The sequence below is a fragment of the Pseudoalteromonas sp. SR41-4 genome, assembly GCF_014163985.1.
GTDB classification, from domain to species: domain Bacteria; phylum Pseudomonadota; class Gammaproteobacteria; order Enterobacterales; family Alteromonadaceae; genus Pseudoalteromonas; species Pseudoalteromonas rhizosphaerae.
In genome coordinates, this window is sequence record NZ_JACJEI010000004.1 from 152,267 (window position 1) to 209,937 (window position 57,671).

Genomic DNA, 57,671 nt, shown 5'->3' on the forward strand with positions numbered 1-57,671 from the left:
TTTTAGTAATGATTGAGCCAGCCCATTTTGAGCTGGCTTTTTTTATGCCTGCAATTGGGAGCCGTTGCATTATTTCAATAAATTTAAATTTATTTTTGAACTAAAGTAGTTTGAGGGCGTCTACTCTTATGCTTATTGTTGAATTGCAGTTTACATAAGCATCATGTTGATTTCCCCCTATTTGGTTACTAGTTTTAGTAATGATTGAGCCAGCCCATTTTGAGCTGGCTTTTTTTATGCCTGCTATTTGGCGCATGCAGTATTGTTTTCATCAATTTTAAATTGATTTTGAACTAAAGCAGCCTGAGGGCGTCTACTCTTTTGCTTGTTGTTGAATTGCAGTCAACGCAGGCATCATGTTGATTCCCTAGTTTTAGTTACTTATTTTAGTAATATTAGGCCAGCTCACCTTGAGCTGGCTTTTTTTATGTCTGCAATTGGGAGCCGTTGCATTATTTCAATAAATTTAAATTTATTTTTGAACTAAGTTAACTTAGGGGCGTCTACTATTATGCTTGTTGTTAAATTGCAGTTTCCGCAGGCATCATGTTGATTCCCAAGTTTTAGTTACTTATCTTAGTAATATTAGGCCAGCCTACCTTAAGCTGGCTTTTTTTATATTTCACTCTTTTTACTTATCCCTTTAATAAAAGATTGCTGTAATAGTACGTAATGTTTATTTTGCCTTTTTATTTCTAAAATACTGTTATCTGGCCGCAATTGTTTGCGGATAAATCTATGAATTCATTAAATGTTAATTTTTTGTTTCATTTTGATTCGGTTGTGTCTATTATGGAGAATTGATTGTAATATCAATAGTTAGACACATACCTCGTCATTCTTTAAAGGTAGTGATAATGGCTTATTTAATTAATAAACATACAAGCGAATATTGTTTTTTATATGCGCATCATAGTTTTGGGCGGTTTCAATATTCTGTAGATACACTTGTCAACGATCTAAGCGTGTCGAAAATACACACCATTATTGAGTGGTTGAATGGGAAGTGGTATATCCGTGACTTAAGCCTGAATGGTACTTGGTTAAATCATAAGCGTTTGGTGAAGGATGACTCTGAAGAATTAAGTATTGGCGATAAGATTTATTTTGCCGGTAATTCAGAGGTTACTTATGTAGTTAAAGATCTCAGTCCACCTACAGATCAATTAATTAAGTTAGATGACGAGCAAAGTAAAACAGCCGAGACAATTAAGCTTAATCATTACCACCTATTGCCAGAGCAGCAACCTGATAGCGTGGTTGTTTTTGAGCAAAGTAGCGGCCAATGGTTGTTAGAATCATTACACGATGATGAGTTTACGATACGAGAAGTCTTAGAAGATCATAGTATTATTACCTTAGGTGGCAAACAATGGATGTTTCTTTCTAGCCATCTGGAAGTTGCAACCCAGATGAGCTCTGTACCACAATTGTATATAAGTGATTTAGACTTTATTTTTAACCTAAGTTTGGACGAAGAAACATCAGAATTAAAAGTTCAACATCACAAAAATAATAAAGATTTTGATTTGCATGTTCGCTGCCATCACTATTTAACCTTAAATTTAGCGCGCTATAGAGCTTTAGATGCTAAAAAAGGAGTATTACCAGCTAACCAAGGTTGGGTAAATACGGAGCAATTAGTGAAAGATTTAGGTGTCGACATGCGCTATTTAAATATACAGATACATCGTGCTCGTAAGCAGTTTTCAGAAGTTCTAGTCAATGTTCATGATGCTGAAAATATAATCGAAAGACAATTGCGAAAAGTGCGGTTTGCTGGTGCATCCTTTATGATTTATAAAGGGTGTGAATTAGAGAGTACCTCGGATGTCGTTAGAGCATGAAACAGTATTAAAATTTAATAAAGTCATCACTAACTATAAATTAATTAAGCTACTTAACCAAGGAGGAATGGGAAGTGTGTATCTTGCAGAGGATACACGTTTAAAGCGCTATGTTGCGATTAAATTATTAAAGCCTACTGAGCACTCAGTAGAACATAGCGATCCCTTGGTTGAAGCACAGCTGCTTGCCCGTTTGAATCACCCAAATATTGTACAAATACACGATGTACTTTTGTATGAGCAGCAAATTTGTATTGTAATGGAGTACTTAAAAGGTAAAACATTACAGCAGTTTCAACATCAGCACGTCACCACACTCTCCGAAAAGCTTAATTTATTAGCACAACTGTGTGCTGGTCTAACCCATGCCCATAGTCAAGATGTGATGCATTGTGATTTAAAGCCTAGCAATATTTTAATTGATAAAAATGAATTAAAAATCACTGATTTTGGTATTGCAACATTACAAAATAAGCCGCTTAGTGAGCAACGTGATGAATCCAGTTGTGGCAGTGCTAGTGCGATGTCGCCTGAGCAGCTTAATAAACAGCCGTTAGATTTTCGCAGTGATTTATTTTCTTTTGGTATGCTGGCCTATATGTTTATTAGTGGCCGTCATCCATTTGGTGAAGGATCTGCGCAAACGATTGCTAATAATATTGCCAACGGTAAAGCGTGTAATGCACATGAGATCATTCCCAAGTTACCTAATGAATTATGTGATTTACTAAATCAATTATTACAACGAAAAAAAGACCGCCGCCCTGTTGATGCTCAAAGTGTAGAGCGTAAGTTACAAGCCGTTATTATAGCTATTAAACAGCAAGAAATTTTGGCGCAAGACACAGTTCCACTAGAGCAACTCGCATTACAAAAAAAACCGCCTAAAAAGACTGTTTTTTTAGGGACTTTGCTTTGCATAGCCGTGGTTGCAACAGGATTAATGTATAAGCTGCAAGTACATAAACCAGCAGAGCACTATGTTGCATTTTTACCTCCGGTGGTAAAATCAGCCGCACTGTTATCCGCAGATACAAATATGCTCAAAGCCACAATTGATGATGCTATTAGGCAAAGTATTATTAATAGTAAGCAGTTAAATCTTATTTCGCAGGATGAGGTTGCGCCTATTGTACAAAGCGGCAAGGCTAAACTTACTTTTGCAGATAAGTTACATAAATTAAAGCAAGCAACGGGAGCACAAGAAGTGGTGACCGCTGAGCTTAATTGTATGCAACCACAATGCTATTTAACGTTAGTTCGGCTCGAGGCGCCAAATTGGACGGTAAAAGCGCGCAAGCAATGGCCGATTATTACTGATAACTATAGTCAAATGTACCATTCAAGCAGTCAGCAATTAACAGCTCTTTTTCCTGATTTTGATAGTAAATATATTGCAATGGCGCAACTTAGTGACAAAGTACAAATTGAGCATATAGAGCTTTATCAAAAAGTGCAGCAAGTAGGTGATTACACTGAGCAATTATTTATGCGTATTAAAGAGGCTATTGAACAAACCCCGCAGTTATATGCCAATTATGAGTTACTACGTGAAGTCGCACTGAGTTTGTATCAGCAATCACAGCAAACAGAGTATTTAGATATTGCCAATAAGTTACTTTTTAACTCACCAACTGCGTATCAAAACACCCCTGCATTTGCTAAAAATGCAATGCTAATCGCGGTTGCTAGACAAGATTGGTTAGCGGCTAAACAGTACTTGACTAAAGCTGAGCAAGTTGGAGCTAATACATTAACGCTTTATGAGTTACAGGGTTTATTATATTTACAACAAGATCAGTTGCCTGAAGCACAACAGGCGTTTGAACTTGCATTAAAAATACGTGTCAGCCCAATTATAAAACAGAATTTGGCGCAAGTACTGTGGTGGCAAGGTCAAATTGAAGAGGCAAAGCAGCTGCTTAATGAAGTTATAAACGTAAGTCCTCAAAACTACATGGCAAATCAATTATTGGCCGATATTGCTCTTACCGAAGGTGATTTAGCTATTGCTATAAAACAATATAACCAGTCGATAGCAATTAAACCTGATAGCACGAATTTAAGTAATTTAAGTATTGCTTATTCTTTGCAAGGGGAGTTTGAGCCAGCGTTAATAGTTGCTCAGCATGCGGTTGATATAAACCCGGGGCATGTAGGATTTAGACTCAACTTAGCTGACACTCAAAAGGCACTTAATCTGGTGGAATCATACCCAGCTAATTATTTAAAAGTTGTTGAGCTTACGCAAAATCAACACACCCTTGATAGTTATTTAGAAGTCGCGCAAGCATATAGCCAACTTGGCGAAGCCAAATTTGCCTTACAAGCATTAAATAAGGCAATTAGTATTGCGTCAGATCATAATGAATATGTGTTCACTGCAGCGCTTGTGTATAGTGTGATTGGTGAGTATCAGTCAGCGTTAATGTATATAGAAAAGTCATTAGCGATAGGCTATCACCCGATGTGGTTTAATTTACCCTGGTTTAAATCTTGGTGCCAAAAAGAAGAGTTTATTGCGTTAATGCAGCAATATGACTCCTCTTTTAGTTGTGCTAGTGTTTTAAATTAAAGAGTTGCACCCGGCCTACGAACAATGATTTTAGGATCTTGTGACATGTAAATTTTGCCCGAAGGTACGTGTTTAGCTGTATACCTAAACGAAATAGGTAAATACTCAGTTTCTTTGCCTTCGGTTACTTCAACAACTTTTTCAAGGTTGTCTTTATCGACACCTAAAAATTCGTAGGTTGGTTCTACTTGAGCAATTGTTAAAACTAAAGTGTTGCCATCTGTGATCTCGGTAGAGATATTATATTGGCAATTGCTATCTGCACCACAATATTCAACGCCATTCCCATAAAATTCCCAATCGGCAGCCACTGATGGATCTAGGCTGATAATAAGCTCTACGTATTGTTTTTTCTCAATGCTTTTTGCATCGTTATTTTTAGCATTATTAAATAAAACACTTAGTGATTCAGTTGGGTTTGTTTCGCTATTGAAAAACGTTAACCAATTTTCTTGAGTATGAGGTAATACAGTTAACGTTTTAACGGAAAAGTAGTTATCTGCTTTACATTGCACTTCAATATTTGGGGTATTGATTTCGTTCATTTTTTCAGTCCTTGTATTGTTGTATAAGTAAAAACCACTTGTTGGTTTTTATAATTATTCTGAGTGTAGAATAAAATAGTTTATATAACGAATTAAGATGAGTATTTTGTAATGTCCTGTAATAATTTTTAGGGTCATAAAAAAGTAAAAAAACCTATCTTGGTATTTTTAGATTGGCTATCATGAACTGTCTTTTGGCTAATTAAAGTTTATTTATGTATATACAGTTACTTACAGACATTGATTGGGTAAGTGTTGGAATTGGTTTTAGTGTTGGCGCGGTGCTTTTTAGTGTTATTAATGCAAGCCGTAGTAAGCGATTAACAGCAGAGCTAAGTGAGCAGCAGCAACAACTAGCTTTATTGCAAACACAGTCCAATGAAAAACAGCAGCAATATACTGCCTTGATAGATGAACACGATTTACTTAAACAAAGCCACCAAGAACAACGCGACGAAACTCAGCACTATAAAACCCGCTTCACTGAGCAAGAAAAGCAAAGCCAGCAATACAATCATTATTGGCGCAAGGCTGAAGCTGATTTAACAACACTACGAAGCGAATACAATGCCCGTGATGTTGAGCTCAATAATATGCGCACTATGCTTGAGCAAAAGCAAAGCCATTTTGAGCAGCAGTTACAACATATTAAAGAAAGCAAAGAGCAGCTTAAAAAAGAGTTTGAAAACCTTGCTAATCAAATACTCGAAGAAAAATCGCAAAAATTTAAAGTCCTTAATCAAGAAAGTATTGAGCAGCTGTTAAAACCTGTCCAAGGTGAGCTAAAAGGCTTCAGGGATAAATTGGAATCAATTCATGTTGAAGATGTAAAACAACGTGAAGCTCTGAAAATAGAGTTATTACATCTACAAGCGAAAAGCCAAGCAATCACTGAGCAAGCAGACAGGCTCAGTAACGCATTGCAAGGGCAAAAGAAAACCCAAGGTAATTGGGGCGAATTAATGCTTGAAAACGTGTTAGACAGCGCAGGACTGCGCGCTGGTACTGATTATAAACGCGAGGTATCGTTTAATACCGAAGAAGGCCGCCTGCGCCCTGACGTGGTGGTGTATTTGCCTCAAGGTCGGCATTTAGTGATTGACGCTAAAACTTCGCTAAACGCTTACACTCGCTACGTAAATGCAGATAATGAACTGCAGGCTCAACAAGCAATTAAAGAGCATGTTGAGGCTGTAAAAGCGCGTATTAATGAGCTGGCGAGTAAATCATATGATCGCTTAACTGGGCTTAACTCTCCTGAAGTGGTAGTGATGTTTGTGCCGATAGAATCAGCTTTTGTTGAAGCCCTTAAATACCAAAGTGATATTTACCAACAAGCGATAGAAAAGAACATTCTGGTTGCCACCCCCACTACCCTCTTAACCAGCTTAAATATCGTGAAACAGTTATGGCGCTTTGAGGAGCAAACTAAATACTCCAAAGAATTGGCAAACCGCGCCGAACGTTTTTATAACAAGCTCAACGGCTTTTTAACCAGTATGGAAGGCGTTGGTAAGCAACTAGATAAAGCCAAAGAAAGTTATGACAAAGCGTTTTCGCAGTTATATCGCGGAAAAGGCAATTTAATTAAACAAGCATCTGAATTTAAAGAGTTAGGGGTGTCGGTGCAAAAAGAGTTACCTCAGGAAAGTGTTGAGAGAGCTCACCTTGAATTGGATCAATAGAGAAAATGAAACAGCTGTTAAACAAAGGAATTGCAACGCTAAAATCGGTATCAGATAAGTTTACTGATGAGCTTAATAAAGGCTATGTTTTAGCCAAAGAAAAGGTCAATGGATTACCTATTTTCATATCGTTAGAACATTGTGGAAAAGTAAGTCCGATATCATTTGACGAAAAGCACTATTTTGTAATTCCTTTTGAATTATCAGAGTATAAGTTTGCTTTACATACTATGCGTTGTTTACCTAACGGTGTACCAGAAGTGAATAATCTACCCAAGCGGCGCATTTTTCATTTTCCTAATGAGCATGCTGAAGCTGGGCTTAGGCTGTACATGTTAAATAGTACTAATGAAATAATGCTACAGCAAGCTGCAGAGCGCACTAACACCTTGCAATCACTTGCCAATGACATCGACGCGTTAGATCGAAAGCTTACTTATGGCATGTTATTAGTTGGCGGCCTTGCTGCTATTGCAAACCCTGCTATTGGTGCGGCGATTGCTGCAAAAGCGGTCTTACCTAGTTTTACTGGGCTATTTAATAAATATGGTATACGCGCATCTGGCGATAAGTTATCACAGTATCAGCTCGAAAAAGCAGTAAAAGAAGCACAAAATAGTATAATACAAGAGTTTGAAGCCTCGAATACAGTGCAAGTTATTAACCCTATTTTACAAGAACTAGCACTTACATTAAGAACAACCGAAGCGGAACATGATCCCTTAACTAGTTTTAACTTAGCTGATGGATCTATTCCTGAATTAGCTAATGATACTTGGCGAGAGCTGACTGAAGCAGCTATTTGTCATGTTTATAAAGAAGTTTATGATGACTCGTCGCTACATAAACAAGCGCACTTAGATGCTAAAGATTTAAGGTGGTTAAAATTACTGTTTGACGTGAATGAAGCAAAGTAGATAAGGCAAGCAAGCGATGAACATTGGTATTTATATTTACGATGATGCCGAAGTGCTGGATTTTTCAGGCCCATTCGAGGTGTTTAGTACCGCTAAACGACTCGCTAATAACGATTGGCAGGTGTGTCTTATTGCTGAAAACAATACACCTGTTATGGCGCGCGGTGGTTTTAGTGTAAACCCCCATTACAGTTTTGTTGATCACCCCGCTATTGATTTGCTCATTGTTGTTGGTGGTGTACACACTGTTGAACTTGAAAAACCTGCCGTAATAAACTGGATACGAGAAACCGCTGGTGCTACTGCTAAAGTTGCCTCAGTGTGTACAGGCGCTTTTTTACTGGCCAAAGCGGGTTTACTCGATGGCTTAACGGTTACCACGCATTGGGAAGATCTTGCGGATCTCGCTAATATGTTCCCTCGGTTAAATGTGATCAGTAATAAGCGCTGGGTATCACAAGATAAATTCACCACTTCAGCGGGTATTTCTGCAGGAATTGATATGAGCTTGCAATTAGTTGCTGAGCTGGGGAGCCCTGAGCTTGCAGAGCTTACGGCAAAACAAATGCAGTACCAGTGGCACAAAAAAATTTAACTGTTCGGTAACTGTTCACTGATAAAGTTATGCATATAATCTCTAAGACAAACCGCTTTTTTACTAAGTAAACGACCACTTGGCCAAATGGCATAAATTTCTCGCGGCAGGCTTTGCCATAGTGGCAATACTCTAACTAACTCTTTTGTTTGTAGTTCATTTATAATTTCAAAGCGCGGTAACAAACCGATACCTTGATGATCCGCAACTTGATATTTTACAAAGCCAGTATCGTTATAAATGCTTTTAAAGCGGCACATGTGTGTGTAAGTAGCACATGATTGCGTGTTCGTTAATAGCCATTTATTTCTAAGTGTTGTACCAATTAAACGGTGATGTTTTAAATCGTTCGGTTCAACAAGTTTTGCTGCATTTGTTAGGTACTCAGGTGATGCGACTAAGATAGAGTCGGCTTCTGCGAGCTTTTTTTGCTGTAATAACGAATCAGCTTGAGGGCCGATCCTGAGCGCTAAATCAGCTTGGTTTTTAATAATATCGTCAAGTTGATTACTTAAAATCAGCTCCAACTGAATATCAGGGTATTTCTTGCAAAACGACAACCACATCGGCTTTAAAAAACCATGACAGATATTCAGTGGCGCGAGCACTTTTAGCTTACCACTAAGTTGTTCTTTTTGTTGATTGAGTTGATAACGAGTTTGTTCAAATTGCTCAACTAAGTTGGCATAACTTTGATAGTACACCTGTCCTTGTTGTGTGAGTGTGCATTGGCGTGCAGAGCGATGCAGCAGTTTTTGCCCAAGGCGAGATTCAAGGCGCTGTAAACGCCGCGTAACTGTTGCCGCAGGCAGCGATAAATACTCCCCCGCTTGAGACAATCCTCCTTGTTGTACTATGTGCACAAACAGCACTATATCATCTAGCATGATTCCACTTTTGCAATTTAAGTTTGATTAAAGCTTTATATTTAACATTTTAGTAAGTCTATATCATTGCTCTTAGGTTTTCTTGTTAAAGAGTATTTTTATGGAACACAGTATTAATTGGGTAGCTGTTATTGTTATCGGTGTAGGCGCAACAGCAGTGCTTGATAGTTGGTCGCTATTACTTGCGAAAGTGTTTGGCGTGCCATCTTTAAACTTTTGTATGGTCGGTCGCTGGATAAGCTTGATGCGAAGTGGTCAATTTAAACATACAGCAATAAACAAAGCGCCATCGCAAAAAGGCGAATGCGCAATCGGTTGGTTTATCCATTATGTAATAGGCGTTATTTTTAGTTTTACTTTTTTATTGGTTATGTCAAATGACTGGCTAGTATCCCCCCGCCTAATACCCGCCCTTATATTTGGTTTAGCCACAGTATGTATGCCTTTTTTTATTATGCAACCTGCGCTTGGGCTGGGTATTGCTGCGAGTAAAACGCCAAGACCAGCGTCGGCCAGAGTTAAAAGCTGTGTATCACATTGTGTATTTGGTGCAGGAATTTATATCAGCTCGCTTGTTTTATTGCTATTTTGAGGAGCTACTATGTCTGCTGATTATTGGTTAAATCGTTGGAAAAACAATGATATTGGTTTTCATGAAAGCCGAGTAAATCCATACTTAGATCGTTATTTTACTAACTTGAAAATTCCTCAAAATGGCCGAGTTTTCGTGCCTTTATGTGGTAAAACAAACGACATTGCATGGCTACTCGAGCAGAATATACAGGTTGTGGGCGTTGAGCTCTGTGAAAGCGCCATTAAACAACTATTTGGCTCTTTAAATGTTACACCTACAGTAACGGTGCACGACAAGTTTAAACTGTATAGTGCGGATAATTTGGCTATTTGGGTGGGAGATATTTTTGCACTAACCGCCAACTTACTTGGATCTGTTGATGTTACATATGATCGCGGATCATTAGTAGCCCTGCCTTTTACACTACGTAAAAAATATAGCAGGCATGTAGTGATGATCACACAAAAAGCACCACAGCTACTTATTTGTTGTGTATATGATCAGTCTAAACGCGATGGCACACCATACAGTATTAGCGCTCAAGAGGTATTTGATCACTATCACCATGCTTATTCGCTACAACTAATTAGATGTGAAGCTATTGCGAATGGAGTTAAAGGCGTTGTACCGGCAAATATAGTTGTTTGGCAGTTAAACAAAAAAGATTAAACTTTATGTTGTATATTGCATGTAATGTTTGGGGTCAATGGATGAATGCTTGCGATGAACGTTCTGATCTTATATGCAAACTTTGCGAAAGTATCTGTAGTTAACCTTGCTCAGTTTTACGAGCGAATCATTTTGTCACTTCCTCAACCATTTGAACAAATACAATAACTAATAACAGCACTTTTAGGATCATATAATGAATATAATCAAAACCTCAGGGCTTGTCCTGTCGGTATTGGCTGGGCTGTCGCTATCAGGCTGTTCGGTAACACACAACGTCACGGCTACAACAACGATGAATCAAATTAGCAATCCACTGTCGCTTGAACAAATCTATAAAGATAAATATTTCAAAGCGCAGCGTAGCACTTACTTTAAATGGCTTGATGATGGCACCGGCTACACCGTGCTTGAAGAACGTGGAAGCGAAAAAGATAAAAAAGACGACGCTGAAAATGCCAAAGCAGATGACGAAAAAGAGCACGGTGTAAAAGGCAACGACATTGTATTTTACAACGCCGATGGTACTGGCCGCAAAGTTCTAGTTGAGTTTGAAAAACTACTGCCAGAGGGCGCAGATGAGCCATTTGCAATCGAAAGCTACCAGTGGTCAAAAGACGGCAAATGGTTGATGGTATTTACCAATAGCGAGCAAGTGTGGCGCTCTCGCAGCCGTGGTGATTTTTGGCTCTTAAACCTTGAAACCAATAAATTACAGCAACTCGGCGGTGAGCAACCAGAACCTAAAAAACTGATGTTTGCTAAATTCTCACCAGACAGCTCAAAAGTAGCTTACGTGCGTGATAACAACATTTATATGCAAGCGGTTGGCAGCAACAAAGTAACAGCGCTTACAACCGATGGCAGCGCTAAAATCGTTAATGGTAACTTTGATTGGGTTTACGAAGAAGAATTCAGCATTGCTGATGGCTTTCGTTGGAGCCCAGATAACAAATCAATCGCCTATTGGCAGCTAGATACCAGCGGCGTTAAGTTTTTCACCATGATCAATAACACCGACGAGCTTTACCCTACTTTAAAAGAGTTTCCTTACCCAAAAGCCGGTGAAACTAACTCGGCAGTACGCGTGGGGGTTGTTAGCCTTGCTGATAAGAAAACCCGTTGGGCCAAACTTGAAGGCGATAACCGCGACCGCTATATTCCTCGTATTAGCTGGGCAGGCACCGGCAAGGAATTAATGATCCAAGACTTAAATCGCCCGCAAAACCACAACAAGGTTTGGCTGTTCGATTGGCAAAAACAGCAATTGACCAAAATTTTAGAAGATAAAGACGATGCTTTTATCGAGTGGTTTTACAAAGCCAACTGGTCAAAAGATGGTAAGTTCTTTATTTGGCACAGCGAGCGCGACGGCTGGCGTCACCTTTATCGTATATCTCGCGATGGCAAAACCATTATCGATTTAACCCCAGGTGATTACGATATTGTTGATATGCTGGCGCTAAACGAAGATAAGAACGTGATGTATTTTACAGCTTCGCCAGACGATGCAGGTCAACGTTATTTATTTAGTACGTCTTTGGATGGTAGTAGTAAACCTGTACGCGTAACGCCTGCTGAATTTCAAGGTTCAAACAGCTATTACATGTCTAAAGATACCTCATGGGCAATGCACACTTACTCACAATTTGGCACGCCGCCAACTAAAGAGATCATTAAAGTAAGCGATCACAGTAATGTTAAAACCTTAGTTGAAAATAAAGAGCTGAAAGAAAAACTGGCTGAGCAAAGCTTACCAAGCCACGAGTTCTTTAAAGTGAATGCGAGCGACGGCACCGAGCTTGACGGCTACATTATGTTCCCTAAAAACATGAATAACAGTAAAAAATACCCAATCGTTTTTTACGTGTATGGCGAACCGTGGGGCTCAACAGTGCAAGACCGCTTTGAAGGCGACAGCTACTTGTATAAATCACTGCTAACACAAAAAGGCTTTATTGTGGCATCGGTTGATAACCGAGGCACACGCGCACCAAAAGGCCGTGATTGGCGTAAATCGATTTATAAAAAAATCGGCTCAGTCACTGTACAAGACCAAGTTGATGCGCTTGATGCCATGGCAAAACGCTGGGATGTAATAGACACCGACCGTGTTGGTGTATGGGGTCACTCAGGCGGTGGCAGCTCAACCCTTAACTTATTGTTCCGCCATGGCGATAAGTTCAAAGTCGGTATTGCCTCAGCACCGGTGCCAGATATACGTTTATACGACACTATTTACCAAGAGCGTTATGCGGGTAACCCAAATACCGATCCTGAAAGTTACGACAACACCTCGCCAATTACCTTTGCCAAAAACCTAACCGGTAAGCTATTGCTTATTCACGGCACAGGGGATGATAACGTTCATTACCAGGGCTCAGAGCGTTTAATTAACGAGCTTGTTAAGTACAACAAACAGTTTGAGTTTTTCTCATATCCAAATCGCTCACATAGCTTACGAGAAGGCAAAGGTACCACCTTGCACTATCACACTATGATGGCCGATTTTTTTGAAAAGAACTTATTGAATAAGTATTCGCTTTAAAAAAGTTAGATGCTAAAAAGCCACACACTAACAGTTAGTGTGTGGCTTTTTTAATCAAAATGGTGTGAGGTTTATAAAATAAAGTTAAAGGTCAAAGGTTTGAGTCGTTTTAGTGTTAAACGTACTTTACGCAAATAAAAAAGTAGCATCCGTGCCACTACAAGTGCGATATTAAGAAAAATTAAGAGCTTGGTTGCGAAGGTTGATACTTACTAACGAGAATTTGCTGCAAACTTTTTAGTGCCCGCTTTATAGCTTGTAGCATGTTCCTTCCTTTGGTATTTACATTTATGCTTGGCAAACCAGGTAGAAGAATATTGATTTTGCATTGCTGCAAAGTACCCAGCCGCTCGTTTAATAGATCATTAATTTGAATATCTACTTTACGAATATTTAAAGCATGTTTTGCCAACTGGCTTTTCACTAATTTCAAAATTGACATTTTTTCACTTGAGTTAATTGTTTTGTTTTTAACCGTAAGTTTTAGCTTCATGCAATTACACCTTTAGTAGCACCTGTGTTGCAGGCATGGATGTAATCTACTAACTTAGTAACAAAGGATAAAGCTGATTATTTCTGATTTAAAGACAGGTTTTTTCGAATGATAACCAACATAAACTACAATCACTTATACTATTTTTGGCAAGTGAGTAAGCACGGCAGTATTGCTGCTGCCAGTAAAGTACTCAACTTAACGCCGCAAACGGTCAGCTCTCAAATTACCAACTTAGAGCAACGATTAGGTAAGCCACTGTTTATTCGCCAAGGCAGAGGGCTAAGACTAACTGAGTTTGGCCATGTCACTCAGCAATACACAGATGATATGTTTGCTATTGCCCATGAATGGCTAGAAACTACCCAAGGTGATATTGCGCAATTGTCACGAACACTAAAAGTAGGCATTTCGGATGTATTACCAAAATCATTAGTTTCTAAGTGGCTAGCCCCTTTAATTGATAACGAGCGTATTACAAACTTACATTGCATTGACGGTCAGCAAGATGAGCTGCTCGCGCAAATGACGGTTCATAAGCTCGACTTAGTTTTAGCTGATAAACCGCTTGATACCACATTACCATTTAAGGCTTTTTGTCATGAAATAGGAAAAAGCCAAATAGCTCTCTTTGGCAATGCAACATGGCACTCGCAATTATATAAACAGTTTCCACAATCTCTTAATAATAAGCCTTTAATTCTCCCTGCAAAAGGAAGCCCAGTCACACGTGCTATTCATTATTGGCTGCAAGAACAGGGTATTGAAGTATCAATAGCAGGCCATGTTGATGACAGCGCATTAATGAAAGCATTGGGTGAGCAAGGATTTGGGGTGTTCCCTGCGCCTATTTTGGTCAGAGCCGAAGTTGAGCGCCATTATGACGTTTGCTATATTGGTACAATTAATAATGTTTATCAGCATTATTATGCCTTTACGCCCGACAGGCTAATTAAAGACAGTATTTACGATGAATTTATTAAGCATGCCCAAATGACGTAAATTTTAGCTAATAGCTTTACACGCGTTAAAACACTAAAAAGCCAGACTTTAATTGCTCTGAAGTGTGGCTTTTTTAATCAAGTCGTAATGGGGGTTTACAAAGGTTGGGTAGAGTGCAACGAAACCCAAAAAAATTTGTAGGGATTGGCTGAGGGAATAAATGACCCATGGCATTTTAGTTATTGTTTCTATATTTTAGAGATACTGTAAGGCTTTAATTTTTTTAGCTCTCTAGATTTGTTAACTAAACTTTCGATAAAAGGTAAATAGTTCTCTTCTGATGCCAGTACTTTTAATAATTTTTGAGCTATACCTTTTACTTCTTTAGTCCACTCCCTGTCCTCAATATCGTCAGTAACTTGTTGGAAAAACTGTATAGCTTGGTCTATGTCACCACTTATTAAACATACCATACCTCTATTATATTTTGACCATATAGAGCTATTCTCATTGAGTTTGTTAATTACATGCTCTTTTAAAGATTTTTTATCGGAAAATAAATTTCTAATGTGTAAAATTATAGGCTTTGCTTCATCTACTAATACTTGAACTTGATGTTTAAATTGTTCTTCTGATTCAAACTCAACAAACTTTATTTCTCTAAAAAAGCGTACATCAAATGAGTAATATTCTTTTGGATACCATTGAAAGCATACCGCAATATTGAGAGAGGTGCCTTTTTTCCACCTTGAGGGCTGGAATTCTATTACAGTTGTCCAAAGGCCATTATCATCAAGCCAGACTCTTGATTGTCCTTTTCTTTTAACTCCTATTGGTTTAAATGCTTCTCTTACAATTGTATTAATAATCTTTTGATGCGGTGAAATGGGCATGCTTTTCCCTCATATTGTTATCCTTTATGGTCAGTACAGCTTTCGTAATTTGTATTATTTCAATAGCACTTTGCGATAAGGACATGCTTAATAGTATAATTTAGCAATACGTGTTCAAATCATAGGTTAAACAAGTTTTGTCGTTTGTTGCCATTAAACATAGTTTAACTCAACTTCCCAACCATTTCTTTAACCACTAAAAACTGCACTTCTCTTAACATTCTTAACTCGGCTACGCGCACATCTGCAGGTGGCATATTTTCAACTTCTTGGTATAAGTTACTAAATTCACTCTCTATATTTTCTACAAAATAACTTAGCTGCTTTACTGCTGTAGAGTTTGGAATACCTAGCTCTTTTGCAAAAGCGATAACATCAGCTTTGTTGACATCACAGAAACGTTTTTTATCATTTATGGGAACAGGTAAGGCTTCTTCTAGAGGCTTTGCACCTTCTGGAACATAAATAATGGTGCTTAATAAATCATAAAACGGTGTTATTTGCGCAGACCCGTTTTCGTAATAAAAACTGATATTTTTTAAATGCGCATCCCCGTTACCGACTAATAAATTATAAATAATCCATTGATATAATTTAATGGCCGTTGCAGCTTTAGGACGTACGTTATTGAGTATTTTCTGGTATGTTTCAACCGTTGATGCAGAATATTTGGAGTGCCTGCTATAACTTAATAACTGGCAACTATCTATAATATGCTTACGCTCTTGATCAGGGTAACTTCCTGTACGGTCAAAGCGTTCAACTAAATAGGCTGGCTCGGCGTATAAATGAGTTCTACATTCGGTACATCTAACCCTAATCGTCCCGCTAGTTTCATCATAAACCACTCATTGCATGTCGTTTGCCAATATTGGTCTGGCTCAGAATGATCGGGTTTGAGTATATGTGTTGAAGGTGTGCCTTCGTTTCCTTCAAATAACTCATCACCGAGCTTAATAACCAGCATTTTATGTTGCGGCCCAGCAAGTGACATACGGCTACTTTGGCGGCTATTTAACAGTGCTCTGGGCAAGTTTTTGATACGACTAGATAACTCTGAAAAAGCTAATGGTATAGCGCTTGGGGCTGGAAAATCAATATGCTCTGGTAATAGGGTTAAAGCACCAGCAGATTCAATACCGGATGCAGTTAGTAGAGCAAATGAATCCTCATGATCAACTCTCACTTCTTTAGCTAACAATTCACGAGCATTTTCTTCTGGCAGTAAATTATCAAAAAACTGTTGCACAGGACGAGTAGTACCAGAATCAAGAATCACATGCTCTTGCAGTTGAATACTGGGAGTTATTGCAAATTTATTCGCCGAGTTAAGCCAAGCTTGATCATATTTAAAAGACCAAAAGCCGTTACTATCTTGTAATTGGCCCATGAGCTGTTTGCCAGCATAAACATCGAGTGATCTATTATTCATGGCCAGCCACCATGTTCTGGATTTGAGTTATTAATTTATTTTTAGCTTTTTCATCGTGTTGAGGTACAACTACGTCTATTTTTACCTCTAAACCTAAAGCTTCCATTAAATCGAACGCGCGGCCAATCGATAGCGAACCTGTGCCATTTTCAAAGTCACTCACTGTATTAATGCTAATACCGGAGAACTCCCCTGCTGTTTTTTGATCAAGTTTTTGGCTTTTTCTCACTATACTTGCCAATTTACCTAATTGTTTTGCTGACTTTATCGTGACTTCCATTACCTATCCAAAATTCACAGTATTCTGTGAATTATTCCAGAAATAACCATGAGATAGCATAAATTCATAATAAACTGTGAATTTATGGTGTTTCATAAATCTAACGGTATCAATCCAACAGTCCTTCTACCCATTCTAAAACTAGGCGTGTATCTCGGGTTTGAAAGCGCTGTTTATTGGGTATGTAATAACAAAACTCAGATTCAACCGCGTGAGTATTAAAGTTTTTAAGTAACTCGGTGTTTAAAAGTCGTTGCACAAGAGTGGTTGAGCAAAACACCAGTCCTGAGCCTGCCATAGCTTCTTGAATGCCAAATAGCTCTTGGTCAAAGGTTTTAATAATAAATAACGCAGGATCTAAGTTGTTTTGAGTAAGCCATTGTTTAAGTGGTGGCTCACTCAGGGCGTTGTTTTTCCATTTTGTGGTATACAGCGTAACAGGGCCATTTTGCCATGGGATATCGGCTGCTTTGTGTGAGCCAAATAGATTAAATTGTTCGGTTTTTATAATGTCATCTGCGTTTATATTGCGCTGCTGGCCAAAGCGAATGGGTAATGTGTGCAATTGTTTATCAACGGCTTCACTGGTTGATATATCTACCTCAAGATTAGGCTGGTTTATAGATAATTCCTGCAATGCGGGTATTAAGCGCAGGGCGGCCAGTGACGAGGTGGTGGTTATTTTAACTGTTGCCCCTGTGGCTTGCACAGTTGCCAGTGCTTGGTCGATGCGGTTAAAGCCGTCACTTGTGGCCGCACTTAAATATTCACCAGTGGGAGTGAGAGTGATCTTTCTTACTTGGCGGTAAAATAAATCCACATTTAAACGGCTTTCAAGATTATTTATATGGTGTGAAATCGCGGTTGGCGTGAGTGAGAGTTCATCAGCGGCGGCTTTAAAGCTGCCTAAACGCGCCGCAGCTTCAAAGGCTTTAAGCGCTTGTAGTGATACTTGCATAAGTGATATTCGCAAATGATGAAATTAATTATAGGTGAGTATAACTTACTTATAGTTGAGGTTAACTCGTTTGTGAAAAGCCGCTGTTAGTTAGATGATTACTGCACAATTACTAACAGGATAAACAGCATGACCACCCTATTACACATTGATGCAAGCATCAGAGCCGTTAAAAATGACAATCCAGATCACGATTCAATCTCTAAAAATATAGCTAAGCGTTTTATAGAGAGCGTTACTCAGCAGCAAAGCATAGATGAGTATATTTATCGTGATGTAGGTGTTAATCCGCCGCCTTTTATTACCCAAGACTGGATAGGTGCGGTATTTACCCCTGACGATAAAAAGACTGCAAAACAACAACAGTTACTGGCCTTGTCAGACACATTAATCGCTGAAATTGCAGCCGCTGATATTATTGTGATTTCCTCGCCTATGTATAACTACGGTATGCCCGCACAGTTAAAGGCGTGGTTTGATCAAGTTGTGAGGATCAACAAAACCTTTGATTTTGATCTGGCCCGTGGAGACTTTCCATTACAGCCTTTACTAGGCGGTAAAACATTGGTTGTGATCACCTCAAGCGGTGAGTTTGGTTTTGAGCAAGGCGGTATACGTGAGCATATGAGCCATTTAGTGCCCCATTTACGTACTTTGAGCAAATATTTAGGCGTGAGCACAATTCATGAAATTGCTTCTGAGTATCAAGAGTTTGCCGATATTCGTCATCAGCAATCGTTAAGTAATGCTTACAGTCAAGCAACAGAACTGGCACTACAACTTACCAATATGGCTATTTAGAATAGCTAAATATTACTCGCTTTCCTGTAGTATTTTTAGCCAAGTTGTAATGGGGGTTTACAGTCTATTTTATTTTTACAAATACGAATTTTCGGTTTTTGACATAAAAAGCGCGAGAATATTAACTCTCGCGCTTAAGTTATACATTTTTTGCTTTAATTAAATATCAAAGCGGTCTGCGTTCATTACTTTCACCCATGCATTAACGAAGTCTTGTACAAAACGCTGTTTGTTATCGTCTTGCGCATAAAATTCAGCAAGTGCTCTTAAAATAGAGTTGGAGCCAAACACTAAGTCAGCACGGGTAGCGGTCCATTTAGTATTACCGGAGCTGCGCTCAATAATGTTATACGTGCTTTTACTTGCCGGTTCCCAGCGATAGTTCATATCGGTTAGGTTAACAAAAAAGTCATTGCTTAATGTGCCTACATTATCGGTGAATACACCATGCTGGCTGCCACTGTGGTTAGTGCCTAGTACACGCATCCCACCAAGTAGTACCGTCATTTCAGGGGCAGTTAACCCCATAAGTTGTGCTCGCTCTAAAAGTAGCTCCTCGGCTGAAACGGCATAATCTTTTTTCTGCCAGTTTCTAAAGCCATCATGAATTGGTTCTAATACATCAAACGACTCTGCATCGGTCATGTCGTCGCTCGCATCGCCGCGACCTGCTGCAAATGGCACAGTGATATCGACACCCGCGGCTTTTGCAGCTTGTTCAACTGCAGCAGTACCGCCGAGTACAATTAAGTCCGCTAAACTCACGGGTTTGCTTAAACTTGCTTGCACTTTTTCAAGAGCCGTTAATACCTTAGCAAGTTTTTCTGGCTCGTTACCTTGCCAATCTTTTTGTGGGTTTAAGCGAATGCGTGCACCATTGGCGCCACCGCGATGATCAGAGCCACGATAAGTACGGGCGCTGTCCCATGCAGTGCTGATCAAGTCACTGGTGCTAATGCCTGCATTTAGCAGTTTGTCTTTAAGCTCGCTAATTTCAGCATCAGATAAGGTGTAATCGACGCTTGGGATGGGATCTTGCCAGATCAAATCTTCACTTGGTATATCTGCACCTAAATAGCGAGATTTAGGGCCTAAGTCACGGTGAGTGAGTTTAAACCAAGCCCGTGCAAACACATCGGTGAAATAGTCAAAATCATTATAAAAACGTTCAATAATTTTGCGATAGCTTGGGTCCATCTTCATTGCCATATCGGCATCGGTCATAATCGGATTTAGGCGAATTGATGGATCTTCAACATCAACAGGTTTATCTTCCTCTTTAATGTTTACCGGCTCCCACTGGTTTGCACCCGCTGGACTTTTGGTAAGCTCCCATTCGTAATTTAACAGCAGATAGCAATAACCGTTATCCCATTTAGTTGGGTGAGTTGTCCACGCACCTTCAATGCCTGATGTCATAGTATCGCGGCCTATCCCACGCGTTTTATGGTTGTTCCAACCTAGGCCTTGCTCAAATACATCTGCGGCTTCAGGCTCTGGGCTAAGATTCTCTTCGCTGCCATTGCCATGGGTTTTACCCACCGTATGGCCACCCACCGTGAGCGCTGCGGTTTCTTCGTCATCCATCGCCATTCGAGCAAACGTTTCGCGTACTTGTGCCGCAGTTTTGAGTGGATCTGGCTGGCCGTTTACGCCTTCTGGATTAACATAAATTAACCCCATTTGTACTGCAGCTAACGGGTTTTCCATGGTGTCTGGTTTTGCTACGTTGTCGTAACGTTCATCACTTGGCGCAAGCCATTGCTTCTCCGCGCCCCAATAGACGTCTTTTTCTGGATGCCAAATATCTTCACGCCCGCCGGCAAAACCAAAGGTTTTTAAACCCATTGATTCATAAGCCATATTGCCTGCTAAAATAATTAAATCGCCCCACGATAACTTATTACCGTATTTTTTCTTGATAGGCCAAAGTAAGCGACGTGCTTTATCAAGGTTAGCGTTATCAGGCCATGAGTTCAAAGGAGCAAAGCGTTGGTTACCTGTACCGCCACCACCACGGCCATCAGCTAAACGGTATGATCCTGCTGAGTGCCACGCCATACGGATCATCAAGCCACCATAATGACCCCAATCGGCAGGCCACCAATCTTGGCTTTGTGTCATCAGATTTTTTAAATCGGTTTTAACGGCTTCAAGATCTAATTTTTTAAATTCTTCAGCGTAATTAAAGTCATCGCCATAGGGATTAGGTTTAGTATCGTGTTGATGAAGAATGTCTAAATTTAAGGCCTTTGGCCACCAATCAGTATTGGAATTAGACGATTGTGTGTTGCTACCATGCATGATTGGGCATTTACCCGCACCTGAATTGCTCATTTTTAGCTCCTTTATCGGAATATAAAACTCGGTCTATAACTCACTGTGTTTAAAAGCTTAGTTCATAACAATTAACTTGCTACTGAATGTAATATATTGATTGATAAACCCTGTTTAAGTTCATCCTTTGTACCAATATAGAAGATTAACGATTAAAAACTAGTGCTAAATCACGATTTAAAGCGATTGCAGCTATCGATTAATCTGATGTTTATTGTTAAAAAATAGTGGCAGTAAAATGGCCACACGTATATTGAGTTATTTGATAAGCTGTCTGAATTAATTATAAAAAAGAGTTATTAATTAAAAATGGTTAATTTGAAGTGTTTAGTTTGCTTTCTTATTTTGTTTTCAACTTTTAGCAGCGTTGCTGAGCAATCGTTTGAAATCCCCAGAAGTGCGGTTATAGAGCTTACCGATCAGCAGGCAAAGCTTAGCTATCCTTTATTTATAAAGCTCCCGCGCAGTTACAGTCGAAATAAAGATAAAACATACCCTGTTGTTTACCTCCTTGATGGCTCGTATGCGTTTCAAGTGGCATCCGGGGCGACGCATTTTGCTATGAACAGTGGCGCCATGAATGAAGCAATACTCGTTGCAATTGGTTATTCGCAAGGCTCTAAAGGGTCATCAAGCCGTATTAGAGATTACACACCAAGTCAAGCAAATGATTGGCAGCTCGAAACGGGTAAGGCCGAGCAACATGCTGCTTTTATTCGTGATAATGTGTTTGCTTATATGCAAAGTAATTACCGTGTGACCTCTAACCAACGTACTTTAGTAGGTAATTCATTGGGGGGCTTATTTGCTGCTCATGTACTTTTTACCCAGCCTAATATGTTTGAAAGTTACATTATTGGTAGCCCGTCGGTGTGGTTTGATAATGAGAGCATAATATCTCAGCCGATTACTAAAGCTAAGCAAGACGTTAGGGTTTACTTATCGGTAGGTAGTAAAGAAACACCTGAATTTGGCGAAGGGCAAGATATGATAACTGGAGCTAATAAGTTAGCGAGTAAAATACGTCAAGGGGATGCTAAAAATATACAGCTTGAGTTTTCTATCATTGAAGGAGCAAAGCATGCGACGGCATTTCCAACCACGCTGATCCAAGGTTTAGATTGGCTATACGCAAAACAGCGCAGATATTAATACCAATCGACTTAAATATTTAGCCTTTCTAGCGTGCTAAATAAAGCGCTAACGGCGTTATAAATTTCATGTAGAACAACCACTTATCAAAAAAATATCAAAATTTATGCCTTGTTATCACTCTATTTATCCGTCGCTATAAACTACCAATAACTTAACACGATTGGTATAAAAAAACCCACTGATAAATTAATATCAGTGGGTTTTTAATACGTTAAAACGTATTAACTAAAACAATCGTTTAGATACAAACGATGTTTTCAGCTTGTGGGCCTTTTTGACCTTGAGTAACAGTAAACTGTACACGTTGGCCTTCAGCTAGAGTTTTGAAGCCGTCACCGCTGATAGCGCTGAAATGAGCGAAAACGTCAGGACCTGACTCTTGCTCGATAAAACCAAAACCTTTTGCTTCGTTGAAAAATTTAACTGTACCAGTTGTAGTTGTAGACATAATAGATATCCTAGATATTAATAAAAGTGTGCCTAAAATCAGGCGGTTTAGCTGAAAAAACAAGTATTTAACTGAGGATAACGCGATGAATTATTACTAATAACAACGTGGTACGTACAAATAAACAGAATTTCTTTCAAACTTATAGTGCATTAACGGGTTATTACTAACCCATTAATTAAAAATTAGATGCTAACGATATTTTCAGCTTGCGGGCCTTTTTGACCTTGAGTAACAGTAAACTGTACACGTTGGCCTTCAGCTAGAGTCTTAAAGCCATCGCTTGAGATTGCGCTGAAATGAGCAAAAACGTCAGGGCCTGACTCTTGTTCAATAAAACCAAAACCTTTAGCTTCGTTAAACCATTTTACTGAACCAGTTGTTGTATTAGACATAATAGTATCCTAAGAATTAATAAAAGTGTGCCTTAATTTAGGCAATTTAACAGGAAGAAAACAAGCATTTAACTGAGGATAGCGCGAAGGATTATTACTAATAACAACGTGGTACTTACAAATAAACAGGGCTTTCTATCAACCCGATGCAGAGCAGGATAACAGTAACTTAAACCATATAACAAGCTTTATTTACTTTTCTTTTTAAAGCCAAGTTAATTTTGTGAACATATATTGATTAAATAAGAATAGTCGTAGCCATGCTTACCGTCTCTGCATTCGCTTTGTTAAAGTGATCTAGGTATGGAGTGTAGACTTATTTTTAGTGGGATTAAATTTAGTTGAATGAGATAATATTTTTAATTGGGGAAGTGCGAAATCCCACACTCCCCCCCACGAAAAAAAGGAACTCAGCGCTCATTTGAACAGCGACAGACTCCTTATTTATTCAGCAATTGCGATCGCTATTTCTACTTCAGTTGCGGTTTTATAATATTCATAGTCGCTGGTATAAGTACGAGTGTAACGACAATCATCTGAGCTAAAGTATTGCCAAATTTCACCCCATAAATCAATTATAGCGTCGGGCATTTCGCCTTCGCCACTAAAGACTAAATAACTCCCTGCGTGCGTTGTAACTGTTACTGAATCACGAAGGTTAATTGATTGCTCATCGCTACAGGCAATGACATCAAAATCACCGGTCACATCGCTCTCGTAGTTAGTGTAAACACCAAAGACTTTACTGTCTTTTGTGAGTTTTGAGGTATATTTTTCGCCAAATTTTTGCCAAAGCTCAGCTATCTTTGCTGTGCCAGTATTCATTTCATTGGCATTGCATGTTCTTACTTTTAAGCCGGTTAAGGTCTTACTTGCTAGCTGTTTTACTTCCATTGAGACTATCCTTTAGCATTAATACTCAGTATTAACTTAACAGAAAAAGCATGAAGTATTTAATAAATACGCTATAAAAAGGGTTTATTTTTTGTTGGTGACTAAACCTTTTGTTGCAACGACTTCACTTTTTTGCAAACAGTTACAGCCCAGCTTTGATCACCTCGAGCACTTTACTCATTCGTTTTGCCAAAGGCCGATTACGGTGATAACACACATAAATAGATTCGCTGATCGGGTGCTGTAATGGATGGACGTTAATCAACTGTGGTTTACTAAATGCACTCACAGCATGTGCCGGTAGCACAGTAAAACCTAGACCAAGGCTGACAGGTTCAAGAATTAAATTAATTTGGTTTGAAAAACCAGAGCGCTTTATTTGCTCAATGTGTTCAAATTCCGCGTAGTTTTCGCTTAACAATAATTGCGCATGATGTTTTGCATCAGGGTGAGCAATGAAGCCAAGTTCGCATAAGTTTTGCCAGCTTGGAGTTTGGTAACCGGTTGGTGTAATTAATAATAGTGCATCTTGGCCGATTTTATGGCTGGTAACCTCGCTGAGTGTTGGGGCTTGAGTTAAAAAACCAATATCAGCATTGTGATTAGCAACGGCCTGTTCCACGCTTTCGTTTGGGGCAAAGCGATAATCAATAGTGAGTGCTTTATGTTGCCCTTGTAAATCAAGTAATTGATTATAAAACTTAAGCCCGCAACTGCCTGGTGATTGAATCTTTATATTGCCACTGTAGGGTGAGTCGTCATGCAGTTGTTGCTCTAAAAACTGCCACTCTTTTAGTAACTGGCTTCCTTTTTGATATAAGCCTTGCCCTTGTGCGGTAAGGGTAAACTGCTTGCCATGGCGTTCAAGCAATGCGCAATTAACCTGCTGCTCTAACTTTTTAATGTGTTGGCTTACGCCTGACTGGGTCATATAAAGGCGTTCTGCAGTTTGGGTAAAGTGATTTACTTCCACCAAGGTGCAAAAGGTATGTAACCATGTAGGATTTATCATTATAAAACGTACTCAAAATGATGATTAATGATAATTTTACTTAATACAGGTCGGTTCGTAAACTAACTCCATCAACTAAGCATAGTTAAACAGGAGCATTATTATGAGTCATACCTATCCACGTAGTTTTTCGCACATTGGAATTTCGGTCCCCGATGTTGAAAAAGCCGTTGAGTTTTACACCAAAGTAATGGGTTGGTACACCATTATGGAGCCGACTTTAATTACCGAAGACAAAAGCCCAATAGGCGAAATGTGTACTGAAGTATTTGGTGAACAATGGGAAAAATTTAAAATAGCGCACCTTTCAACAGGTGATCGTATTGGTGTAGAAATTTTTGAGTTTAAAAATCAAGAAAACCCAGCTGACAACTTTGAATACTGGAAAACCGGTATATTCCATTTTTGTGTTCAAGATCCAGATGTAGAAGGCCTTGCTGAGCGTATTGTTGAAGCTGGCGGTAAAAAGCGTATGGAAGCACCCCGTTACTACTACCCAGGTGAAAAACCGTATCGCATGATCTACATGGAAGACCCGTTTGGTAACATTCTCGAGATTTACAGCCACAGTTATGAGCTTATTTACAGCGCAGGTGCATACTAAATTAATTGGCATCAGTGTTAAATTGTAACAGCCGCAGCTTAGTTACTGCGACCTCTGATACCGAAAATGCACTACTGGGTTAGTAGTGCTAAGCGTTATAACCACACATGTGATTTATTTGTTTTCTTATGCTGGCTCTTCTATGCTATTGCGAGCATTTGTGGTTAAGGCAACAAGCGCTTTTCGCACTGCTTGTGGTGTCTCGCACACGTTTTCAAAGCTAATAAAATAATTACGTTGTTGGCTTTGAATATAAAACCCCTGTGGCAGTATGCCACTCATAACCGGTGCATTATCTGATACGCAATAATGCTGAGCTAATATTAGAGCCATTGCATTTTGATGATCTTCATTCATGTGGGTGATCATGCTTTGTTCTTGATCTTCGTCCCAGCTTTTAGCAGCGCTTTGCCACTCATCTTTTTCAAGCCAAAATATTTTCCCAAAGCCGCCAATAAAGCGAACTCGCACAACATCTAATTGCCATAATTTAAAGTCGTGGGCGTTCCGATAACTGTCAGCTTCTGGGTATAACGCTATGTATTTGTTAAGCAGTATTTCGGCCTGAGGGCCTGCAACTTCACAACCATCGCCCACCAATGTGACTCGGCCATGCTCGTTTTGGTCGCCACGGTCAGCGGCATCAAAAATAGTTAAGCTCATACGAGAATCGTGCTTTAAGTTTTTAGTGTGTTGGGCTATATCGCTAATAAAAAAGTAGATGCGGCCTTGCTCATCACACATATAAGGGGTTACCGAACCAAACGGATAACCTCTTAAGTTGTAAGAAATAGTCGACATAACACCAGCATGGGTTTTAAAAACCAGCTTTTGTGCATCGCTTAATGCTTGCTCTCTCATGAAAACTCCTGACGTTGAGAAAAAACCATGGGTGCATTGTTATATGGATGAGAATTAACATGCAGTTTCATGGCGTACATTTGTTGTAAATTAGATTCTGTAAGTACTGTGTTTATTGGCCCGCTATCGAGTACTTTTTGATCGTGTAATAAAATAGCGTCGGTTGCGTAAAGGCTGGCCAAATTTAAATCGTGAATAGCTATAATGGCACTGTTACCCTGCTCTACAAATGCTTTAACACAACTCAATAGAGCATGTTGATGGCGCATATCTAGTGCTGATGTAGGTTCATCAAGCAGCATCAATTTAGGCTTGGTATGAGTAGAAAAAGCATCTAATTGAGCCAAAGTACGCGCCATATGAACGCGCTGTTGCTCACCGCCTGAAAGCTTACTGACACGGCGGGATAAGTACTGGGTTAAGTCCATGAGTGCGGCATACTTGTGGACTTTTTCAGCTTGCATTTTAAGAGACTCGGCATAGGGGTAGCGTCCCATTGCAATGAGCTCAAATACACTAAAATCAAAGCCAACAAGATTGCTTTGCATCATTACTGCTCGTTGAGTGGCTAAGTGTGCTTGAGACAATGTACTCAGAGGATAATTGTTAAACCGTACTTCGCCTTTAAAGTCATAATGCCCGGCTAAAGCATGCAGCAGTGTTGATTTTCCTGCGCCATTTTCGCCTATCAGTGCTACTAGTTGAGCTTTTGCAATGTGCCCACTTATGTTTTTTAAAACACTGTGATTGCCAAAACCAACACTTAGGTTATTAAAAGTAATCATCATTACCCTCGCTTAGTTTTAATGATCAGATAAATAAACAAAGGTGCGCCAAGTAGCGCGGTAATAATACCAATGGGTAACTCTGCAGGCATAACAACTAAACGTGCTAACCAGTCAGAAAGCAGCAGCACAACAACGCCTAATAACATGCACAGCGGTAACATTTTACGTAAATGCGGGCCAACCATTAAACGGGCAATGTGTGGCACAACTAAGCCAACAAAACCTATCAAGCCAGTAAGTGCTACAACGGCACCAACACCTAATGCCACGAGTATAATTACATACAGTTTAAGCTTGTCTGTGTTGACACCTAAATACTGTGCTTGAGACTCGCCAATCAATAGTAAGTTCATCGGTTCTTTGAGTCGCCACAGACCAAGAATACTCAGTAGCAATAATGGTGTTGCTTGAGTTATGGCATCCCAATTGGCACCACCTAATGAGCCCATCGTCCAGTAGTTAATTAATCTAAGCGCACTATCGTCAGCGAAATAGCTTAATAAGCCAATAACAGCAAAGGATAAAGAATTGATCGCAACCCCCACTAAAATTAGTGTGGTTATATTGACCTGCCTATGCTGCTTAGCAATTAAATACACTAAAGAGGTCACTAACAATGCTCCTAAAAATGCGGCATAAGGTAAATAGTATTGAGCATTAAAATTAAACTGGGCGCTAAATGCTATAAAGGCGACCGCGACCATGGCTGCGCCTGCGCTAATACCAATAATTGATGGATCAGCCAAAGGATTACGACACAAAGCTTGCGTTGCAGCGCCAGTTTGGGCAAGCACTAAGCCAACCAATACAGCTAGTACAAATCGAGGTAGACGTATTTGCGTGACCACATTGATTTGCAGCGCATCAAATTGATTAAAATACTCTGGGGCAATCCATGCGATGGCTAAACGCCAATCCCAGCCTGCGGGGCCATATCCTATGCTCAGTAGTGCTAGAGCAAAAATACACACAGTAATTAGCAGTATCCACTTTTGGTTTGCAGTTATAGAAACAGGCTTAAAACGGCTCAAAGTTAATGTGTTCATAAGGTAGCTTTATAGTCGCTTAATTCTTTAATACCGGTGGCTATGCGCGGCGACATTCCCAATGATAGCAGGCTATCCATCACCAATAATCGGCACTGCTTTGCAGCTGTTAATAAGCGCAGTGTTGGTTGATTACAAAAAGCCTCTTTACCGCCAAGGCTATAAACAACATGGGCTGGTGCGATTAAAAAATCGGGCTGTTTTACGGCAAGTACTTCGTTATTTATTACTTTAAAACCTTTGTGTGTAGCGCCTAAATTAGTGACTCCAGCATAATCAAGTAATAAGTCAGCAACCGTGTCAGTGCCCGCAGCAACAAGCCCGCGCTCATTAGCTGAGAGTAAAAATAAAGCGCTGTGTGTTTCGGTGTTCGCTTTTGGAGGTAATGAATTTTTTATTTGTGCTACGAGGGCTTGGGCTTTGTCGTTCGCATTTAAGTCTTTACCAAGGCGTTTAACAAGATTTAGTAAGTCATTAATTGAGTTGGGTTTTTTATAGTGGATAAGCTCTACACCAGTGGCTTCTATTTGTGCAAGCGCTTGTGCTCGTCCTGCTCCTTCAAGTGCTAAGAGTTTAGTTGGGCGCACCGAAAGTACACCTTCTGCGGCTAAATCACGGTAATAACCAATTTGATCGAGCTGTGTCGCTTGTTTTGGATATAGGCTCGATTGATCCACCGCGACAAGGGTATCTTGCTTATCTAAGGCAAAAATAATTTCAGTTAATGTACCGCCAGCACTCACTATACGCTCCTGCGCGCTTAGGGGGTGAACAGTCAATAAAATCAATATAAAAAGGTATCTCATAAAAAAACTCCAATCATTATTTTCGATTATTATACCCAACTAAATGCAAATGAAAATGATTATCATAAATAATTGATCTTGTTTTTAGTTAGTTGTAACATCCCTCCCCTACTAAATAACAACAATTATCATTTGGAGTTAATGTGAATTTTCCTTCTTTTCAACTTGCTGCTTTAGCAACGTTACTACTTGGTTCGGGCTCTGCCATTGCCGAGGAGATAATTGGTGAGCATATTGTTGTCAGCGGTTCTCGGTTTGAACAAAAACTTGAAGACGTAACAGGCTCTGTAACTGTGATTACAGAGCAAGACATAGAACGTAAATTGGCTGTTGATTTACAAACAATGTTTCGTTATGACCCCAGTATATCAAGCACGGGCAGTGGCTCTGCGGCTCAAACGCTTTCAATTAGAGGAGTCGGTGGTAACCGCGTGGTGTTTATTAAAGATGGCCGTCGAACTAACGATGGTTATGCTGGCGGAGACGGCTATTTGGTTGGTCGTAGCTATTTTGATGTCGCTGGGATAAAGCAAGTTGAAGTCGCCAAGGGAGCCGCGTCTTCATTGTATGGTTCAGATGCACTGGGTGGTATTGTGGTTATCACCACTAAAGATCCGAGCGATTATTTATTAAACGAAAATAGTTTTGCTCAAGTGGCGCTTGGATATCAAGGTCAGAGTAATCAAATGTCGGTAGATATTACTGCGGCTAAAGATTTGGGAGATTTAGGTGTTAGTGCCGTTTATAGCCACCGAGATAGCGAAGAAGTACAAAACTTTACTGAAAACCTACCTGGTTATGATGCTAAATCAGATTCGTTATTGGTTAAACTAGAGCAGCAACTTGATGAAAAGCGCACGTTAAAATACACCTTAGATTATTTTAATCAAACTACTGAACAAGTAATCACCAAAGCGAGCCAAGAAACTAAAGACGAAAATACTAATTGGTCGCTAGCGCTGGATTACGACTCAAAAGCGGCCACAGCAGCGTTTGATCAATGGCATTGGCAAGTATCGTTTAGTCGTTATGAGCAGCAAAGTGATCAAATTAGTGCTACAGCAGCGCATACCGATTACAACGACTATGGCTTTGAACAAGATATTTTAGGGTTAAGGGCTGTATTTAATAAAAAAATAGCCTTACAAGATGCGACCCACAACTTTGTTTATGGTGCTGACGTAGATATATACGATACAACACGTCCACGTTATAAAACACGCTTATTGGCTGATGGAACAGTCGATTTTACAGATCAAAAACAAAAAGCTTTTCCTGGCGCTGATACCTCTTTAGTGGGCGTTTTTATGCAAGACAATATTAAATTTGCAAATAGCGCGTGGTCTTTGATTGCAGGTGTACGCTTTGACTATTATTCATTAGCAGCTAAAGATGATGAGCTTTATAGCGATGCTGAGCTTGATGACATTACCGAATCTGCGTTTTCACCAAAACTTGGGATGATTTATCAAGTTAATGATAATTTATCTTGGTATGGGCAATATGTACGTGGTTTTAAAATTCCCCCGCATGATCAAGCGTATCAAAGCCATGGTGTTGAACCATTTTATCAAATATTACCAAACGCAGATTTAGCACCCGAAAGCAGCGACTCATATGAGCTTGGCATGCGCTTTTCTGGTAATGATATCAACGTTACTTTAAGCGCATTTTACGCCGCTTATGATGACTTTATTGATGTTGCAATTGCAGGTGTTGAGCCAACGTTCATACCGAATGTAAATAAAACTTTTTACCAATACCAAAATATTAGTGAAACACAGATCAGCGGTGTTGAAGCGAGCTTGTTGATGCATGTAAGCGATAATGTTTTAGTTGAGGCAAATATTGCATATGTTGAAGGCGAAAACAAAGAAACAGACGAGCCGTTAACCAGTATCAGTCCATTAAACGGTTCAATACAGTTAACAACAGCACTTGGCGATATTGATTGGACCGCAGCATGGCGCTTTGCTAAATCACAGTCTGATGTAGTGCGAGATGCAAGTGGTGATAAAACAACGCAAGGATATGGTTACGGTATTGTGGATTTATACGCAAGTTATGAATGGCAAACATGGCAGCTAAATGTGGGCGTAATTAACCTGCTAGATAAAAAATATGTACCCTTTGAACTGATTGCAGGGCAATCTCAGGGGGCTGATTTTAGCCAATATACTCAGCCCGGGCGTAACTTTTCTGCCCGCGTAAGTTATCAGTTTTAAAAGGTAATCAACGCTGCGCGTAAGTGCAGCGTTTTAACCTTACTACTTTTTTACTTATTCATTGAGTCTTTGCCTAGATGATGTAAAAAGAGTCGTGGTTTTAAAGTTAATAAAGACTGTAAAGGGGGTTAACAGTTACTAAACAACATGCATCATATTTGCGCATTAATACTTTTGCAGGCTAGTGAAATTAATCCCTATTCTCTGATGGCTGACTTTATGTTGCCCCATAACTAAAGTGAGACTGTCTTGGTTTATAAAAGTAGCTTTGAGTTATGTTGGCTCGATTAATTATTACACTGGCGGCTATGTTTACATCACGTTAGTATAGTGCTTCAAATAAGTTACAAAATGATAATTACATGACTTTAAAAACCAATGCTTTAATTTATTTTTTAGCCTTTAGTAGCGGCTTTAGTATTATGGGAATAGAACTACTTGGCGGGCGAATTTTAGCGCCTTTTTTTGGTAGTAGTGTGCATATTTGGGGCAGTATTATTACTGTGTTTATGCTCAGCTTATCGTTTGGCTATTTATTGGGAGGAAAGCTTTCAATTCGCCAGCCTTCGTTAACCAAATACGGTTTAATATTTTTAGTTGCCAGTATTATGGTGCTGCCCATTGCATTATTTGCCCAGCCAATTATGGCGTATATTTTTTCTCACATAGAAGACAGCCGTTATGGCTCGTTATTGGCCTCTACAGCGTTGTTTTTTGTCCCTACTATTATTTTAGGCATGATTTCGCCTTACTCTGTGCGTTTATTAGTGACCGATAGCGAGCACAGCGGCCAAGTCGCTGGCGGCTTGTATTTTGTCAGCACCTTAGGCAGTGCCTTAGGGACTATTATTACCTCGTTTTACATGGTGCTAGCGTTTGATGTGAATACCATTATTTTGGGTTTCGCGACGACATTAGGGCTATTAGGTTTATTGGCAATTGGCGTAAATCAATTAGCTAACAAGGAGAAACACAATGTTTAAGTATTTGCTCGTGACCTTACTGTTAATTGGGTTTAGCAGCCAAGCTAAGGTGATTCATCAAGAGCGGTCGCTTTATCGTAATATTTTAGTTGAAGAGACCGGCGATTTACGCTGTTTAAAGTTTGACGAAAAAGCCCGTAAAAGCAGTCAAAGTTGCATATATAAAAGCAACCCACAAAAGCTAGTGTTTAATTATACCAAACTCACTTTTGCCAGTTTACTACTGATAGACAATCCAAAAAATGTACTTATTATCGGGCTTGGCGGCGGCACCTTATCAAATGTGATCAGCGAGCTATACCCTGACGCCATGATTGAAAATGTTGAAATTGATCCCGCAGTTATAAAAGTGGCGCGTGATTATTTTGCTTTTAAAGAGAACGATAAAGTCACTTCGAAAGTACAAGATGGGCGTATTTTTATTAAACGCGCAGCAATCCAACAAGCCAAGTATGACTGGATTATTCTTGATGCATTTAATGGTGATTACATCCCTGAGCATTTACTTACTAAAGAGTTTTTTGCGGAAGTGAAAAGTGTACTGGCTGATGGTGGCGTAGTAGCGGCAAATACCTTTTCATCAAGCAAACTTTATGAGCATGAATCTGCCACTTATGAAGCGGTATTTGGTGACTTTATTAATGTGAGCACTGAGAAAAATAGTAATCGAATTATTTTAGCTGGCTTTAATAAATTTCCAAGTCCTGTGCAGCTAGCACAGCGAATAGAAAAGCTAACCCCGTTATTAGCCCCCTATCGCGTTGATATCAAAGCGGTGAGCGAAGGGATGATTTCGACCAAAGATAATAAAGACTGGCCTAGCGATACAAAAGTACTCACTGATCAGTACTCACCCGCAAACTTACTCAATTTCTAAAGTTTACGCCCATTTGTTACTACACTTAGGCCAGCTTGCTGGCCATCAAAGCTAACTGCTAATTCCCCCTTTTTAAGTTAATACCCGATTAAATTTCTAATCGAATTTTCCCTCATAGGTTAGTTTAAGGTTCCTGCTGCTGCACTGATAGATAGTGTGCTTTGAGCGAAAGTTATAGTTAGGCTTGTCTTAAGTATTTCTTAATAATTGCCTGCTATTGTTAAACTAATTATTTTTCTAGGTATTTTTAGGGGCTTAAAAAGTGGTGATTATTTCTCGGTCTGTATCACGGTTTATGCTTGTGACTGCACTTTTTACTGCTATGGCGAGTGCGCCAGTGTTAAGTAAAGAAACCGTTGTGTCAGTTATCTCCAGTCAGCAACAACTAACCGATAAGTTAGCAGAGCTTAAAGGCCAAGTGGTATTTTTAGATTTTTGGGCTTCGTGGTGTACACCTTGTCGTAAGTCTTTTCCTTGGCTTAATGAAATGCAAACAAAATACCAATCGCAAGGCTTTACGGTGTTGGCAGTTAACTTAGATGTTGAGCATCAAGATGCGGTTGATTTTTTAGCACACACTCCTGCTGATTTTCCTATTATTTATGATCCTGATGCACTAATAGGCAAACAATTCGATTTACTCGGTATGCCAAGTAGTTATGTGTATGGCCGTGATGGCAAAATAAAATATCGCCATATTGGCTTTAAGAACAGTAAAAAAGCGCAATACGAGCAAGAAATAACTCAGTTATTAGCCGTTCAGCCTTAAGAGGTAATGATGAAAAAATTAATAAAAAATAGTCTCCTAACGATATTAATACTATCTGCAACTGGGTGTGTCAGTATTGGCGTAGAACCGTGGCAACGAGATCTATTAGCTAAAGATGAAATGTCACTCAGTGGCGGATTAGATGCTGCGGTTGACGATCATATTTACTTTAGTAAAGAAGCCTCCAGTGGTGGACGCAGCTTTGGTGGTGGAGGCTGCGGATGCAACTAGTCGACTCACAAACCGAAAGGAACCAAACCAGTAATATTGCTTCAGCACTAGGGCTGGCTGCTTGCGCATTACTAGGCACAGCGCCTGCAGAGGCGCAAATAAACAAAGATTGGCAGTTTGACACCGCTGTGCTGTATTACGGTGAAACAGATCGTGTTATGGCAACAGAGGCGATGATCAACGCCAATAAAGAATTTGCTGACGAGCACTTTTTAAATTTACGGCTCACCTTAGATACATTAACGGGTGCCTCAGCAAATGGCGCGGTAGCACAACCGAATGTACAAACATTTACCCGTCCTTCAGGCAATGGCCAGTATGATATTCAGCCTGGTGAAACACCGCTGGATGATACCTTTCGTGATACGCGTGAACAGCTTAATGCCCAGTGGACTCAACCCTTGGCGCAGGATTATACCGTCAGTGGTGGCGTGCATATTTCAAAAGAGTATGATTATTTATCGTTAGGTGTTAATGGTAACTTAGCCATCGACTTTAATAAAAAGAACACTACTTTGTCGTTGGGCGGCAGTTATTTTAGCGATACCTTTACCCCCGAAGGTGGTATCCCGAAAGCATTTGCATCTATGCCAATTGGTGACAGTGAAAGTGCGGTTTGGGACGACACTTTTAACAGTACGCGACGCACAGATCAAGATGATAAAACGACCACCGATTTACTTGTCGGTGTTACGCAAATCATCAACCGTAGAATGCTAATGCAGTTTAACTATTCATATTCAATGGTGGATGGTTACCAAACGGATCCGTTTAAAGTGCTTAGTGTGGTAAATAATGATGGTTTAACACAAGATTATCAATACGAGAACCGCCCTGATGAACGTACCAAGCAAAGCCTATATTGGCAAACCAAATACCATTTTGACAACAGTATTGTTGACCTTTCATATCGTTATATGTGGGATGACTGGGAGATAACGTCGCATACGGTTGATTCACGTTGGCGTCTATTACTGGGGGACGACAGTTACCTAGAACCGCATTTTCGCTACTATCAGCAATCGGCGGCAGAGTTCTATCAGCCATTTTTAAATGCAGCAGCGCCTTTGCCGCAGTTTGCTAGTGCTGATTATCGTATTGGTGAAATGGATACTTACACGCTGGGTTTAGAATACGGTACTAAGCTTAGTAATGGCCACAGTATGTCGGTACGTGCTGAATATTACACTCAGCAGCCTACCAATAATGGGTTTGAGCAACCTGGTGCGCTGGCATCACTTGATTTATTCCCAAGTGTGGATGCGGTAGTGCTACAATTTAGTTATTCATTCTAACGAGTTATAGGTTAAGTTACTAACGTGGCTGCACAAGTAATATCAATCCATCCGCAAGCCGCTGGTCTAAGTGTAAAATTTAACGCTATGGCCAGCCCTTGTGAATTGTTAGTCGATAGCGTCGATCAGCAGCTTGGCGAGCAACTTGGGCAGCTGGTTGCAAACGAAGTGTGGCGTATTGAACAGAAATACAGTCGTTACAATACTCAAAGTGTTTGCTCTGCTATAAATCAAAGCCAAGGGCTGCCACTTGCCATCGATGACGAAACCTATGCTTTACTTAATTTTGCCAAGCTATGCTTTGATTTAAGCGACGGGCTGTTTGATATTAGCTCGGGTATTTTACGGCGTGTATGGCATTTTGATTGTTCCGACAACTTGCCAACTCCGGCACAAATAAGTGCATTATTGTCTAATATCGGTTTCAACAAAATTGTGTTTGATCAGTCCAGTATTATCTTGCCTAAAGGTATGGAGCTTGATTTTGGAGGGATTGGCAAAGAGTATGCAGTTGATAAATGCATTCAGTTACTCCAAGCACACAGCCCTGTTGCAGCGTTAGTTAATTTAGGGGGCGACTTAGCTGTCACCACTGAGCGTAGTGACGGTCAAGCCTGGCAAATTGGCATTGAACATCCGGGCTTTGTACAACAACAAACTATGGTGGTGTCTTTGCGCAGCGGCGCTCTGGCAACCAGTGGCGATGCTAAGCGTTATTTATTAAAAGACGGCATTCGTTATAGCCATATTCTTAACCCTCTCACTGGCTGTTCGATCACTGATGCACCGCGCTCTGTTACCGTCGCTGCGCCGCAATGTATACAAGCAGGCATGTTAGCAACTATGGCCATGCTACAAGGTCGCGATGCGCAGATATTGCTCGATTCACAACCCCTCCCCCATTGGATCATTCGCTAATTTGCTCAACACAGTGATATTAAATCGTTTTTAAAGCCCTCTTTGCCGTTATTTTTTAAATCGTTTCGATATTTACTTAGCATGCTAAGTAATGTTAAACTAGTTAGCATGCTAAGTAACTAGGTACTATTATGATTTCATCACCTCCTTTTCATGAAACTTTAGATTTAAGTTTATGCGGTAGCATGGGGCGCGTTTTTCGACTCTGTCGCGATGCCGTTACTCTCGCTGTTGAGCCTTTAGGGTTAACACAATCTCGTTGGACTGCGATGATCCATATCCATCATTTAAAACAAGGTGTTACACAACAAGAACTGGCTAGCAGTTTGGGGATTGAAATGCCTTCACTAACGCGAACAGTTAAACAGTTAGAGCAACAAGCGATTATTGTCCGTCGCATTGACAGCGATGATAAACGTAGTCGTAAAATCTATTTTACTGAGCAAGGGTTACTATTATTAGATGCACTTAAAGACATTATGGCTGAGGTTAAAACACAACTTTATGCAGAACTTACAACGCAGCAGCTTGATACTATGGCCTATGGTTTAGTGCAAATGGAAGCCAATGCTCGACGTTGTATTAGCCACTTTTCTGGAGAGAAATAATTCATGACACCGGATCAGAAATTTGCCCGCTATGTAAAAATATCATTAGTTGGGTTTATTTTATTGTTCGCTTACTTTGTCGTTGCCGATATGTTTTTACCGGTTACTCCGCAAGCGCGCGTATATCACCCTGTAGTACAAGTAACGCCACAAGTAAGTGGCCGCGTGAACCAAGTATTGGTGAATAATAATCAAGCGATTAAAGCGGGTGAAGCGCTATTTTTAATAGAAGCAGCCCCTTTTAAATTAGCACTAGAGCAAGCACAACTGGCTTATGCTGATGCGCAGTTGCAAAACCAGCGCTTAGATAGCAGTGTTAAAGCGATACAGGCTCAGCTAGCCGCTGGAAATGCCAAGCTGCATGAGCAACAGTTGTTATTTGATCGCAGTGAATCGTTATTGAAAAAACGGTCTATTTCGGAGCAAGAATACGAAACAATTAGTGCTAATTATCAATCAAGTCAAGCGAATGTCGCAGCTATTGAAGCACAGTTAACCGAGGCAAAACTGGCGCGTGGACAATTAGGCGAAGACAACCTAGCATTACGCCACGCGCAAAACCAACTGGCACAAGCGAAGCTCAATTTATCATACAGCATAGTGACTGCTGATGCTGATGGTAAAGTCGCAAACTTGCAAGTAAGCACCGGAACATTTGCTAATAAAGGTCAACCGATGTTAGCTATTGTGGCCAATAAAGCTGATTTAGTGGCTGATTTTCGTGAAAAATCGTTAGTTAATATCAAAGTGGGCAGCAAAGCAAAAGTAACGTTTGATGCTCTGCCAGGCCAAGTATTTGCAGCTACAGTGAGCTCTTTTGAAGCTGGCGTAAGTAATGGGCAGCTCAATGCTAATGGCTTATTAAGCAGTACTGAAAGCAGTAATCGCTGGGTTCGTGATGCGCAGCGCCAACGTATTCACATTGATTTAGAGCAAGCACAGCTATTAAGTAAACTACCTAGTGGTGCACGTGCAACAGTGCAGCTACTGCCTGAGTCAGTAATTGGGCAATGGTTTGGTGTCATGCAAATTCGCTTTATCAGTTTACTGCATTACATTTACTAATAAGGCTTTATTATGTCTGCATCAGTCCCTGTAAAACTAGACCAGAATGGCCTTCGGCAAGCGTTGCGTATCGCTGGCGGCAGCGCGTTGGGATTTAGTTTATGTAAATTGATGAATTGGCCAAATGGTATTTTCTTCACCGTTTATCCTATGTTGTTATTAGGATTAGTGCCGATTTTAAATGCACATATCATTCGTCAGTTTTTTGCCAGCGCGGCATTTAGTGGGTTATTTGTATTAATAGTACAGGGTTTATTTTCTCATTTACCAGTGGCGATGACCTTGCTGTGCTTTTTAGCGTTTGCATTTTTGTTTTATCAAATGAGCTGTGGTGCTAACTTTTTGTTTGGTGCTTTAAGTGTCGTTAGTTTATCTATTCAACTGCACTTTTCTAGTTATGTTGGTAATGGCACGAGTATTTATCCGTTGATCATCAGCAATGGTTTAGCAGTCGTAGTGACCGTGTTAGCGGCGGTATTAATGCACTTTGTATTTCCTGATGTTGCACCACGCCAAGGTCGGGTGATGCCAACAAAAGCAAAAGAGAGTATTCGCCACGAAGTACTGTTGTGCGCTACGGTTGCTACACTGTCGTTTGTGATTTTTCAGGTATTTGATTTACAAGATTCAATTTCAGCACAAGCGGCATCGATCTTAATTTTGTTTCCTTTGTGCTGGAAAGCCGCTGGCATGGCTGGCTGGCAACGAGCAATTGGCACATTAATTGGTTGTAATTTAGCGTTAGTATCGCAGCTGTTTTTGTATAATCACACCGATATTCTGATTTTTCCGGCGCTGATCTTGTGGATTTTAACTTTTATATTTAGCCGTTATCATATTTTAGGTGGCGGTATTCCTGGTGTTGGATTTGGGGTTATTACCACATTTGGAATTTTATTTGGCCAGTCTCTCGGACCTGGGCAAGACTTGGTTTACAGTGCGCTTTATCGGTTTTCGTCTGTATCGGTTGCGATAATCGTGAGTTTATGTGCGGTGTATATTATGCATCATATTCTTAATCGGTTTAGTGTCACCCGTCATCATACTTTCGACTAATATAATAACCGCCTTAGTCAGTTCCTTATGCACTAGGGCGGTTATTACTTTGTTATACTAACTGTGTTTAAATAATGATCACTTTAGGCGTGAGTTTATAAACCACTAATTAACACAATCGCTACTCAACGATGCGTTAAGCTGATTTATTGCGAGTGTTATTTTCGCGGGATCAACCATAAAGTCAGCGCGCCTAACAATATCCCCCAAAATGCCGAGCCAATAGAAAATAAAGTAAGATCAGAGGCGGTGACCAAAAAAGTGATCATTGCCGCCTCAGTGTAGTAACTATCAGACAAAGCTTGCTGTAAGCTCGAGGCAATGGTGGTGAATAAAGCAATCCCCGCCAAGGCTAAAATAAGTGCTTGTGGCAAACTTGCCACTAAACCCACTAGAGTCGCTGCTCCAATCGCCATCAGGATATAAAAACCACCGCCCGCGATACTTGCCCAGTAACGCTTTTTAGGGTCGCTGTCGGCATCTTCACTCATGCAAATTGCCGCAGTAATAGCAGCTAAATTAATGGCATAGCCACCAAAAGGGGCAATAAGGATATTACTAAAACCAGTGACATTGAGCGCTGCAGAGACGGGTGCAGGGTAATTATGTGCTTTTAACACTGCAATGCCTGGCAAGTTTTGTGAAGTCATGGTGACGATATAAAGCGGAATACCAACGCTGATCATCGCTTGTAAATTAAATTCAGGAGCGATAAACGCAAACTCGCTCATTTTCCATTGCCAACTGCTGGTATCTATTTGCCCTGTAACGCCAGCCATTACAAACCCAGCAATCAGTACCATAAGCATCGAAAAACGTGGCATTAAACGCTTACAGACTAAATAAACCAGCACCATCGCACCAATTAGCAATGGTTTTTCACCCATAAAGTTAAATACATCTATGCCAAAAGTCACTAAAACACCGCCAAGCATTGCACAAGCAATTTGACTCGGGATACGTTGCATTATTTTTTCAAACCAGCCAGTGATCCCTGATATAAATACCAGTAAAGCACTGAACATAAATGCGCCTACAGCTTGATTTAAACTATAACCTTGGGCACTGGTAATGAGTAAAGCGGCACCGGTTGTTGACCAGGCAATTAAAATTGGGATTTTATAGTAGTACGATAAGCCAATTGAAGTGACACCCATCGCAATACCTAACATAAGTACCCAACTTGCAACGAGCTCCGCTGTGCCACCTAGCACAATAACGACTTGGTAAATAAGTGCGATAGAGCTGGTAAAACCGATGATCACCGCAACTAAGCCCGCAGTTAAACGGTTTAATAGTTGATTTGAGAGTTGCATGTGGTTCCTAAATCGTTGAATTCAATCGTTCTATTTATACACAAATATTACTTTGATGCTAGGGCGTGTTTATCTTTCGAGGTTACTTATGACTAAGGTCTTACTGGTTGGAGAAAGTATTGATGTTCTGAGGTAGTGATAAAGTGTTAGATTTGTAATGGCGACGGTGTAACAGTTTTCACACGTCACCAATGACAGCTTAGTATACAAAGCAATAGTCGTTATTTACGACTAAAATTTTACTGTACTACAGCGCTTAATATGGGGCTTGGAGTAGGCTGTTCCATCGCTGCTTTACTGTCTTCATCCAAGGCTAAGCTTAAATTCTCTGGGCGGTCAAAAATACCCAAGCGAATGCGAATAAAATGCAAGATTTCACGAGCCACATTGATCCCCAGTGCAGCTTCTAAGCCTTCAAATCCAGGGCTTGAATTTGCTTCGCAAATTTTAAAGTGATTATCATCAAATAATAAATCAATACCAGCAACGTCTAAATTGAGTACATTAGCTGTTTGTGTAGCTAACCATTCAATCTCTGGAGTAATTGGGTGCGGTTTACCAGTGCCACCTGCACTCACGTTCGCTTTAAAGTTTTTACCGCCAGAGTTTCGCTCCATACATGCGACAGCACGGCCACCAATAGTGAGTACTCGCAAATCACGACCATGGCTAGATTTAACAAACTGTTGCAAGATGATATTAGCTTGCGGGTTGGCGGCTTCAATTAATTGCATTAAATCGTCAAATTCGCTTTTTGACTTTGATAAAAATACGCCACTGCCCTGCGAGCCTGAAAGTGTTTTAATCACCACTGGAAAGCCTATTTGCCTATCTACTAAGTCGATATTTACTGGAAATTTTACCAGCATAGTATTTGGTGTAGGTAAGTTACGCTCAGCTAAAATTTGCTGTGCAAACAGTTTATCTTTTACCGTCTCAATTGATTGTGAGCTATTAACGCAGTACACCCCTAGTCGCTCGAGATGGCGAATAATTGCTAGTGCAAAATAGGTGGTGCTGGCGCCCATGCGAGGAATAACAAAGTCAGGCAAAGTTGTGGTTACACCGTCAATTAGAATGCTTTTGCCATCTTCGCGGGTGATAGTTAAATCAAATTGATCGGGAGAGAAAACTTGTAAATCGATACCTTCTTCTTTTGCTGCGGCCAGTAAACGCTCTACTTCGTAGGTCTCTTGTTTTAGTAATCCAGCACTGTCTTTATAAATGATCCAGCCACGCATGGTATTTCCTCTTGAGTATTGATCCGCAGCTCACAGAAAAAATAGGCTCACTACGTTATAGATGTTCACAGTCACTTATGATGATGAGAGTCTGCGGCAAAAGACGCGGAGTATGAGGTTCATCTGATGTGCAGTAAAACAAATAAATTTTATCGTCACGATAATATTATTTTTCATATCTCATTTTGGTTAATCAATAGTAGGTGTTTTTTTATTGCAATAAAGTATGTAACTACAAAAGGTATAATTGATAAGTTAATGTTAACTTAACGCGTTGTATTTTTAGTATTAAAGTTATTCATTCATAACTTTTATATATTTAATTTATTAACTGTAAGATTAATATGATAAATATTGAAAGTTTCGTTTTTGTTTTCGGTAACAAATTTATGCTTGCGATTTAATTTACTCTGATGTAAAAATAACAATATATTAACCTTTAGATCTAAAAGAGAGACAAATGAAAAGGGCTATTGCATTTATTGTTATCGTTCCGATCAGTGCTTTTTTGCTATATGAGTTCGTTATCTACAAAGAAAGCAATGTAACCCATTCGGTTGCTGCGAGTGACGTTCAGTTATCGACTATAGCGCCTAAGTTAGGGGCTAAAACATCACCAGATATATCGTTACCAAGAGTTTTAGCTAAACCTAAAGTAGCTGTAAATCAAACACATGATGAATTTGATGCTATTAATCGACTCTCAGAGAAAGCAGAGCAGATTCTCAAAGCCTCAGGATTTTTGCCTACAGATTTACATAATGAGGTTTATATAGAATTTGACTTAGTTGCGCTCAGAAAGCTAAAGCAAGGCGATAATTTTGATCTAGCTATTCCACAAACCGCTGAAACCTTTAGCGCAGAGGTTACCAATGTAATTGCTGCTAGCAATGGTGATAAAAGTATTTTTGGCCGAGTGCTTGGTGCTGATGGGCGATTTCACACCACCGTGATGACTATTGGCGCAGACGCTATATATGGCCAATTAACTGCACCAAGCGGTAATTATGTATTTGAAGGTAAAGGGCAATATGGTTGGCTTGCGGCAAAGCGAGATCTTTATAAAAACCACATGGAACATCAAGTCACTAATCAACCCACATTAGAGCCAAGCAATGGTGAGGATCCGTTTGCACCAAAAGCAGAAGGTAATAACTTATAGAAATTTTTCAGAGCAGACTTTAACACAGTAATACAACACAACCTGACAAGGAACTACTATGAATAAACGACTAACTACTTTAGCTGCATTATGTGCATTAGGTATGACTGCAACTAGCCACGCCGCGACTATTGATATTGCGATTTTATATACAGATCAAGCGGCGGCCGCCACTGCAAACATTAATACTAAAATTAACCAGTATATTGCTTTTAGTAATCAGGTTTATAGCCAAAATGGTATTGATATTTCACTGCGTTTAGTAGGCAGCGAAAACTTAGGTAATCATGCAATTACACCTTCTAGCAGCTGGCTAAATTCAGTCACTAACAGTAGTTATATTCAAGGTTTACGCAATGGTTGGGGGGCAGATATGGTTGCGGTGCTTGGTAATGGTCAAAGTGCTGGCAGTAACCTAATTTCGTGTGGTATTGCGTGGGTTGGCAATGGCAGTAATGGTAATTTATATAGCTCAGTAAGTAACAGTATGTACAGTATTACAGCGGTAGATTGTGGAGCAACAACCTTTGTACATGAATTAGGCCACAATCAAGGCTTAGCACACTCTCGTAAGCAAGGTGATACATCAGGTGGTGTTTATGTTGATGGTATGGGCCATGGCGTACAAAATCAGTTTGCCAGTATTATGGCGTACCCTCATGTATTTGGTAGTGCCACGCAGTATGATTATTTTTCTAACCCGAACTGGAGTGTTAATGGTATTCCTTACGGTGTAACTAGTGAATCGTTTGCATGGCGTACAGTAAATGCCACTAAAGACAGTATTGCTAACTTTAAATAGCGTTTATTTTTAGTGAACAGTTTTTCCCTTTTGAGCGCATTAGCGCTCTTTTTATTATTTAATTTAAAGCAGGCCAAAGTGTTGCGCCATCGCCATCGATTGCATTGAGTACTTTAATTCCCAGTACTTTGGCAATAAGTGGGTAAACATCTAAGTTATTTACTTCATCGATTACTAATGAATTTTTAAATGCTGGGCCATTGGCAATAAAGGTTGCCGCCATATCTTCGCTATAAGCATAGCCATGGGTACCTAAATAGCTTACTTTACCGGTATCAGCAAAACTTCTTGGTGCTGTGGTTTGTAAAATAATATCACCAGTTCGGCCATTGTTAGCATAGTGATAAAGCTTACGTTGTTCATCACTTAGTACGGTATAGCGCCCTTTTGCTGCTTTCGTTAAGTGTTGTTTATATGCTGTGATCTCAGCTTTTGTAGTGCCTTTATTAGCATAGATCAATACTCTCGGTCCGGTATTTTTAACCATAAACTTGTCGTCTTTCGGTAAGCTGCTGATAGCAATACTTTGGTTTGGCTCAACGGTACTCATACCATGATCGGAGACAATCACTAAGTTAACATTTTGCTCTAGTTCATTAAGACGTTGCTGTAATTGCCCCATTAATACATCTACTTCTTTTACCGCTTGCTTGGTTTGCTCCGCATCAGGCCCATATTCATGGCCCATACTATCTACCAGTGAAAAATAACTAACAACTAATTGCGGGCGCTGCGCTGCTGGCAATGTTAGCCATTGAATAATTTGATCAACACGATTTTGATAATCACTGTGTTTTGAATAATGGTAAAAGTAATCCGGCAGCATGCCATTAAATCGCGCATCCGATTCTGGCCAAAAATAAGCGGCTGATTTTAATCCCTGCATCGACGCCAAATTCCACAGTGGAATGCCGTTGAACCATGTGCTGTCGTCTTTCCCTTTTCCCATGCTATAGCATTCATTTCTTTGTGTATCGCAAAAGCGGTTATCTACTACGCCATGATTAATTGGCAATAAACCAGTAATGATAGATATATGATTAGGAAATGTTTTAGTCGGATATACCGGGCGCATTTTAGTTGCGCGAACTCCCGATTTAGCTATTGCGGCTAAATTTTCAGCACCGTGTTTTTCGATGTAATCCCAGCGGAATCCATCAAGAGAAACAAGTACTACGGTATTATTAGCAGAGTTTCTATCGTCTTTAGCGTGGCTAAAAGAGCCATAAATGAGCAATGCTAATAACAGAAAACTTAAAATAGGCTTCATTGTATTAATACCTTTGTTGGGCGTTATTGGTAATCAGAAAATAAACAAATACGTTACGATATGCTTATGTTTAATATGCAGTGTACCGCTATTTTATGACCGTGATAATTATTAATAGATAAATTTTGTGCGAACAGCAGTCATAGATATTAATTTAGTAAACAAGCTGTTAGATTAAAAGTAGACAATAAAAGGAGCGTCTATGATCGATTTCAGCAAAAAAATAACGTCAGCGCGTGAGCTGCGCTCAACCCCTAATTTACAGATGGCGTTAGAAAGCGATCGTGGCCGTATCATCAATAGTGCTGCAATTCGCCGCTTACAACAAAAAACGCAAGTGTTTCCGTTGGAGCGCAATGCTGCGGTACGCTCGCGGTTAACTCACTCCCTCGAAGTACAACAGGTTGGGCGCTTTATAGTGCAACGCATCTTTGCGAATTTAACGGCCAAACAACAAGCTGAATATGGCCTAACAGGGTTAGAGAGGCCGCTAGAAAGTCTGGTTGAAATGGCCTGCTTGATGCACGATATAGGTAATCCACCGTTTGGTCATTTTGGTGAAGCTGCGATTAATCACTGGTTTAACGCAAATTTAGCAACGCTTACCCCTCAGCGCTGCGCCGATCCACACACGGGAATTGGCTTAATATTTAAACATTTAGCACAAGATATTTGTAACTTTGAAGGTAATGCGCAAGGTATCCGTATTGTACACTCACTGTTATCACTTAATTTAACCTATAGCCAAACGGCTGGTATTTTAAAATACACGCGTCCGGCAAGTATGGCTAAAGAAGATATACCACGAACTAAAAATTATTTGATGAAAAAAGTAGGCTTTTACTACAGTGAAAAAAACTTTGTTGAAAGATTGCAAAAAGAGCTATTGATAGAGCCACAATGTCGCCACCCCGCCAGTTATATAATGGAAGCGGCTGATGATATTTCATATTGCTTAGCTGATATTGAAGATGCCGTAGAAAAGGGCATTATCACTGTTGAGTTATTATGCGATAAACTCAAACAGCATTATCAAAAAGTGTTAACTAATCTTACTATTGACGATGTAGAGCATCAGCACGTGGTTGAAAAAGCAGTTAACTATGCCCTCGATAAGGCTGCTCAGCAACCTTATAACTTTAATAGCGAGTTTTTTATTTATTTACGGGTAACTCTACTCCACCCTCTGGTTAATTATGCGGCCAAACGTTTTATAGATAATATTGAAGCGGTTTATCATGGTGATTTTAATCAGGCCTTGTTAGAAGACCGCAGTCATTTACATGCTATAACCACCACTTTGAAACAAGTGGCGTTTGAATATGTGTTTTCACATAAGGAAGTCGGTAAACTTGAATTACAAGGCTATCGAATTATCAATGGATTACTTGATTGTTATAAGCCATTACTGCTGCTAAGTCATGATGATTTTAAACGGGTGATCAAAGGGGATGGTCGCTTCTTAATTGAAACACGGTTGCTCAAAAAGCTTTCGAAAAAGCATTTAAATAGCTATTTACAAGCCATTGAAGCGATGCAAGCAGAACCCGATCATGTCCTCGCTTATGAGTTTTATTATCGCTGTCGATTTATTCAAGATTATATCAGTGGCATGACAGATCAATTTGCTTACGATGAATACCGTACCTTGATGGTAATTGATTAGCAAAACACACAGCTAGATAAATTTGCGCACAACTATTAAACTGAGTTTATTGTGTTATTTTGTTTAATAGATTTATGATGGCTCACGTATTACGACTTTGTTTATTTATTTTATTTACTTTTAGTTTCAATAGCTTTGCTAAATACAGTGAAGCTATGTGCATTTTGTACAAACAACAAATGCAACAATACAGCGATAATACAAGTAGCCGTAGTTATCGAAATGCTGCAAAAGATTATAAAAACAACTGCAGCAACCCACCTCCAGCAGCGTCTCAAGCGCAACCAGCACCTGTAGTGGTTGCACCAAAAACACATGTTGATAATAAAATAAAATCTACATTAGAGACGCAAAACTCGACTGTAACCCCCCTTGACAGCAATTCGTCAGTAGCCAGAAATGAGCCTGCAGAAGTTCAAAGGGAGGCGTCTGTAATTGTTGAAAATGTTGAGAATGTCCAAAGTATTGAAGTTGAGCAAAAGAGCAGCGCAGAAACCACAGTCGAACAGCCGCTTGGGCAAAACAATGATGAAGTTGACGCTACACCCGAAGCCGTAATAACAAGCGAACCTGCGACGATAAAGGTAACAGCCCCAGAACCAGTGCGCACTGAGTCGGATTCGTTATTGATGCCAAGTTTACTGTTGTTAGTAGTTTTATTCTTAGCTGCAATGTTGCTGCTGCGCTTACGGGCTAACAAAAAAGCAGCAGTTGAAACTGCGCCGCTGATTCCTGCAACTGATGAGGCTTCAAGTACAGAAGCCGCTGTATCAAAATTAACCCCCGCAAAGGCTGAGCCCGCAGCAAGCGAATCCACTGTTGCGCCAAAAAAAGCAGTTATAGCAGAGCAAGTAGTGATTGCAACTCCACAAACTGAAGTGATAAGTGCAGACGATGTGAACGTAAAAGTTGAGCCAACGCAGCGGCTTTTTAAAAATGAGCATGATTTTAAAGAGCCTGAAGTGCGTATGTTTGATCCTGATGCGCCATTACCAGGTCAGAAGCCACAACAACCTAAAGACGTCATAAAGCCTGCGACGGTAAATGTTGAAGCTGATCTTGAAACTAATTTAGAACCACACCAAACGACCACAACAGAGCTCGATAGCGAAGCTGAGCAATTACCTAAAATGGATGATGAAAACGTTATTCATTGCGCAACGAATGAAGTAGCAAATGAAATTGTCCATTCGGATGATGTTAATAGTAGTGGCCAAGCGCTCACATCAGGCCCTTCGCAAACGAGGGAAGTTAAGCTATCAACGACCGTAGATGTTCAACCACAAGCAGATACTTTAACGGTAACTGACAGTGATGATGAAATAGCACAGGCGCTTGCTGCATTAAACGATGAATTAGCAGCAGAGCAGCATAGTGTATCAGAGCAAGATGAAAGAGATGATATATCTGGCGCATCTGTAGCAGATCCAAATCAGCGTAAAGCTAACCCATTTGCTAATTTATCACTCGACCCCACTTGGGATCCAAATTCAAAAGAAAAGCCGACGATTGTCCCGAAAAAAACAGTGCCAAAATCAGCCAAATTAATTGCAGCACAAGAGCGTGCAAAACAGTTAAAAACCGACGATTAATTTATTAATTGTCGCTGGGGGTTGTTTATTCTCCAAAGCTCAGACTATTTCGTTTAGTAGCAGCCTGCTCTGGGCTGTTACTTGCTGCTATAAATTACTTTATTTGTATGAGTTAATATTACGAACCGCTTCACCCTTTTAGCATGTCGCCAACTAAAAAATAAAATCACAACGGTAATAAACAAACAAATACACACAATCCCCATTAATGAAGAGGCATGCTGTAATAAGCTTGTTTGGGGGAGTGACTTTACGTTTTGAGTAGCTAAACTAATCGATTGCATGCCTTTTCTGGGTAGGATGATTTCATAGACATGATCATTAGGTTGTACTTCGGCACGCTGTAAGTTGCCCGCTGTTTGCCATTGTAACTCAAACTGTTGGCGTTTTTTTCGCTGATGCTCCGTACACCAAAGTGCATTAATGGTGGCGTTTTCTTTAGTTTTACAGCGCGCTGGCAACTCATAAAAATTGCGCCATGCAGTCTGTTTTGCCGTGTTGTTATATGAGTGTAGATAAAAACCAGCTGTTATTGGTGATTCAATTATATTCGCGAAGCTGTCTTTATCGGTTGATGTTGTGATGTTTTCTCTGCGATTACAAAAATCAGCTAGTCGAGTTAATAGTGTTGTGTCAGGTTGTTCTAATTGCGGTTGTGTCAAAGGGGAGTAAACAGCGGATGCAGTACATAGCGGGCTGAAACTGAGGGAGATTAATATAAAAATCCATTTTTTCATTAGTTACGTCCTGTAAAAGATGAACTTACAGCCTACCATTATTTTTTGTTATTGCAAACTTTATAGGTACAACCAAATAAGACGGTAACCGTTAAAAGCTTATATTTGGCTTAAAAGCACATGAAAAAATTATTATTGATTCTAAGTGTGTCAGTACATTGTTGTTAGTGGGATGATACACAATCCCAAGTAATGGTGGTTTTATTAGACCTAATACGAGTCTATTTGGTTAGGGTAAGATATTGAAAAATAAAGTGTCAATATTAAAACCGTTAACCAGCGTTGGGTTAACGGTTTTAAAAATGCTTTAATGCATGTCTAGGAAGTAATACAGCATTGTGAAAGGTAAATTATTAGTTTACGTTTAGCGTTTTTGTGCCACATAACCACTAAAACCAAGTGTTTTAAAATACAACTTGCCACTATTGAAGCCTGTTTCATCGAGTAAGTCGGCAAGACGAATTCTATCAAGTGGGAAAAACTCATGCTCAAAATTATGCTGCATGCGCTCTACCCCTGTTTCAGTTAAGCCTAATTGTTTGCTGAGTATCAATTGGGCATCACGCTCAAAAAGTGTTTCTGGACGCATTAAATCGGCTAAATATAATTGCCCATGTGCTTTTAGCTGTGTGCTAATTGCTTGCAACATGGCTTTTTTATCGCCGTTATCTGCCACAAAGTGCATCACTAATAAGCATAATGCGGCATCCGCTTGTTGTTTAAGTTCGGATGGCGAGCCTAAGTGTAAAGTAACCCGCTCACTGATCCCAAGCTCAACAAATCGTTGCTTTGCGATATCGAGCATGTCTTGTGAGGTATCTTGTGCAGTAAAATGCCATTTAGGCTGCAAGGCAGCAAGGAGGGCGACTTCTTTACCGGTACCGGCGCCTATTACCAAAATATGTGCTTCATCGCCGAGCGTTGCTTGTAGTTGCGCTGCGGTACTGTTGTGCAGTAATTCATACCCCGGTACTAAACGAGGAATGCGAGAATCATACTGCGTTGCTTCGTCTTGTGTAAATGTTGGCATTACTATTCCTTAAATAATTGTAACAGTCGAATAGCCACCAGGTTTCTTGGCGACATGAACTTGGGTAGCAACCCGTTCTGTCATTTGAGATACATGGGAGATCACGCCCACTTTGCGCCCCTGCGCTTGTAATGAATCAAGTGCATCCATGGCAATGCTTAATGTTTCACTGTCTAACGTACCAAAGCCTTCGTCAATAAACAAAGAGTTAATACTTACTTTATTGGATGACAAAGATGCAAGGCCCAGCGCAAGTGCCAACGAGACTAAAAACGACTCGCCGCCGGATAAGGTATTAACTGAACGTTGCTCATCGGCCATGTCCTTATCAACAATGGCGATATCCAAGGTTTGCTCAATAGCGGTAAGTTCATAGCGTTTGTTTAACGTTCGTAAGTGGCTGTTTGCATAGTGTAATAATATTTTCAGCGTTTGCGTTTGTGCTAAGTTACGCATTGTTTTACCCGTTGCATCACCCAACACTTTATTAATTACATGCCATTGCTCGACGTGTTTTTGCAAGGTTGCCAATTCAGTTTGTTTGCCTTGCAGCGCCTGACGGTTTTGATTGTGCTGTTCAAGTACAGTATTGGTTGCAAGCTGTGTTTTGTGCTGCGCAGCTTGCTGATCGTTTAAATTGGCTAACTGTTGAATAAGCTCAGCATGACTTTGCTTAGGTTTATCGCTGTTTTGATGCTGTAAGTAAGCGTGTTTGTGCTGCTTTAACGCGGCATTTTCATCTATTAAAGCTTGCGCTAATTGTTCATGTTGCTTTAAATGCGTTTTAATTTCATCGCTACTTAGTGTTAGTAAAATTGTGACCTGTTCGTGGCTTGCATCGCTGTAGCGGCTTTTAAATTCAGCAAACCATTGATTATAGCGAGTATCGAGGTCGGCTTGTTCTTGCGCATTTTCAAGTAGCCGTTGCTCGAGGCCTTGCAGCGTTATCGCGTGCTCGTCGCGTTGTTTTATCGCGTTATCGTGCGCTTTTTGGCTGTGCTGAAGCTGTGCTTGGCATTGCTCTTGTTGAGCAGCTAGCTTCGTTTGGTAGTCGTCAGCACTAATGTGTTCATTATTAAATAGCGCTAAGCGCTCACTTTGCGAGCTGCTATGTTGTTGCTGTGCTTTGGCTAAATCATCATTTAGGTTTTTTAAGATTAGCTCCGCATCACTGATCAGCGGTGTAAACTGCTGCATCTGTTGGTCAGCGCTATCGAGTTGTTTTTGCGCTTGCTCAAGCTGCTCTTGGTTGTGCTGATATTGCTCAACTTGCTGGTTTAACTCAGTTAAATCAAGCGTATTATTTTGCAGTTGTTGCCAAAATTGAGCCTCTTGAAATTGTGAACCAAGGGTCGCGGTTAGCTCATTAATTTGTGTGCTTAGCTCACTTAGCTTGCTATTGAGCTGGCTTTGTTGATTGCTTAGTTCAAGGTGGCGTGTATGTAACAGTTGTTGAGCTTGCTGCTCATTTTTAAAGATACTTTGCAGTTGGTTTACTTGCTCTTGCAAGTTGCGCTGTTGTTTTTGTGTTGCATAATACTGTGTTTTTTGTTCATTGAGCGCAATGTAACTGGCCTCCAATTGCTCTGAGGTTAAGTCATTAAGTTCAGTGCGGGCCGCTTGCATGGTATGTTTTATTTCAAGCTGTTTAGTCTGTGCAGTCTGTACCGCTTGGCTGTGTTGTGTGTGTTCAGCAACGAGCACAGCATGCTGAGTTTGATGCGAGTGAAGCTCTGCTAGGGCATTTTCGTAGTGCTGTTTTGCAGTTTTATAGTCATTTTCAAAAGCAGCGATTAAGTTAGTTAATTGCTGATCTGCGAATGGGTGTTCGGTTGCCCCACATACCAAACAAGGTTCATTTGGCGTAAGTTGAGCACGTAAATGTTCGACACTTTCGCTGGCACGTAAGCGAGCTTGATTTAGTGCGTATTCACTGTGTTTAAGCGTTTGTTCTCGTGTTACAAGGTTCTGGGTTAGCGTTGTTTGTGTTTGCTCGCCCTGACTTAGTTTGCTTGCAATAACACTTTGTTGTTGCGTGCTTTGCTTTAGCTCTTGATTAAACTGTTTGTAACGCTCGCGTTGCTCTTTTAAGTAATCGATACTTTTAAGTTTGGCATCACATTGCTCAATATTAAATTGGCCGTGTTGCTTGTTGAGTTGATCAAGCTTTTGTTGTTCGCTTAAAAGTGTTTGTTCGCTTAGTGTCAGTTTTTTAGTTTGTGTTTCCAGCTGCTCGTTTTGCCGTATAAGCTCAGCTGCTAACTGTGTACTTTGTTCAGTCGTTGTTGCAAATTGCTGCTTAGCGTGCAAAAACTGATTAAAGCTATGCTGATAGTAATTCCAATCACTCGCTAGTTGCTTAAGTTGACTATGCTGGGTTAGCCATTGCTGATGTTGCTCGGAATGTTTTTTTGCTTGTTGATGACTTGCTTGGCTTTGTTTAAATTGCTGCTGTAAATGAGTAAGTTGTTTTTGTTCTTTTTCATTTTGCCTTGTAATACTGGTTATTGTTTGTGTTTGCATCGCAAGTTGATTGTCGAGCTCACGTGCTTTAGCAATGATTGGTTCTGCGCTTTTTTGTTGTTTTTTCGCCGTTTGCAAGCTCTCGTTGTGCTTTTCAAGTGTGCTGGCAAGATCAGTAATGAGTGCCGCGTGATCAATACTCTTTAAATCATTTACCTTGGTATTTAGTTCATTATTTTGCGCCGTTAAGCTTTTAAAACGATTGCGATTGTCTTTAATTTCCAGTGCACTTTGCGCTTGTTTAGCCTGTTCACTTTGTGTTGCAATGGCTTTAAGCGCTGTACTGGCTTGTTGTTGATTTTGTTGTGCTAGATTCAGTGCTTGCTCTAAACTATTGGCTTGCTTATACCAGTTTATACCCTGCTCGATGCCAGCTAAGGTTTTTGTAGTATCTTCAATTTGCTGTTTTAAATCATCAAGTAGTTGAGTTTTCGCGGCAAGTTCTTCGTCAGTGAGTAAGGTATAACTGGCTAAACTGGCTTTGAGCAATTCGAGTTTATTTAGCTGTTCTTTATGGCGCTCAAAAATACGTTTACCAATCAAGCTAAATTTATCTGTGCCAGTTAAGCATTCTAAAAGCTGGGCTCGTTCATCACCCGTGGCCTTTAAAAATGCCGCAAACTCATGTTGCGCTAATAATACCGCCCGCGAGAATTGTTCAAAGTTGAGCCCTATTTTACTTTCGACTTCTTTTATGGTGTTGCTTTTATCAGCTATTAGCGTTTCGTCTGGCAAAGTATAGAGGCTGTGCTCAGCTACTTTTAACTTGCCGGTTATTTTTTTATGAGTTCTTTGAATGGTATAGCGCGCGCGATAGAGCTGTTTATCTTGGCCTAAAAAATCGACCTCGGCAAAACCTTCCCATTTACCCTTACGTAATAAGTTACGTGGATCATTTAACTTTATACTGTCGCCATTAAAATCTATTAAGTTACCTTTATCACCTCTTAATCGAGCTGTTTTGGTATAAAGGGCTAAGCAAATCGCATCTAAAAAAGTGCTTTTTCCTGCACCGGTGTCGCCTGTTATGGCAAATAAACCAGCATCCCTTAACGGTGCTTTGGTAAAGTCGATTTCGGCGTCAACAATTGAGGCTAAGTTATGGATGCGTACTGCGGTTATTTTCATAGTTGTTCTTGCTCCGCAAGTTCGCTTATTACATCGTTTAAAAGGGCTTTTAGCTCATCCGGGACAGCTTCCCCCGCCATGTCTTTGTTATTGGCAAACGCTTGCTCTAATAACATTTGCGGGTTGAGCATTTCGACTTGGCTTAAATCTTCAAAGACAGTTAAACGCTGCTCTTTATTTTGCTGACGAACGCGTTCTATGCCGCAAAAGCGCACTTCTTTGTTCTCTAGTGCTTTTTCAATTTGCTCTCGAAAAGTTGTATCGGTATCCCCTGCACTGAGCTTTACTCTTAAATACGGAGCTTGGCTATATTGGCTTAGGTCTAGGCTCGATAGTTGTTGGCATAATTGTTCAAGAGGTACGCACTCTCCTTCAGGTAATAGAATCACTTCTGTTGGGCGAGGAATGTAAAGGGGGTTTACAGTCACTGCAATCGTATCATCAGTGGTGGTTGTAAACTCAGCAACACATACTTGGTGTTTATAGTTACGCTCTGAAAACGACATCGGTATTGGTGTACCGCTATAGCGGATTGTCTCGGACTTTGCGACTATTTGCGCTTTATGCAAGTGGCCCAGCGCAACGTAATCAGCATGATTGCTAAACACGTTTGCTGTGACTGATTCTTCTCCGCCAATTATCAAATTTCGCTCAGAATCACTGGAGATATCGCCGCCCTTGGCATGTAAGTGCCCCATCACTATCAGCGGCGTTGTTGCAGGCTTATCAATGAGCGCATGATCAATACTTAGCTGGTACGCCTTAGCTATGCCTTGAGCGTAATCGTGACCGTTTTCAGTGTGACTAAGCGAACTAACATCACTGGCACGTAAAAATGGCATTGCAACGATATGAGCTGTTACAGAGTTGCTATTTAAACGCAGTACCACATCTGCTGGGCTGTTCGCATCAAAACGGCCTACGACCTGAGTATCAAACTGAGCAAGCAGCGGCTGGGCGGCCATTATGCGATTTGCAGAATCATGATTACCGGCAATAAGCACTATTTGTAATGCAGGGCAGTGTTTTTTGGCATCTTTTATAAATTGGTAGAGTTGATTTTCACTGCTAGCAGGTGGGGTAGCTGTGTGATAAATATCACCAGCGACTAACAGCAGATCTATTTGTTGTGTGACGAGCGTGTCTATCAGCCAACTGAAAAACACCTGATGCTCTTGGCAGCGATTGTGTTCGTAAAATTGTTGGCCTAAATGCCAATCTGAGGTATGTAAGACTTTCATGTCACGCTCTTAAAAAACAGTTAAGAGCGTCAATATACCCAAGCTAAATTAAGATGCAAGGGCACAAGCTTAATCTTTAACTTGTTAGGTTATACCAAGCAAAGATCACCATGGGTAAAGCTAACAATGCCAGCACTAATGGTACTTTGAGTGCTTTGGTTTGTTTGGCCTGCAGTACTTTTAACGCATTCGTTTCGTTACAGGCAGCTACTTTATCAATATAAAAATAACCTGAATCTAAATACTGTTTACAACTTTGTTCATCTGCTGGAATTGCAATTACTTCTTGTTGTTTTTTTAGGATATAAAAATCCATATGCCCACCGCATTTTACTAGTATGTTGAAACACTTTTGAGGAGAAAAGCGATGCTTTTAACCCCCTCAAATCAAAAAAGTGGGCGATTTTAAATACAAATGACTATAAAGGTCAACTAAAGAATTCATTATTTAGCCATTAATACAAAAATAGCCGAAATTAAGCTAAAAGTTATGCTTATAACCACCAAACTACTGCATAAAACAAGCCACTTTTTACGTTTTTTACTATGTTTTGGAAAGCGAGCGAGTGCGTCGTTTTTATCGCAAGCCGCAACGACTTCAACAAACTCAAAGCCCCGCTTTTGATATTCATTTAGTTGCTCAGTCTGAGCTGGAATTGCCGCAACACTATTATCTTTTTTTACAATGTAAAATTTCATCGGTTACCCCTGCAAGCTGTCAGCTAACTTATTCAATACTATGGTAAGAGGGTTTACTACTCATCGTTTAGGTTAACGTGTTTACAAACTGTAAAGCTAACTGTAATTGACTTGCATTAATTAAGCCTGAATTTCGTACAAAAGTTGCTGTAAACCCCCTTTACAATAATTGCCTTGTTGTTAATCATCAGTATTTAAGAATAAGTTATTTTTTACCCTATAAATGCGGCGGTTTATCGCTATTTCATTGAATATATCTCACTATTTTGACAAAGTATGCTTACGAAAAATTAACAGGATTAATTATGAAAAAAGCAGTTGTAACTTTAGGGGCTATATTTTTACCGTTAGCTCTCTCAAGTACTGTTATGGCTTCTGCAGTTGAGCAAACAAAAGGCAGTTATGTTGATAAGTTTCGCCAACTTGATGAAGTGCTGCCTACACCGAATGTTTATCGTAGTGCAGCAGGTGAGCCTGGTGAAAAATATTGGCAGCAGCATGTTAATTACGACATCGATGTAAAGCTTGATGAAAAAGCGCGTCGCTTAACAGCAAGTCAAACCATAGAGTATAAAAATAATTCACCGCACACACTCAAGTATTTATGGTTGCAACTCGATCAAAATATTTTTAAAAGTGACTCTATTGCAGAACGTACTGCTACATTTAACGGCTCTGCCCTACAGGGAGATCCACAACCAAAAGCAACTAAATTAAGTTTAAGTCAGTTACGTCGTCAACAATTTATGAGTGACAATGAACTTGGCTTTACAATTGCTAATGTTAAAGATGACAACGGTAAAGAATTAAAAGTCACAGTTGTTGATACACTAATGCGTATTGACTTAAATGAACCACTGAAACCAGGCAAAGACACTGAATTCAGCATGGACTTTGCTTTTAACATCGTCGAAGAAGATGCCGTTGGCGCTCGCTCTGGTTACGAGCATTTTGAAAAAGATGGCAACGACATATTCTTACTTGCTCAATGGTTTCCGCGTTTAGCTGCTTATACAGATTACGAAGCATGGACTAATAAAGCCTTTTTAGGCAGTGGTGAGTTTACGCTAGAATTTGGTGATTATAATGTTGAGATCACTGTTCCTGCCGATCATATCGTCTCTGCAACGGGTAAGCTTGATAATGCTAGTAGCGTGCTGACCCGTACTCAGCGAAACCGTTTAGAACAAGCCAAAAATACAAAGCGCCCAGTATTTATCGTTACTGAAGATGAAGCCTTAGAAAATGAAAAAGAAGGCACAGACAAGACCAAAACATGGCACTTTAAAGCTGAAAATGTGCGTGACTTTGCATGGGCGTCGTCGCGTAAATTTATGTGGGATGCAAAAGGTTATCAACAAGGCGGTAATGATCAGCCATTAGTGATGGCTATGTCATTTTTCCCCAAAGAAGGTGGCGATCTATGGAAGAAGTATTCGACCGAAGCAATCGTACATACAATGGAAGTTTATTCGCGCTTTTCATTTGATTATCCATACCCTGTTGCGCAGTCAGTCAATGGTCCAGTAGGCGGTATGGAATACCCAATGATCACATTTAATGGCCCACGAACTGAGTTACAGGATGACGGTTCGCGTACTTATTCACAAGCTGAAAAGCGCTTTTTAATTGGCGTGGTGATCCACGAGGTTGGTCATATTTATTTTCCTATGGTGGTGAACTCTGATGAGCGCCAATGGACTTGGATGGATGAAGGTTTAAACAGCTTTTTAGATGGTGTTGCTGGGCGTGAATGGGATCCAACTATTCCATGGGGGGTTGAACCGCGTGACGTTGTTGCCTACATGAAGTCTGAAAATCAAGTGCCGGTAATGACTCAGTCAGACAGCGTACTGCGTTTAGGGCCTAATGCTTATACCAAACCTGCGGCCGCACTAAATATTTTGCGTGAAGTGATTTTAGGCCGTGAGCTGTTTGATTTTGCGTTTAAAGAGTACGCCCAGCGTTGGAAGTACAAGCGCCCTACCCCTGCTGATTTTTTCCGTACCATGGAAGAAGCATCAGGTGTTGATTTAGATTGGTTCTGGCGTGGCTGGTTCTATAGCACTGATCATGTTGATATCTCGCTCGATAAAGTCTATCAATTACGTTTAGATACTAAAAATCCTGATATAGATTTTAATCGCCTACGTGATATTGAAGCGGCTAAACCTATGCCACTATTTGTGGAACGCAATAAGGCTGAAGCTAAAAAGCTATGGGTTGAAGAAAACTCCGACGTAACTGATT

General features: G+C 40.1%; 51 protein-coding genes and 1 pseudogene (1 of these 52 cut by a window edge). 27 read left to right on the forward strand and 25 right to left on the reverse strand.

All coding sequences use genetic code 11. From position 1 onward, the window contains the following. Positions 1 to 857 precede the first annotated feature (857 nt). Together H5180_RS04940 and H5180_RS04945 are read left to right on the forward strand one after the other, a co-directional pair. The gene (locus H5180_RS04940) at positions 858 to 1,847 is read left to right on the forward strand and encodes an FHA domain-containing protein (RefSeq protein ID WP_182757812.1); all 990 of its coding nucleotides are present in this window, start codon (positions 858 to 860) and stop codon (positions 1,845 to 1,847) included. Then, positions 1,831 to 4,422: a serine/threonine-protein kinase gene (locus H5180_RS04945; protein WP_182757813.1), complete on the forward strand. Its 2,592-nt coding sequence runs from the start codon at positions 1,831 to 1,833 to the stop codon at positions 4,420 to 4,422. Before H5180_RS04940 ends, H5180_RS04945 begins: the two co-directional genes overlap by 17 nt. On the opposite strand, the gene H5180_RS04950 is transcribed toward H5180_RS04945, so the two are convergent. Then, positions 4,419 to 4,967: a hypothetical protein gene (locus H5180_RS04950; RefSeq protein ID WP_182757814.1), complete on the reverse strand. Its 549-nt coding sequence runs from the start codon at positions 4,965 to 4,967 to the stop codon at positions 4,419 to 4,421. The two genes, H5180_RS04945 and H5180_RS04950, sit on opposite strands and share 4 nt — an antisense overlap. 215 nt (positions 4,968 to 5,182) lie before the next feature. On the opposite strand from H5180_RS04950, the gene rmuC reads away from it, so the two are divergent. From rmuC to H5180_RS04965, 3 genes are read left to right on the forward strand one after another with little or no spacing between them, the layout of a single operon-like run. Next, positions 5,183 to 6,652: a DNA recombination protein RmuC gene (gene rmuC, locus H5180_RS04955; RefSeq protein WP_182757815.1), complete on the forward strand. Its 1,470-nt coding sequence runs from the start codon at positions 5,183 to 5,185 to the stop codon at positions 6,650 to 6,652. A 5-nt stretch (positions 6,653 to 6,657) separates the two neighbouring features. Next, complete coding sequence (locus tag H5180_RS23530; protein WP_259397117.1) at positions 6,658 to 7,569, forward strand: hypothetical protein; 912 nt, start codon at positions 6,658 to 6,660, stop codon at positions 7,567 to 7,569. Between the two features lie 16 nt (positions 7,570 to 7,585). Beyond that, positions 7,586 to 8,164 carry a DJ-1/PfpI family protein gene (locus H5180_RS04965; RefSeq protein ID WP_145238987.1) on the forward strand — a complete coding sequence of 193 codons (579 nt, stop codon included), beginning with the start codon at positions 7,586 to 7,588 and terminating at the stop codon, positions 8,162 to 8,164. Here the strand turns inward: H5180_RS04965 and H5180_RS23535 are convergent. After that, a complete protein-coding gene (locus H5180_RS23535; RefSeq protein WP_257326690.1) occupies positions 8,161 to 9,051 on the reverse strand; it encodes a LysR family transcriptional regulator in 891 nt (296 codons plus the stop codon). The two genes, H5180_RS04965 and H5180_RS23535, sit on opposite strands and share 4 nt — an antisense overlap. A 100-nt stretch (positions 9,052 to 9,151) precedes the next feature. On the opposite strand from H5180_RS23535, the gene H5180_RS04975 reads away from it, so the two are divergent. From H5180_RS04975 to H5180_RS04985, 3 genes are all read left to right on the forward strand, one after another. After that, positions 9,152 to 9,643, forward strand: coding sequence for a DUF2938 domain-containing protein (locus H5180_RS04975; RefSeq protein ID WP_145238984.1), 492 nt, complete (start codon positions 9,152 to 9,154; stop codon positions 9,641 to 9,643). Positions 9,644 to 9,652: 9 nt separating this feature from the next. Continuing rightward, entirely contained in the window at positions 9,653 to 10,294 is a 642-nt protein-coding gene (gene tmpT, locus H5180_RS04980) for a thiopurine S-methyltransferase (protein WP_182757816.1), read from the forward strand. 196 nt (positions 10,295 to 10,490) lie between these two features. Continuing rightward, the gene (locus H5180_RS04985; protein ID WP_182757817.1) at positions 10,491 to 12,842 is read left to right on the forward strand and encodes a S9 family peptidase; all 2,352 of its coding nucleotides are present in this window, start codon (positions 10,491 to 10,493) and stop codon (positions 12,840 to 12,842) included. A 181-nt stretch (positions 12,843 to 13,023) separates the two neighbouring features. On the opposite strand, the gene H5180_RS04990 is transcribed toward H5180_RS04985, so the two are convergent. After that, entirely contained in the window at positions 13,024 to 13,335 is a 312-nt protein-coding gene (locus tag H5180_RS04990) for a hypothetical protein (protein WP_145238975.1), read from the reverse strand. A gap of 108 nt (positions 13,336 to 13,443) precedes the next feature. Between H5180_RS04990 and nhaR the strand changes: the two genes are divergently transcribed. Then, the gene (nhaR, locus tag H5180_RS04995; protein ID WP_182731201.1) at positions 13,444 to 14,337 is read left to right on the forward strand and encodes a transcriptional activator NhaR; all 894 of its coding nucleotides are present in this window, start codon (positions 13,444 to 13,446) and stop codon (positions 14,335 to 14,337) included. A gap of 188 nt (positions 14,338 to 14,525) precedes the next feature. Here the strand turns inward: nhaR and H5180_RS05000 are convergent, their stop codons facing one another. The 4 genes and pseudogenes from H5180_RS05000 to H5180_RS05015 all read right to left on the reverse strand — a co-directional run bounded on the left by H5180_RS05000 (position 14,526) and on the right by H5180_RS05015 (position 17,840). Then, positions 14,526 to 15,170, reverse strand: coding sequence for a hypothetical protein (locus tag H5180_RS05000; protein WP_145238969.1), 645 nt, complete (start codon positions 15,168 to 15,170; stop codon positions 14,526 to 14,528). A 164-nt stretch (positions 15,171 to 15,334) separates the two neighbouring features. Beyond that, positions 15,335 to 16,602, reverse strand: a pseudogene (locus tag H5180_RS23810) (HipA domain-containing protein). Continuing rightward, positions 16,595 to 16,882, reverse strand: a complete 288-nt coding sequence (locus tag H5180_RS05010) for a helix-turn-helix domain-containing protein (protein WP_145238966.1) — start codon at positions 16,880 to 16,882, stop codon at positions 16,595 to 16,597. The pseudogene H5180_RS23810 and the gene H5180_RS05010 overlap by 8 nt, the downstream one beginning before the upstream one ends. Positions 16,883 to 16,991: 109 nt before the next feature. After that, entirely contained in the window at positions 16,992 to 17,840 is an 849-nt protein-coding gene (locus H5180_RS05015; protein WP_182731198.1) for a LysR family transcriptional regulator, read from the reverse strand. Positions 17,841 to 17,969: 129 nt separating this feature from the next. Here H5180_RS05015 and H5180_RS05020 point away from each other — a divergent pair, with 129 nt between their 5' ends. After that, complete coding sequence (locus H5180_RS05020) at positions 17,970 to 18,641, forward strand: FMN-dependent NADH-azoreductase (RefSeq protein WP_145238960.1); 672 nt, start codon at positions 17,970 to 17,972, stop codon at positions 18,639 to 18,641. A 159-nt stretch (positions 18,642 to 18,800) separates the two neighbouring features. Here H5180_RS05020 and katG read toward each other — a convergent pair whose 3' ends face one another. Next, positions 18,801 to 20,978 carry a catalase/peroxidase HPI gene (gene katG, locus H5180_RS05025; RefSeq protein WP_182757818.1) on the reverse strand — a complete coding sequence of 726 codons (2,178 nt, stop codon included), beginning with the start codon at positions 20,976 to 20,978 and terminating at the stop codon, positions 18,801 to 18,803. A gap of 309 nt (positions 20,979 to 21,287) precedes the next feature. Between katG and H5180_RS05030 the strand changes: the two genes are divergently transcribed. Then, positions 21,288 to 22,130, forward strand: a complete 843-nt coding sequence (locus tag H5180_RS05030; RefSeq protein WP_182757819.1) for an alpha/beta hydrolase — start codon at positions 21,288 to 21,290, stop codon at positions 22,128 to 22,130. A gap of 241 nt (positions 22,131 to 22,371) precedes the next feature. Here the strand turns inward: H5180_RS05030 and H5180_RS05035 are convergent, their stop codons facing one another. The 4 genes from H5180_RS05035 to H5180_RS05050 form a co-directional block, all read right to left on the reverse strand. Then, the gene (locus H5180_RS05035) at positions 22,372 to 22,581 is read right to left on the reverse strand and encodes a cold-shock protein (protein ID WP_016706518.1); all 210 of its coding nucleotides are present in this window, start codon (positions 22,579 to 22,581) and stop codon (positions 22,372 to 22,374) included. A gap of 185 nt (positions 22,582 to 22,766) precedes the next feature. Then, positions 22,767 to 22,976, reverse strand: a complete 210-nt coding sequence (locus H5180_RS05040; RefSeq protein WP_145238950.1) for a cold-shock protein — start codon at positions 22,974 to 22,976, stop codon at positions 22,767 to 22,769. A 444-nt stretch (positions 22,977 to 23,420) separates the two neighbouring features. Beyond that, positions 23,421 to 23,870, reverse strand: coding sequence for a GyrI-like domain-containing protein (locus H5180_RS05045; protein WP_145238947.1), 450 nt, complete (start codon positions 23,868 to 23,870; stop codon positions 23,421 to 23,423). 142 nt (positions 23,871 to 24,012) lie between these two features. Next, positions 24,013 to 24,882, reverse strand: coding sequence for a LysR family transcriptional regulator (locus H5180_RS05050; RefSeq protein ID WP_182757820.1), 870 nt, complete (start codon positions 24,880 to 24,882; stop codon positions 24,013 to 24,015). A gap of 103 nt (positions 24,883 to 24,985) precedes the next feature. Between H5180_RS05050 and H5180_RS05055 the strand changes: the two genes are divergently transcribed. Further along, entirely contained in the window at positions 24,986 to 25,486 is a 501-nt protein-coding gene (locus H5180_RS05055) for a lactoylglutathione lyase family protein (RefSeq protein ID WP_149980329.1), read from the forward strand. 126 nt (positions 25,487 to 25,612) lie between these two features. On the opposite strand, the gene H5180_RS05060 is transcribed toward H5180_RS05055, so the two are convergent. Genes H5180_RS05060 through H5180_RS05075 form a run of 4 tightly spaced genes read right to left on the reverse strand, consistent with a single transcriptional unit; the run spans position 25,613 to position 28,987 of the window. After that, a complete protein-coding gene (locus H5180_RS05060; RefSeq protein WP_182717315.1) occupies positions 25,613 to 26,347 on the reverse strand; it encodes a HugZ family protein in 735 nt (244 codons plus the stop codon). Further along, the gene (locus tag H5180_RS05065) at positions 26,344 to 27,135 is read right to left on the reverse strand and encodes a heme ABC transporter ATP-binding protein (protein ID WP_259397315.1); all 792 of its coding nucleotides are present in this window, start codon (positions 27,133 to 27,135) and stop codon (positions 26,344 to 26,346) included. Before H5180_RS05065 ends, H5180_RS05060 begins: the two co-directional genes overlap by 4 nt. After that, the gene (locus tag H5180_RS05070) at positions 27,135 to 28,181 is read right to left on the reverse strand and encodes an iron ABC transporter permease (protein ID WP_182757821.1); all 1,047 of its coding nucleotides are present in this window, start codon (positions 28,179 to 28,181) and stop codon (positions 27,135 to 27,137) included. The genes H5180_RS05065 and H5180_RS05070 overlap by 1 nt, the downstream gene beginning before the upstream one ends. Next, positions 28,178 to 28,987: a hemin ABC transporter substrate-binding protein gene (locus H5180_RS05075; protein ID WP_182757822.1), complete on the reverse strand. Its 810-nt coding sequence runs from the start codon at positions 28,985 to 28,987 to the stop codon at positions 28,178 to 28,180. The genes H5180_RS05070 and H5180_RS05075 overlap by 4 nt, the downstream gene beginning before the upstream one ends. A 143-nt stretch (positions 28,988 to 29,130) precedes the next feature. On the opposite strand from H5180_RS05075, the gene H5180_RS05080 reads away from it, so the two are divergent. The 10 genes from H5180_RS05080 to H5180_RS05125 all read left to right on the forward strand — a co-directional run bounded on the left by H5180_RS05080 (position 29,131) and on the right by H5180_RS05125 (position 39,014). Further along, positions 29,131 to 31,212 (forward strand): TonB-dependent hemoglobin/transferrin/lactoferrin family receptor, encoded by a 2,082-nt coding sequence (locus H5180_RS05080; protein WP_182757823.1) that lies wholly within the window; start codon positions 29,131 to 29,133, stop codon positions 31,210 to 31,212. Positions 31,213 to 31,574: 362 nt separating this feature from the next. Continuing rightward, positions 31,575 to 32,195: a fused MFS/spermidine synthase gene (locus H5180_RS05085; RefSeq protein WP_145238924.1), complete on the forward strand. Its 621-nt coding sequence runs from the start codon at positions 31,575 to 31,577 to the stop codon at positions 32,193 to 32,195. Continuing rightward, a complete protein-coding gene (locus tag H5180_RS05090; RefSeq protein WP_149980333.1) occupies positions 32,188 to 33,072 on the forward strand; it encodes a spermidine synthase in 885 nt (294 codons plus the stop codon). The genes H5180_RS05085 and H5180_RS05090 overlap by 8 nt, the downstream gene beginning before the upstream one ends. Before the next feature lie 295 nt (positions 33,073 to 33,367). Next, positions 33,368 to 33,841, forward strand: a complete 474-nt coding sequence (locus H5180_RS05095; RefSeq protein ID WP_182757846.1) for a TlpA disulfide reductase family protein — start codon at positions 33,368 to 33,370, stop codon at positions 33,839 to 33,841. Between the two features lie 9 nt (positions 33,842 to 33,850). Further along, a complete protein-coding gene (locus H5180_RS05100) occupies positions 33,851 to 34,072 on the forward strand; it encodes a DUF4266 domain-containing protein (protein WP_182757824.1) in 222 nt (73 codons plus the stop codon). Beyond that, positions 34,063 to 35,367, forward strand: a complete 1,305-nt coding sequence (locus H5180_RS05105; RefSeq protein ID WP_182757825.1) for a DUF3570 domain-containing protein — start codon at positions 34,063 to 34,065, stop codon at positions 35,365 to 35,367. Before H5180_RS05100 ends, H5180_RS05105 begins: the two co-directional genes overlap by 10 nt. A 24-nt stretch (positions 35,368 to 35,391) precedes the next feature. Beyond that, on the forward strand, positions 35,392 to 36,285 hold the full coding sequence (locus H5180_RS05110; RefSeq protein ID WP_261375595.1) for an FAD:protein FMN transferase: 894 nt from the start codon (positions 35,392 to 35,394) through the stop codon (positions 36,283 to 36,285). Between the two features lie 131 nt (positions 36,286 to 36,416). Beyond that, entirely contained in the window at positions 36,417 to 36,893 is a 477-nt protein-coding gene (locus H5180_RS05115; RefSeq protein ID WP_145238912.1) for a MarR family winged helix-turn-helix transcriptional regulator, read from the forward strand. A 3-nt stretch (positions 36,894 to 36,896) separates the two neighbouring features. Then, complete coding sequence (locus H5180_RS05120; RefSeq protein ID WP_145238909.1) at positions 36,897 to 37,958, forward strand: HlyD family secretion protein; 1,062 nt, start codon at positions 36,897 to 36,899, stop codon at positions 37,956 to 37,958. A 12-nt stretch (positions 37,959 to 37,970) separates the two neighbouring features. Further along, complete coding sequence (locus H5180_RS05125; RefSeq protein WP_145238906.1) at positions 37,971 to 39,014, forward strand: DUF2955 domain-containing protein; 1,044 nt, start codon at positions 37,971 to 37,973, stop codon at positions 39,012 to 39,014. 158 nt (positions 39,015 to 39,172) lie between these two features. Here H5180_RS05125 and H5180_RS05130 read toward each other — a convergent pair whose 3' ends face one another. After that, on the reverse strand, positions 39,173 to 40,330 hold the full coding sequence (locus H5180_RS05130; protein WP_182757826.1) for a benzoate/H(+) symporter BenE family transporter: 1,158 nt from the start codon (positions 40,328 to 40,330) through the stop codon (positions 39,173 to 39,175). Positions 40,331 to 40,569: 239 nt separating this feature from the next. Next, the gene (locus H5180_RS05135) at positions 40,570 to 41,571 is read right to left on the reverse strand and encodes a RimK family alpha-L-glutamate ligase (RefSeq protein ID WP_145238901.1); all 1,002 of its coding nucleotides are present in this window, start codon (positions 41,569 to 41,571) and stop codon (positions 40,570 to 40,572) included. Positions 41,572 to 42,031: 460 nt separating this feature from the next. Between H5180_RS05135 and H5180_RS05140 the strand changes: the two genes are divergently transcribed. Both H5180_RS05140 and H5180_RS05145 read left to right on the forward strand, forming a co-directional pair. After that, complete coding sequence (locus H5180_RS05140; RefSeq protein WP_182757827.1) at positions 42,032 to 42,733, forward strand: hypothetical protein; 702 nt, start codon at positions 42,032 to 42,034, stop codon at positions 42,731 to 42,733. A gap of 58 nt (positions 42,734 to 42,791) precedes the next feature. Further along, positions 42,792 to 43,535, forward strand: coding sequence for a zinc-dependent metalloprotease family protein (locus tag H5180_RS05145; RefSeq protein WP_182757828.1), 744 nt, complete (start codon positions 42,792 to 42,794; stop codon positions 43,533 to 43,535). 58 nt (positions 43,536 to 43,593) lie between these two features. Here the strand turns inward: H5180_RS05145 and H5180_RS05150 are convergent, their stop codons facing one another. Beyond that, complete coding sequence (locus tag H5180_RS05150) at positions 43,594 to 44,805, reverse strand: ectonucleotide pyrophosphatase/phosphodiesterase (RefSeq protein WP_182757829.1); 1,212 nt, start codon at positions 44,803 to 44,805, stop codon at positions 43,594 to 43,596. Between the two features lie 202 nt (positions 44,806 to 45,007). On the opposite strand from H5180_RS05150, the gene dgt reads away from it, so the two are divergent. Beyond that, the gene (dgt, locus tag H5180_RS05155) at positions 45,008 to 46,471 is read left to right on the forward strand and encodes a dGTPase (protein WP_182757830.1); all 1,464 of its coding nucleotides are present in this window, start codon (positions 45,008 to 45,010) and stop codon (positions 46,469 to 46,471) included. A 74-nt stretch (positions 46,472 to 46,545) separates the two neighbouring features. Further along, a complete protein-coding gene (locus tag H5180_RS05160) occupies positions 46,546 to 48,063 on the forward strand; it encodes a hypothetical protein (RefSeq protein ID WP_182757831.1) in 1,518 nt (505 codons plus the stop codon). Positions 48,064 to 48,140: 77 nt separating this feature from the next. Here H5180_RS05160 and H5180_RS05165 read toward each other — a convergent pair whose 3' ends face one another. The 6 genes from H5180_RS05165 to H5180_RS05190 form a co-directional block, all read right to left on the reverse strand. Continuing rightward, positions 48,141 to 48,800 carry a hypothetical protein gene (locus H5180_RS05165; protein WP_182739343.1) on the reverse strand — a complete coding sequence of 220 codons (660 nt, stop codon included), beginning with the start codon at positions 48,798 to 48,800 and terminating at the stop codon, positions 48,141 to 48,143. A 364-nt stretch (positions 48,801 to 49,164) separates the two neighbouring features. Continuing rightward, a complete protein-coding gene (locus H5180_RS05170; RefSeq protein WP_149980345.1) occupies positions 49,165 to 49,830 on the reverse strand; it encodes a class I SAM-dependent methyltransferase in 666 nt (221 codons plus the stop codon). Positions 49,831 to 49,839: 9 nt separating this feature from the next. After that, complete coding sequence (locus H5180_RS05175) at positions 49,840 to 53,481, reverse strand: AAA family ATPase (RefSeq protein WP_182757832.1); 3,642 nt, start codon at positions 53,479 to 53,481, stop codon at positions 49,840 to 49,842. Beyond that, positions 53,478 to 54,722, reverse strand: coding sequence for an exonuclease SbcCD subunit D C-terminal domain-containing protein (locus H5180_RS05180; protein WP_182757833.1), 1,245 nt, complete (start codon positions 54,720 to 54,722; stop codon positions 53,478 to 53,480). The genes H5180_RS05175 and H5180_RS05180 overlap by 4 nt, the downstream gene beginning before the upstream one ends. Positions 54,723 to 54,798: 76 nt before the next feature. After that, on the reverse strand, positions 54,799 to 55,038 hold the full coding sequence (locus H5180_RS05185; RefSeq protein WP_145238872.1) for a hypothetical protein: 240 nt from the start codon (positions 55,036 to 55,038) through the stop codon (positions 54,799 to 54,801). Positions 55,039 to 55,166: 128 nt separating this feature from the next. Then, positions 55,167 to 55,421 carry a hypothetical protein gene (locus H5180_RS05190; RefSeq protein ID WP_145238869.1) on the reverse strand — a complete coding sequence of 85 codons (255 nt, stop codon included), beginning with the start codon at positions 55,419 to 55,421 and terminating at the stop codon, positions 55,167 to 55,169. Positions 55,422 to 55,726: 305 nt separating this feature from the next. Here H5180_RS05190 and H5180_RS05195 point away from each other — a divergent pair, with 305 nt between their 5' ends. Further along, positions 55,727 to 57,671: the 5' portion of a M1 family metallopeptidase gene (locus tag H5180_RS05195; RefSeq protein ID WP_182757834.1), read on the forward strand. Its footprint extends 497 nt past the window's final position; the window shows 1,945 of its 2,442 coding nt (coding positions 1–1,945); the start codon lies at positions 55,727 to 55,729; the stop codon falls past the right edge of the window.

Coding starts and splice junctions, on each gene's coding strand:
- H5180_RS05035 (WP_016706518.1), bottom strand. CDS start 22,581: ATGTCTACAACTACAACTGGTACAGTTAAATTTTTCAACGAAGCAAAA.
- H5180_RS04950 (WP_182757814.1), bottom strand. CDS start 4,967: ATGAACGAAATCAATACCCCAAATATTGAAGTGCAATGTAAAGCAGAT.
- H5180_RS05125 (WP_145238906.1), top strand. CDS start 37,971: ATGTCTGCATCAGTCCCTGTAAAACTAGACCAGAATGGCCTTCGGCAA.
- H5180_RS05135 (WP_145238901.1), bottom strand. CDS start 41,571: ATGCGTGGCTGGATCATTTATAAAGACAGTGCTGGATTACTAAAACAA.
- H5180_RS05015 (WP_182731198.1), bottom strand. CDS start 17,840: ATGCAAGTATCACTACAAGCGCTTAAAGCCTTTGAAGCTGCGGCGCGT.
- H5180_RS05130 (WP_182757826.1), bottom strand. CDS start 40,330: ATGCAACTCTCAAATCAACTATTAAACCGTTTAACTGCGGGCTTAGTT.
- H5180_RS04985 (WP_182757817.1), top strand. CDS start 10,491: ATGAATATAATCAAAACCTCAGGGCTTGTCCTGTCGGTATTGGCTGGG.
- rmuC (WP_182757815.1), top strand. CDS start 5,183: ATGTATATACAGTTACTTACAGACATTGATTGGGTAAGTGTTGGAATT.
- H5180_RS05175 (WP_182757832.1), bottom strand. CDS start 53,481: ATGAAAATAACCGCAGTACGCATCCATAACTTAGCCTCAATTGTTGAC.
- H5180_RS05075 (WP_182757822.1), bottom strand. CDS start 28,987: ATGAGATACCTTTTTATATTGATTTTATTGACTGTTCACCCCCTAAGC.
- H5180_RS05140 (WP_182757827.1), top strand. CDS start 42,032: ATGAAAAGGGCTATTGCATTTATTGTTATCGTTCCGATCAGTGCTTTT.
- H5180_RS04945 (WP_182757813.1), top strand. CDS start 1,831: ATGTCGTTAGAGCATGAAACAGTATTAAAATTTAATAAAGTCATCACT.
- H5180_RS05160 (WP_182757831.1), top strand. CDS start 46,546: ATGATGGCTCACGTATTACGACTTTGTTTATTTATTTTATTTACTTTT.
- katG (WP_182757818.1), bottom strand. CDS start 20,978: ATGAGCAATTCAGGTGCGGGTAAATGCCCAATCATGCATGGTAGCAAC.
- H5180_RS05070 (WP_182757821.1), bottom strand. CDS start 28,181: ATGAACACATTAACTTTGAGCCGTTTTAAGCCTGTTTCTATAACTGCA.
- H5180_RS05120 (WP_145238909.1), top strand. CDS start 36,897: ATGACACCGGATCAGAAATTTGCCCGCTATGTAAAAATATCATTAGTT.
- H5180_RS05150 (WP_182757829.1), bottom strand. CDS start 44,805: ATGAAGCCTATTTTAAGTTTTCTGTTATTAGCATTGCTCATTTATGGC.
- H5180_RS05085 (WP_145238924.1), top strand. CDS start 31,575: ATGACTTTAAAAACCAATGCTTTAATTTATTTTTTAGCCTTTAGTAGC.
- tmpT (WP_182757816.1), top strand. CDS start 9,653: ATGTCTGCTGATTATTGGTTAAATCGTTGGAAAAACAATGATATTGGT.
- H5180_RS23530 (WP_259397117.1), top strand. CDS start 6,658: ATGAAACAGCTGTTAAACAAAGGAATTGCAACGCTAAAATCGGTATCA.
- H5180_RS05145 (WP_182757828.1), top strand. CDS start 42,792: ATGAATAAACGACTAACTACTTTAGCTGCATTATGTGCATTAGGTATG.
- H5180_RS05010 (WP_145238966.1), bottom strand. CDS start 16,882: ATGGAAGTCACGATAAAGTCAGCAAAACAATTAGGTAAATTGGCAAGT.
- H5180_RS05190 (WP_145238869.1), bottom strand. CDS start 55,421: ATGAAATTTTACATTGTAAAAAAAGATAATAGTGTTGCGGCAATTCCA.
- H5180_RS05060 (WP_182717315.1), bottom strand. CDS start 26,347: ATGAGAGAGCAAGCATTAAGCGATGCACAAAAGCTGGTTTTTAAAACC.
- H5180_RS05055 (WP_149980329.1), top strand. CDS start 24,986: ATGAGTCATACCTATCCACGTAGTTTTTCGCACATTGGAATTTCGGTC.
- H5180_RS05185 (WP_145238872.1), bottom strand. CDS start 55,038: ATGGATTTTTATATCCTAAAAAAACAACAAGAAGTAATTGCAATTCCA.
- H5180_RS04975 (WP_145238984.1), top strand. CDS start 9,152: ATGGAACACAGTATTAATTGGGTAGCTGTTATTGTTATCGGTGTAGGC.
- H5180_RS05105 (WP_182757825.1), top strand. CDS start 34,063: ATGCAACTAGTCGACTCACAAACCGAAAGGAACCAAACCAGTAATATT.
- H5180_RS04965 (WP_145238987.1), top strand. CDS start 7,586: ATGAACATTGGTATTTATATTTACGATGATGCCGAAGTGCTGGATTTT.
- nhaR (WP_182731201.1), top strand. CDS start 13,444: ATGATAACCAACATAAACTACAATCACTTATACTATTTTTGGCAAGTG.
- H5180_RS05095 (WP_182757846.1), top strand. CDS start 33,368: ATGCTTGTGACTGCACTTTTTACTGCTATGGCGAGTGCGCCAGTGTTA.
- H5180_RS05115 (WP_145238912.1), top strand. CDS start 36,417: ATGATTTCATCACCTCCTTTTCATGAAACTTTAGATTTAAGTTTATGC.
- H5180_RS05065 (WP_259397315.1), bottom strand. CDS start 27,135: ATGATGATTACTTTTAATAACCTAAGTGTTGGTTTTGGCAATCACAGT.
- H5180_RS04940 (WP_182757812.1), top strand. CDS start 858: ATGGCTTATTTAATTAATAAACATACAAGCGAATATTGTTTTTTATAT.
- H5180_RS05170 (WP_149980345.1), bottom strand. CDS start 49,830: ATGCCAACATTTACACAAGACGAAGCAACGCAGTATGATTCTCGCATT.
- H5180_RS05050 (WP_182757820.1), bottom strand. CDS start 24,882: ATGATAAATCCTACATGGTTACATACCTTTTGCACCTTGGTGGAAGTA.
- H5180_RS23535 (WP_257326690.1), bottom strand. CDS start 9,051: ATGCTAGATGATATAGTGCTGTTTGTGCACATAGTACAACAAGGAGGA.
- H5180_RS05020 (WP_145238960.1), top strand. CDS start 17,970: ATGACCACCCTATTACACATTGATGCAAGCATCAGAGCCGTTAAAAAT.
- H5180_RS05090 (WP_149980333.1), top strand. CDS start 32,188: ATGTTTAAGTATTTGCTCGTGACCTTACTGTTAATTGGGTTTAGCAGC.
- dgt (WP_182757830.1), top strand. CDS start 45,008: ATGATCGATTTCAGCAAAAAAATAACGTCAGCGCGTGAGCTGCGCTCA.
- H5180_RS05040 (WP_145238950.1), bottom strand. CDS start 22,976: ATGTCTAATACAACAACTGGTTCAGTAAAATGGTTTAACGAAGCTAAA.
- H5180_RS05100 (WP_182757824.1), top strand. CDS start 33,851: ATGAAAAAATTAATAAAAAATAGTCTCCTAACGATATTAATACTATCT.
- H5180_RS05030 (WP_182757819.1), top strand. CDS start 21,288: ATGGTTAATTTGAAGTGTTTAGTTTGCTTTCTTATTTTGTTTTCAACT.
- H5180_RS04990 (WP_145238975.1), bottom strand. CDS start 13,335: ATGAAGCTAAAACTTACGGTTAAAAACAAAACAATTAACTCAAGTGAA.
- H5180_RS05180 (WP_182757833.1), bottom strand. CDS start 54,722: ATGAAAGTCTTACATACCTCAGATTGGCATTTAGGCCAACAATTTTAC.
- H5180_RS05165 (WP_182739343.1), bottom strand. CDS start 48,800: ATGAAAAAATGGATTTTTATATTAATCTCCCTCAGTTTCAGCCCGCTA.
- H5180_RS05045 (WP_145238947.1), bottom strand. CDS start 23,870: ATGGAAGTAAAACAGCTAGCAAGTAAGACCTTAACCGGCTTAAAAGTA.
- H5180_RS05000 (WP_145238969.1), bottom strand. CDS start 15,170: ATGCCCATTTCACCGCATCAAAAGATTATTAATACAATTGTAAGAGAA.